Origin of the sequence: Pseudomonas sp. PA1(2017), from assembly GCF_001945375.1 — a bacterium.
Lineage (GTDB): Bacteria > Pseudomonadota > Gammaproteobacteria > Pseudomonadales > Pseudomonadaceae > Aquipseudomonas.
Genome location: NZ_MSXU01000015.1, coordinates 313,548 through 361,033, shown reverse-complemented (window position 1 = coordinate 361,033; position 47,486 = coordinate 313,548). Strand labels below are relative to the sequence as shown.

The following is a 47,486-nucleotide window of genomic DNA, read 5'->3' as shown; positions in this document are numbered from 1 at the left end:
ACCGCCGATAGGCGGTCAGGCTGCAATCGTTTCGCCCCGAGGTCGGGGCTCCCACAGGTTGGTTTGAGTTGCCGCTTCTGCCTTGTAGCTGCCTCTTCATGCGCATACAAGACTTTGAACAGGCTCCAAGAGCCTGTTCAAAGTGGTAAAAGGCCGCCACTGTACCTACGCGGCAGCTGCCCAAGCCGGTTATTCTTACCGCCCGCCCACCCCAACTTTCACCTGCCGGCCAACCCGCAGGCGCCAAGGTGGCGACGATCCGCGTCGACGAGCCCACTCCGGCAGTCGATCAGCACGAATCGCCCAGGCCACTGGCCGGCGGTGTTCACTGACGACAGACAAGAGGCAGAACATGACCCAGGTAGTTTTCATCACCGGCGCCACTTCCGGCTTTGGCCGCGCCACCGCTCGCCGCTTTGCCGAGGCCGGCTGGGCGCTGGTGCTTTCCGGCCGCCGCCAGGAGCGCCTGGAGGAACTCAAGGCCGAGCTGCAAGGCAAGGTGCCTGTGCATATCGCCACCCTCGACGTGCGCGATGCCACTGCCGTGCAGGCCCTGGTCGACAGCCTGCCGGCGCCGTTCGACAAGATCCACGCGCTGATCAACAACGCCGGCCTGGCCCTGGCGCCGGAAGCCGCGCAGAAGGTGGCGCTGCAAGACTGGCACACCATGATCGACACCAACATAACCGGCCTGGTCAACGTCACCCACGCGGTGCTGCCCAAGCTGCTGGAAACCGGCAAGGGCGCCAGCATCATCAACATCGGTTCGGTAGCCGGCGAGTGGCCGTACCCGGGCGGCCACGTGTACGGCGCCAGCAAGGCATTCGTAAAACAGTTCAGCTTCAACCTGCGCTGCGACCTGGTGTCCACCGGCGTGCGCGTCACCGACATCGCCCCGGGCATGGCGGAAACCGAGTTCACCCTGGTGCGCACCAAGGGCAACCAGGCGGCCTCCGATGCGCTGTACAGCACCACCACGCCATTGAGCGCGGAAGATATCGCCGAGCAGATATTCTACGTCGCCACCCTGCCTGCCCATATCAACATCAACCGCCTGGAAATCATGCCCAGCCGTCAGGCCTGGGGCCCGTTCGCGGTCGACCGCGACAAGTAAGCGATTGACGGGCTCGCCTGCCCGTCACTTGGACCCCTGACTCATCCGCGCGAGCCGCTGGGACAGCTCCTCGATGGCCCGGCCCAGCTCGCGCAAGGTTCCGGAATCCCGTGCGCCCTCTTCGCTGGCGCCGTGAATACGCACGGCCAGCTCGCTGATTTCCTGGGTCACGTGGCTTTGTTCCTGGGCCGCGACGGCGATCTGCTGGGCGCGCTGCACGATATCCTCGAAGCCATTGACCGTGCCTTCCAGGGTGACCGCGACGCCATTGGCCTGCTCGACCGCTTCGTGGGTACGTCGCACGCCTGCCTGCATGGTGGCGACGGTCTGGCCCGACGCATCGCGCAGTTGGCCGATCATCACCTGAATCTCGTTGGCGGACGCTTGAGTACGGCCGGCAAGGGTACGCACCTCATCCGCCACCACGGCGAAGCCGCGCCCCTGCTCCCCGGCGCGCGCCGCCTCGATCGCCGCGTTGAGTGCCAGCAGGTTGGTCTGCTGGGAAATCGAAGTAATCACCTCGAGCACGCTGCCGACCCGCTCGATGTCGCTGCCTAGACGGCCAATAGCCGCTTCGGCCTGACCGATCTCCTCCGCCAGCGCCTGAATCGACGCGCTGTTACTGCTCACGTTCACCTGGCCTGCACGCGCCGACAGCAGGGAGCGGTCTGCGGTATCCGAGCAATCTGTGGTATTGCCGGCCACTTCCTGGGCACTGGCCGACATCTCGGTGATGGCGGTAGCCAACAAGGCATTGTCTTCACGCTGGGTTTCGGCCCGCTCGGCGATGGCCTGCGACAGGCTCGCCAGCTCGGCAGCCTGGCGCTCGAGCACGCGCGATTGTTCCGATATATCGAGCAGCATGTTGCGCAGCGAACCGGCATAGCGATTCACCGCCGAGCGCAACGCACCGATTTCGTCGCTTCGACCGACGGGCAACTCGCTTCCACCACCCTCACCGAGCTGCTCGATCTGCGCGGTGGTTTCTTCGATCTGCGCCAGCAAACGACGCCCGGCGAGCCACGCCAGGCCAAGCAGTACGGCCAGCAAAGGCAGCAGGAAGAGCAGAAGTTCTCCGGTCAGGCGGTCACTCAGGCCAGCGACCTGGCCCTCGGGCGTGACGAGCCCGAGCTGCCAGCCAGTATCCCCCAAGGGCGCGAAGCTGACGTAGGAGCGGCCCTGTAGGCGCACGTCGAAATCGAGCATGCTGGTCGGTGTGCCGCCGCGCGCGGCCTGCAAGGCAGCCTGCAACGGTGCGATCGCAGAATCGCGCTCCACCAGCCCGGCCAGTGTCGGCAGCCCATCGGTGGCCTTGGCACCCGGGAAGAACAGCAGGTTACCGGCCTGATCGACCACGAAGGCATAGCCGCCGGTGACGTTGCCGCGCTCACTCAGGAAAGTGGCCAGGCCGTCGAGGCGCAGATCCACTGTCGCCACGCCGGCAAACTTTCCAGCCAACTGATAGGGAACGCTGCAGGTGGTCATCGCCACACTGGTCACCGGGTCCAGATAACCGTCGGACCATACGCAGCGACCGGGTGCAGACGAGCGCGCCGAGCTGTACCAAGACTCCTGCTGATAGGGCAGCGCGGAGGCGGCGTTGTAATCGTCACTGTACTCGAGACCGCCGCTCGCGCTGCGCGCCCAGAAGAAGCTGCGCAGCGCCACGCCGCTCTCGAAGGCACCCGGTTCGGGCCACAGGCCGCCACCGGCGATGGCGGCATTACCCTGGCTGTCGATCACCCCCGGCAGCACGCCGCGCACCAACTCGGCATCGCGCGGCAACGCCTCGGCCAAATGCGCCAGGCCAGCCGTGGTGCCCTGAATTTCGCTGAGCTGCAGTGCCAGCTGACGCGCCAGCGCGGCGGCGGCCTGCTCGGCGGATGTCACCCCGACCGCCATCAGCTGTGGCTTGCCACGCAGCGCCATGACCGAGTACACCGCCAGGGCAGTCAGGCTTAGCAACAGCAGTACACCTACGGTCATCCGCTTGGCCACAGTCACCGGAAACAATGCCATGTCGTTCTCCGCTGTTATCGGATCGGGGCGTTTCACCAACCTGCACGATTATTCATACTAGGCGATCTGCCATTACAGCAAGCGGTTTCCGCGACGAACCGCTCAAGCGCAGGCAATTCACGTTTGCCTACGGCGAGCTCGTCGCACGATACTGACCGCCACGACATACACTCCGAGCCTGCCCATGTCCCTTGCGATACGTAACGCCGTTGCAGACGACCTGCCCGCCCTGCTCGCCATCTACAACGATGCCGTGCTCAATACCACGGCCATCTGGAACGAGCGCCCCGTGGATCTGGCCAACCGCCAGGCCTGGTTCGATGCGCGTGCCGCACAGGGCTATCCGATTCTGGTGGCGGTCGACGAGGCACAGCAGGTGCTGGGCTACGCCTCGTTCGGCGACTGGCGGCCCTTCGAGGGTTTCTGCAACACGGTCGAACACTCCGTGTACGTGCGCCACGACACTCGCGGCCAGGGCCTCGGTCCGCTGCTGATGCAGGCGCTGATCGAGCGGGCTGGGGAGGTCGGCAAGCACGTGATGGTCGCCGCCATCGAAAGCGGCAACGCCGCCTCGGTGCGCCTGCATGAGCGTCTGGGTTTCAGCATCACCGGGCAGATGCCTCAGGTCGGCTGCAAGTTCGGCCGCTGGCTGGACCTGACCTTCATGCAGCTGATCCTGACTCCACAGCGCAGCACGCCATGAGTCTGCAGATTCGCCAGCTCGACGAGGCCAGTTTCGACGCCTGTCGCCAGGGTCTGATCGCCCTGTTGCTCGATGCGGTGGCCAGCGGCGCCTCCGTCGGTTTCCTGGCCGATATCGACACCCAGCAGGCGGACGCCTACTTCGACGACGTGCGCCGCGCGCTTTGCAGCGGCGCGTTGGCGATCTGGGTCGCTGAAGAGGATGAAAAAGTGCTGGGTTCGGTGCAGCTTAGCTTGTGCCTGAAACCCAACGGTTTGAATCGCGGCGAAGTGCAGAAACTGCTGGTGCTGGGCAGCGCGCGCCGCCGCGGTATCGCCCGCTTGCTGATGCAGCAGCTCGAAGCCCATGCCGGGCAGTTGCAGCGCGGCCTTCTCTACCTGGATACCGAGGCTGGCAGCGACGCGGAGAATCTCTATCGCGCCCTGGGCTACACCAGCATCGGCGGCCTGCCCGATTACGCCTGCGGGCCGGACGGCCAGTACCGGGCCAACGCCATCTACTACAAGACCCTTACTCGACCCAGCTGACTACCGCAGCTGGCTGTCCTTGCTGCCGCGACGGTTGAAACCTCCGGCCTTGGCCTGTTCCTGATCGGCCTGGGCCTGGCAGTTCACGCACAGTCGCACGCCGGGAACGGCCTGGCGTCGCGCTTCGGGAATCGGCGCCTCGCATTCTTCGCAATGGGTCAGGCTTTCGCCTTTGGGCAGTTGACTGCGCGCGCGCTGCACGGCGTCTTCGATGGTGCTGTCGATCTGTTCCTGCACGGCGCCGTCTTGCGCCCAACCGGTGGCCATGTCGCTCTCCCGAAAAAAGGTGCTGATCGGAAGATAGGAGCGCGCGGGCGGGGTTGGCAAGGGGCAGCCGACGGCGGACGAATCGGCTCGCGTTGCGCGGCCGCTGTCCGGCGTGGCAGGTGAAGCGGGTTACTCCTTGACGTTCATGAACTCGTCGGCCCAGGCCACGTAGTCCTCGGGCTGGGTGTACTTGTGCGCGAGCTCCGAGGCACTCAGGTCACTGGCGACGGCGTTGCGCTGCTCGCGCAGGCAGTCGTAAGTGGCCTTGATGGCCGCGAAGTAGGCCGCATGGCCGTTGACCACGATGCGCACGCCCAGCTTGGCGAGGCGCTCATTGTCGCGCAGCTTGGGATTGCCGTAGGTCACCAGCATCAGCGGTACGCTAAGGTGCTCGGCGATCTTCTCCAGGTGCTCGAAATCCTCGACACCGACCATGCAGATAGCGTCGGCACCAGCCTTCTGATACGCCACAGTCCGCTTGATGACTTCCTCGACGCTGAGCACACCGGCGTTGGTACGGGCGATGATCGCCAAGTCCGAATCGACCCGTGCTTCCAGGGCAGCACGTACCTTGCCGACGCCTTCGGCAACACTGATCAGGTCGGTCGACTTGCGGTTGAATTGGGCAGGCAGCAGGGTGTCTTCGATGGTCAGCGCGGAGATACCGGCGCGCTCCAGTTCGACCACGGTGCGCATCACGTTCAGGGCGTTGCCGTAGCCGTGGTCAGCGTCGGCGATCACCGGCAGGCGAGAAACCCGATGGATGCGGGTGGCCTGCTCGACGAACTCGCTCAGGGTGATCAGCGCGAAATCCGGCGCTGCCAGCACCTGCAGCGAGGCGACCGAGCCGCCGAGGATACCGACCTCGAAGCCGAGGTCGCCGGCGATGCGCGCGGACATCGGGTCGAAGACCGAGGCGGTGTGGTAGCAGGCGCCCGAAGCCAGCAGGGTGCGGAAGGCGCGCCGCAGTTCATGATGGGAAGCACGTTGCATGTTGGTCATAGGCATTGTCCAAACGTCGAATGAATCGGGTGCCCGACGGCCTTGTCCCCTGCCGTCTGAAGCGAATTCTTGTGTCGTGCTGCGACCGATGGGCCAGGTGCCGGCAACTGCGCAGGCTGCCGCGCGGGTGCGTCGGCCTTCGGCTGATGCAGGCGTCGCAGCAAATTTCCCGCCAACTCAGCGCAGGGCGGTAGGTGGCTCTACATCGGGCAGCCACTGGCGGAAAATCGCCGAAAAGCTGCCATCTCGGCGCATTTCCGCCAGCGCTTCCTGCCAAGCCGCCACGATGGCCGGGTCGGTATCGCGGGAAAACGCGATGTAATACGACGACTCCATGAACACCATCTGCGGCTGCACGTCCGCCGGTTCGAGACCGGCCGGGGCGAGCATGTCACGCAGCAGGATGTCCTCGAGCAAAATCAGGTTACCGCGGCCATGGGCGAACAGCGTGACCATGGTCTGCGGCGTCGGCACGCCGTACAGGTTCTGCAGCCCCCTGGCCTGCAGCGCCTCGTAGCTGTACCACTGTTTGGGTACCGCCAGCGGGCCGCTGGCCGCCACATCGTCGAGGCTGTCGACCTGCATCCCACTCGACTTAAGCGAGTAGAAGCGCACCTTGCCGTGCAGGATCGGCCCAACCCAATGGAAGCGCGACTCACGCTCGGGCGTGCGCACCATGGCGAACAGCGCCACGTTCGGGCCACGCTGGGCCAGGGTGTAGGCGCGGGTCCAGGGCATCATCTCGATCTGCGCAGTGGCACCGGTTCGCTTGATCAGCTCACGCACCACATCGACACCGAAGCCGCGTAGCTCGCCATCTTCCATGAACGCCGTGGGCGGGCCCGGCTCGGTGAGGATGCGCAGCTCGGCGTTTGCGCGTGCGCACAACAGCAGCAACGCGAGAAACAGAACACCATGGCAACGCAGCGGGCCCATCTGGCCATCCCCATGAACGCTTCAACAAAATCGGCTGCCGGGCAGTAAAACAGCACCGGCGGGTCGCCGCCGCTCACCTTGCAACTAAAGTGGGCAATTTTACCCCAGTGACCGGCCAATTTCAGCAAGCAGCGATGCCATCGCGGCACTGATCGGTCAGTTGCCTCGCCCGACCAGCGAAGAACTTTGTGGTGGTTGCACCGACAATCGGGCTGGCGCCAGCGCCCCAGTCAGGCGATCATCGGCGCTCGCCCATTTACGCGCATCGACATGACCAACACCACGCAAACACCTGCAGCACCGCACAAACCCCGCCCGTTCATCGACCTGCTGATCAGCATCGTGATCCCGTCGCTGATCCTCATGAAGCTCAGCGGCGAAGCCCGCCTGGGCCCGGATGGCGCGCTGGTGCTGGCCCTGGCATTCCCGCTGGGCTGGGGTGCGTTCGAGCTGGTCAAATACCGCAAATTCAACTTCGTCGCCCTGCTCGGCCTGGTCAGCGTGATCCTCACCGGTGGCATCGGCTTGCTGCACCTGGACAACCAGTGGCTCGCCATCAAGGAGGCAGCGATTCCCGGGCTGATCGGCATTGCCGTGCTGGTATCGACGCGAACCCGCTACCCGCTGATCCGCACGCTGCTGTTCAACAAGACGGTACTCAACGTCGACAAGATCCACGACCGCCTGGAGCAGGGCGGCCATACCGGGCGCTTCGAAGCACGCCTGCTGCGCGCCACCTACTGGCTCAGCGGCACGTTCTTCTTTTCCTCGGCGATGAACTATGTACTGGCCAAATGGATCGTCACCAGCCCGGCCGGCAGCGAGGCCTTCAACGACGAACTGGGCCGCATGACCCTGCTCAGCTACCCGATGATCGCCATTCCGTCGATGATCATGCTGATGGCCATCTTCTACTACCTGTGGCGCACCATCCATGACCTCACCGGCCTCAAGCTGGAGGAGATCATGGCCAACGCCGAAGCAGACAAGAAGCCCTGACAGCCCATCGCATTGCCGGATTTATACGCCTATCTCGGGCTGTTCGCCGCCGCCTTCGGTGCGGCGACACTACTGCCCCTGCAGTCCGAGGCACTTCTCGTGGCGCTGCTGCTCGGCGGCGCGCAGCCAGCCTGGATGCTGGTACTGGTCGCCAGCCTGGGCAACGTGCTGGGCTCGCTGGTCAACTGGTGGCTGGGCCGCTACCTGGAACGTTATCGCAACAGGCGCTGGTTTCCGGTCAGTGATCGGCACCTGCAACAGGCACAGCAATGGTACGGCCGCTACGGGCGCTGGTCGCTCCTGCTAAGCTGGCTGCCGGTGATCGGCGATCCACTGACCCTGGTCGCCGGTATCATGCGTGAACCACTGTGGCGCTTCACGCTTATCGTCACTCTGGCGAAAACCCTGCGTTATACCCTGTTGACCGCGGCCACGCTGGGTTTGGTGTTGTAACAAGAAACACTCGGTAACGGGCTGCAAAACGGTGCCAGTTGAGCAACCGGCCCGCCTCCGGGATACTGCGCACCCTGTACGACCACAACCTACCAGGTCTTACCTCAGGGAAAGGGTCTGAACGATGGATGCGACAGCTCATCGAATGCACAATCGACTGCTCGCAAAGACGTGAAACAGGGGATCGCCGTTGCAAGGTACAAAACCCACGATAAAACGCAGTGACCTGATCTGGACGCTGATCGGGTTGTGCGCCGTGGTCGGGTCCTGTTTCCTGCTCTACCGCGAAGTGCGCAACATTTCCCTCGACGAAATCGCCGGCAGCCTCAGGGCCATTCCGCACCTGAACTGGATTCTCGCAGCCGCCGCCACCCTGGGTGCCTACTCGGCGCTCGCCTGGTACGACCGCATCGCCATCGCCCACCTGGGCAAGAAGATCTCCTGGCGCTTCATCACCCTGTGCTCCTTCACCACCTACGCCCTGGCCCACAATATCGGCGCGTCGGTGTTCTCCGGCGCCGTGGTGCGTTATCGCGCCTACCGCACCAAGGGCCTGACGCCCCATGAAATCGGCATCCTGATCGTTTTCTGTTCCTTCACCTTCGCCCTCGGCACCCTGCTGGCCAGCGGCTGCGTGCTGGTGCTGCAGCCGGATCTGATCCACCGCGTGCTGGACGTCACCCCGCTGGTCTCGATAGCCGTCGGGGGGTTCCTGTTGCTGCTGGTAGGCCTCTACGTGCTGGGCTCGTGGCTGCAGTTCAAGCCCTGGACGTTCGGCAAGCTGCATGTCGAGTACCCGCGCCTGCGCATCGTTGGCCGCCAGTTGCTGGCAGGCCCGCTGGAGCTGGCTTGCGCCGCGGCGATCATCTATTTCGCCCTGCCCGAAGCTTACAATCCCGGCTACATGGTGGTGCTCGGCGTATTCCTGGCGTCCTTCTCCCTGGCCCTGCTGTCCCACGCACCGGGTGGCCTGGGTGTACTGGAGGTCAGTTTCCTGGCAGCCCTGCCGGAAATCCCTGCCTCGGACGTGCTGGCGGCGCTGATCGTGTTCCGCGGCTTCTACCTGCTGCTGCCCTTCGCCCTGTCGCTGATCGTCGTACTGGGCTTCGAATGGGGCCAATGGCGCGAGCGCCGCGAAGTGCAAAATCCGCCACTGCCCTGACGAAGCGGCAGCGCTGCACGATCATTTCGCCTAGAATGCGCGGCCGTTTTTTCAGGAGCCGCGCGACATGCCACTTTCCACCCCTGCCCGCGCCTGCGGTATCGACTTCGGCACCTCCAACTCCACCGTCGGCTGGCTGCGCCCGGGCGGCGAGACGCTGATCCCGCTGGAAGACGGCAAGATCACCCTGCCCTCCGTGGTGTTCTTCAACCTCGAGGAGCGCCGCCCCGTCTACGGCCGCCTGGCCCTGCACGAGTACCTGGAAGGCTACGAGGGCCGCCTGATGCGCTCGCTCAAGAGCCTGCTCGGTTCCAAGCTGCTGAAGAGCGAAACCGCGGTGATGGGCAGCGCGCTGCCGTTCAAGGACCTGCTCGGTTTCTTTATCGGCGAGCTGAAAAAGCGCGCCGAAGCGGTCGCCGAACGCCCCTTTGAAGCCGTGGTACTGGGCCGCCCGGTGTTCTTCGTGGATGACGACCCGCTGGCCGATCAGGAAGCCGAAAACACCCTGATCGCGGTGGCGCAGAAGCTCGGCTTCAAGGACGTGTCCTTCCAGTACGAGCCGATCGCCGCGGCCTTCGACTACGAATCCACCATCGAGCGCGAAGAGCTGGTGCTGATCGTCGACATCGGCGGGGGTACCTCGGACTTCTCCCTGGTGCGCCTGGCACCGGAGCGCCGTCAGCTCGTTGAGCGTCAGGGCGACATCCTGGCTACCGGCGGCGTGCATATCGGCGGCACCGACTTCGACAAACAGCTCAGCCTGCAAGGCGTAATGCCGTTGTTCGGCTATGGCAGCCGGATGAAGAGCGACGCGCTGATGCCCACCAGTTTCCACCTCAACCTGGCGACCTGGCACACCATCAACGTCGTCTACTCGGCTGCCTCGCAGCGCGCGCTGCAGAACATGCGCTATGACATCGTCGACCCGACCGGCATCGACCGCCTGTTCAAGCTGATCGAGCAACGCGCGGGCCACTGGCTGGCGATGCAGATCGAAGAAAGCAAGATCGCCCTGACCGAGCAACAGCAACACCTCATCGACCTGCAGCGTATCGAGGCGGGCCTGAGCGCCGAGCTGACCCGCGGGCTGTTCGAGGACAGCATCTCGGCACTGCTCGAACGCATCCGCGGTAGCGTGACCACGCTTCTCAGCGATGCAGGCGTGGGCCTGGAGCAGGTCGACACGGTGTTCTTCACCGGCGGCTCCAGCGGCGTGCCGGCCCTGCGCCAGAGCGTCGCTGCGCTGCTGCCCAACGCCCGGCATGTGGAAGGCAACACCTTCGGCAGCATCGGCAGCGGCCTGGCTATCGAGGCCAAGAAACGTTACGGCTGACACAGGTCGGCAACGTGCCGGTACCGACGAGGATGGAATGCTTTATATTTCCATCCCTCATTTCCAGGGAATGGTCACCATGCACACGCTAGAACGCATTTACCCGCTGAAGATGGATGAGCGCTTGGCTGCCGACCAGGCAACCCTCGACCTGCACCTGCAGCGTTACGGGTTCGCCAGCCGCTCCCTGCGGGGTCAGCGGGTGCTGGATATGGCCTGTGGTTGCGGCTACGGCAGCGCCATGCTGGCCGAGCAGCATCCGGACAAGCAGGTGGTCGGCATCGATATCGACCCCGAAGCGATCGCTTACGCCCAGGCCAACTATCAGCGCGAGAACCTGCGTTACCAGTGCGCCAATGCAGAAACCTTCGCCGACGACGCGGGCTTCGACAGCATCGTCAGCCTGGAAACCATCGAGCACCTGCCCAGCCCGCAACGCTTGATCGGCAATTACGTGCGGCTACTGGCCAAAGGTGGGGTAATCATCGCCTCGGTACCGACCACACCGACCCTGGACGGCAATCCCCATCACCTGCATGACTTCAGCCCGCGCAGCTTCTTCGCCCTGTTTCGCCGCCATGGCCTGCGGCCAGGGGCACGCTTCGAGCAGATCCAGCGCTGGGAGTTTTCCGGGCTGTTCAAAAAACCGCAGAAAGCGGCTCGCGAGCATCGCTCCGAAGGAGTCGGCAACGCGGTACTGGCCTACTACCGTCGGCACCCGCTGTACGTGTTCAAGCGCCTTTTTTCGATCCTGCGCTACGGCCTCAGCAACCGCTACCTGACTTGCCGGTTCAGTGCCGACTAGTCAGGGCCGAACAAGAAGGTAAGTGACGAAAGCTGTCCCTAACCCACTTGTGGGAGCGGGCGGGGACGCCCAGTCCATGCCCGCGAAAAAGTCACGGGCATGGCCCGTTCCCACAGGCAAAAGCAACAATGCCTGCTTTTGCCTTGAACCGCCCTTTAACGCGGTACCGCAGGCTTCTTGCTCTTGCCTTTGCCAGCCCCTGCACGCTCGCGGGCAGCCTGCTGGTTACGTGCTTCAGCGGCGGCCTTGGCCTGCTCGCGCTTGTCCCAGGGTTTGCTGCCATCACTACCACGCGGCGGCAGGCCGGTGTGCTGGGTGAGAATGCGTCCACCCGCCGGTTTGCCGCCGCCATTGCCAGCGACCTTCTTGCTACCGGCCGGCGTGGAGTTCTTGCGCCGGGCACTCTGGTACTCATCGGCCTTCGGCTGATAGGTCGGGATCAGCTGATGCTTGCCATCACCGATCAGATCCGCACGGCCCATGCGCTGCAGCGCCTCGCGCAACATCGGCCAGCCTTTTGGATCGTGGTAGCGCAGGAACGCCTTGTGCAAACGCCGCTGCTCTTCGCTCTTGACGATGGTCACCGCGCCGCTCTTGTAGGTGACCTTGCGCAGCGGGTTCTTGCCTGAGTGGTACATAGCCGTGGCCGTGGCCATCGGCGACGGGTAGAACGCCTGCACCTGGTCAGCACGGAAGCCGTGCTCCTTGAGCCACAAGGCCAGGTTCATCATGTCTTCATCGGTAGTGCCGGGGTGGGCTGCGATGAAATAAGGAATCAGGTACTGCTCCTTGCCCGCTTCCTTGGAGTACTTCTCGAACATGCGCTTGAACTTGTCATAGCTGCCAATGCCCGGCTTCATCATCTGGTTGAGCGGACCTTCCTCGGTGTGTTCCGGGGCGATCTTCAGATAACCACCGACGTGGTGGGTGACCAGTTCCTTGACGTACTCCGGCGACTCGACGGCCAGGTCGTAACGCAGGCCCGACGCGATGAGAATCTTCTTCACGCCCGGCAACGCACGGGCACTGCGGTACAGCTGGATGAGCGACGAGTGATCGGTGTTCAGGTTCGGGCAGATGCCAGGGAACACGCAAGACGGCTTGCGGCACGCGGATTCGATTTCCGGACTCTTGCAGGCGATGCGGTACATGTTCGCGGTCGGGCCGCCCAGGTCGGAAATGACGCCGGTGAATCCAGGCACCTTGTCGCGAATTTCCTCGATCTCACGAATGATCGACTCTTCGGAACGGTTCTGGATGATGCGACCTTCGTGCTCGGTGATCGAGCAGAAGGTACAGCCGCCGAAGCAGCCGCGCATGATGTTCACCGAGAAGCGGATCATGTCGTAGGCCGGGATCTTTTCCTTGCCATACGCCGGATGCGGAATGCGCGCATAGGGCATGCCGAACACGTAGTCCATTTCCTCGGTGGTCATCGGAATGGGGGGCGGGTTGAACCACACGTCGATTTCGCCATGCTTCTGCACCAGCGCACGGGCGTTGCCCGGGTTGGTTTCCAGGTGCAGCACGCGGTTGGCGTGAGCGTAGAGCACCGGATCGTTGCGCACCTTTTCCATGGACGGCAGACGAATCACCGTCTTGTCGCGGGTCATCTTCGGGCTGGCGAGAATCTGCACGACCTTGGCTTCGTTCGGGTCCTCGACCTCCCCCTTCTCCTGCTCGATGGCGCAGGCCTGGGTGTCCTGGGTATTCACGTACGGGTTGATGATCTTGTCGATCTTGCCCGGGCGGTCAATGCGCGTGGAGTCGACTTCGTACCAGTCTTTCGGCGTATCACGGCGAATGAACGCGGTGCCGCGCACATCGGTGATGTCTTCGATCTTCTGGCCGTAGGACAGGCGCTGGGCAACCTCGACGATGGCTCGCTCGGCATTGCCGTAGAGGAGAATATCGGCAGCTGCGTCGATCAGAATCGAGTTGCGCACGCGATCCTGCCAGTAGTCGTAATGGGCGATGCGGCGCAACGATGCCTCGATGCCACCGAGCACGATCGGCACGTGCTTGTACGCTTCCTTGCAGCGCTGGCTGTACACCAGGCTGGCGCGATCCGGACGCTTGCCCGCCAGGCCGCCCGGTGTATAGGCGTCGTCGGAGCGGATCTTCTTGTCCGCGGTGTAGCGATTGATCATCGAGTCCATGTTGCCGGCCGCCACGCCGAAGAACAGGTTCGGCTCGCCGAGCTTCATGAAGTCGTCTTTGGACTGCCAGTTCGGCTGGGCGATGATGCCCACGCGAAAGCCCTGGGCTTCCAGCAGACGGCCGATGATCGCCATGCCGAACGAGGGATGGTCGACGTAGGCATCACCGGTAACGATGATGATGTCGCACGAATCCCAGCCGAGCTGATCCATCTCCTCCCTGCTCATCGGCAGGAAAGGCGCAGGGCCGAAACACTCGGCCCAGTATTTGGGATAGTCGAACAGCGGCTTGGCGGCTTGCATGGCGGTAACCGTTTTTGATCAGGAATTTCACGGGGCGCGGAATATAGCACAAATTTTAACCAAACCCGACTGCCGCGCTAGGTTGTACCGGGCATCCGATAGCAGGTATCGCGCTTCGCTTTGGTCATTCAAAAGCACAGCGTTCGGTGTACGCTTAGGCTTACACAACAAGACCCGCTCGCCTCCAGGAGCCCCCGCTTGCAGCGCCTAGCCACATTCCTGTCGCAGATCCTGATCCTGGCGACCCTGAGCCTTTCGGCGCAGGCCGAGGTCATCAGCCTGACGGCCAGCAGCAGCGGCCAGAGTCTCAACGGCCAGGTGGAATTGCTCGAAGATCCCGGCGCGGCGCTGAGCATCGACGACATGGCCGACCCGGCCGTGCAGCAGCGCTTCACGCCCGCCAACGGCAAGGCCAGCGTTGGCCAGAACCCCAACCCATGGTGGGTCAAGGTGACTCTGCGCGCAGAGACCATGGCGCCCAGCCAGTGGTGGCTGGAAGTCGCCTCGGTCACCCTGCTCGACCTGCAGCTGTACTTTCCAGACGGCCAGGGAGGCTGGCAAAAGCGCCAGTCCGGGGAGAAGGTGAGTTTCGCCGAGGGTCGCGACCATCCCCACCGGCGCATGCTGTTGCGCCTACCCGAACTGGGCGAGCAGCCACTCACCTTTTACCTGCGCAGTTATGACCCGGCCGGCAACTCCTTTCCGCTCAAGGTCTGGCAACTGGACGACCTGAAAACGCAGGCCGCCGGGGAAAATCTCTGGCTCGGCGTGATCTACGGCGTGATCACTGCGCTGCTGCTCTACAACCTGTTCATCTTCCTGGCACTGCGTGACAGCGCCTACTTCTGGTACGTGGTGACCACCGCCGGCGCGCTGTTGATGATTCTCGGCATGACCGGCCATGGCTTCCAGTACCTGTGGCCCGGCTCGGCGGTGCCCTTCTGGCTCGATCGCATCAGCGTGCCGGCACTGTGGGGCTTCGGTGCCTGCCGCTTCACTCAGAAACTGCTGCAGACCCGCCGTTTCCTGCCCTGGGCTCATCATTTGCTGACCATCAGCTGTGCCCTGTACCTGACCGCCGTCGCGGCCGACGCCTTTGGTCTGCGCGCGGTTGGCGCCTGGATTTTCGTGCTGCTGGCGATCACCACCATCCCCACCGCCATCTGGGCTTCGCTGAAGCGCTGGCGCCAGGGCTACTTTCCGGCCTGCCTGTACTTCTGCGGGTACGGCATGATCCTGGCGAGCGTCAATCTGCTGTTGCTGCGCGCTACCGGCATCATTCAGCCAGCGGCCTGGAACAGTTATGTGTTTCCGGTCGCGGTGGCGCTGGAGTCGATCCTGTTCTCGTTCGCCCTCGCCTACCGCATCCAGTTGCTGAAGAACCAGCGGGCTGAAGCGCTGCAGCGCGCCGACGAGGAAAAAGGCGCGCGCCTGGCCCAGGTACAGGCCAGCGCCGATGATCTGCAACTGGCCGTGGACCGGCGTACCGCCGAACTGAAAAGCGCCAACCTGCAACTCTCCCAGCAGAAGCAAGAATTGCGGCATGCCGCCTTTCACGATGCCCTGACCGACCTACCCAACCGCCGCCATCTGGTGGAGCAGTGCGAGAGCGCCTTGCGCGGTGCGCGGCAGAGCGATGAAAACCTGGCACTGCTGCTGATCGACCTGGATCACTTCAAACCGATCAACGACCAGCACGGCCACGATGCCGGCGACATGCTGTTGCAGCACATCGGCCGAAGGCTGCGCGAGCATGTGCGCGGCAGCGATACGGTGGCGCGCCTGGGCGGGGATGAGTTCGCGGTATTGATCGGCGGCGCCGATGCCCAGCACTACGCCAGGGATGTCGCCGAACGCCTGCTCGCCGAACTGGCCCGGCCAGTGGACTATGCCGGCCACGCCCTGACCGTCAGCATCAGCATCGGCGCGGCGTTCTATCCCCAGCATGCCGAGCAGTTCGCCGGCCTCTACAAGGCAGCCGACCAGGCGCTCTATCAGGCCAAGGCAGCCGGCCGCTCGGGTTACGCGGTGTTCCAGCCGGCCGGCTGAGCCGTCACTCGTCGTCGAACTGGTAGCTGCCGGGCGCCAGGTTCTCGAAACGCGAGTACTTGCCGAGGAAGGCCAGGCGCGCGGTCCCCAGGGGGCCGTTACGCTGCTTGCCGATGATGATTTCGGCGACGCCCTTGTACTCGGTCTCCGGGTGGTAGACCTCGTCCCGGTATACGAAAAGGATGATGTCGGCGTCCTGCTCGATCGCCCCGGATTCACGCAAGTCGGAGTTGATCGGGCGCTTGTTGGGCCGCTGCTCCAGACCCCGATTGAGCTGCGAGAGGGCAATGACCGGGCAGTTGAATTCCTTGGCCAGCGCCTTGAGCGAGCGCGAAATCTCGGAAATCTCGTTGACCCGGCTATCACCGCTGGAGCCGGGAATCTGCATCAGCTGCAGGTAGTCGACCATGATCAGGCCGATCTCGCCGTGCTCGCGGGCCAGACGCCGGGTGCGCGCGCGCATCTCGCTAGGCGAGATACCGGCGGTGTCATCGATGAACAGTTTGCGGTCATTGAGCAGGTTGACCGCCGAGGTCAGCCGCGGCCAGTCGTCATCGTCCAGGCGGCCGGCACGCACTTTGGTCTGGTCGATGCGACCGAGGGACGCCAGCATACGAATCACGATGGATTCGGAAGGCATCTCCAGGGAATACACCAGGATCGACTTGTCGCTGCGCATCAGCGCGTTTTCCACCAGGTTCATGGCGAAGGTGGTCTTACCCATCGACGGACGACCGGCGACGATGATCATGTCGGCCGGCTGCAGGCCGCTGGTCAGGTTGTCCAGGTCGGTGAAGCCAGTGGACAGGCCGGTGATCGCGTCACCGTTGTTGAACAGCTCGTCGATGCGGTCGATGGCCTTGACCAGGATGTCGTTGATGCCCACCGGGCCACCGGTCTTCGGTCGCGCTTCGGCGATCTGGAAGATCAGCCGCTCGGCCTCGTCGAGAATTTCCTCGCCGGTACGGCCTTCGGGTGCGTAGGCACTGTCGGCAATCTCGTTGCTGATGCCGATCAGTTTGCGCAGGGTGGCGCGCTCGCGAATGATCCCCGCGTAGGCCTTGATGTTGGCCACCGACGGCGTGTTCTTGGCCAGCTCGCCCAGATACGCCAGGCCGCCGACCTGCGACAACTGCCCTTCCTTGTCGAGCTGCTCGGACAGGGTAACCACGTCGAACGGCTGGTTGCGCTCGGCGAGCTTGAAGATGGCGCGAAAGACCAGGCGATGGTCATGGCGATAGAAGTCGCCATCGGACACCTGATCCAGCACGCGCTCCCAGGCGTTGTTGTCGAGCATCAAACCACCGAGCACCGCCTGCTCGGCCTCGATCGAGTGCGGAGGCACCTTCAGGGCTGCGGTTTGCAGGTCGTACTGTTCGGGGATGCTGATGTCGTTCATGGGCGCCTGGAAAGAATGCTTGGGGTGAAAAACAAAGGGCACGGTACCGCTTTCGCAATACCGTGCCCGATGTTAGCGGGAAGGCACCTGAGTGCAAACCCGCTAAGCAGTTCGCTGAGAATTAAGCAGCGACTACGACAACCTTGACGGTTGCTTCGACGTCGCTGTGCAGGTGCACGGCTACGTCGTATTCGCCAACCTGGCGAATGGTGCCGTTCGGCAGACGCACTTCGGCCTTGGCCACTTCAACGCCGGAGGCGGTCAGGGCGTCAGCGATGTCGTGGGTGCCGATGGAACCGAACAGCTTGCCTTCATCACCAGCGGTAGCGGTGATGGTGACTTCCAGCTCAGCCAGCTGAGCAGCGCGAGCTTCGGCGGACGCCTTCTTCTCGGCAGCAGCTTTTTCCAGCTCGGCGCGACGTGCTTCGAAAGCAGCGACGTTGGCTTCGGTGGCAGCGGTAGCTTTGCCTTGCGGCAGCAGGAAGTTACGGCCGTAACCGGCTTTAACGTTCACTTTATCGCCCAGGTTGCCCAGGTTGGCGATTTTTTCCAGCAGGATGACTTCCATTTGGGTGTTACCTCTTAACTTTTAACCTTCACCGTTGGCGGGACCCGAACCGGGCTTGTCCGCCAGACGACCACGAAAATCAAACAGACTGTCGACGATGGCTAACACCACCAGCAAGGGAAAGGTCAGCTGCATGAACAGCAGCAGCGTGATGTACATACCGACCAGCCAGAACTTCGACAGTCGGCCCTTGGCAACCAGCCCGTGCAACAGGGCGACGCCTGCGAACGCCAGCGGAACACTGCACAACGGTGTCAGCATGGCCATCTCGACACCCAGACTGGGCCCGAGCAGCATGCCGACCAGCAGCAACATCGCCAGCATCGGCGGAAATCTCAGCTCACGAAACTCGGAGCCGAAACCTCCAGGGTTGTACAACGCCGCTTGCCAGAACCGCCCAAGCATCAGGCTCAGCAAGCTGACCACCTGCAGCAACGCTGCCAGCAATCCGGTCAGGATCGGTGCAATGAGACTCTGCAGAAGCGCCTGATCGTCCACCGACATCTGCTGGTGAACCCCATCGAACATCTGCGGCAGCAGCTTGCTCAGCTCCTGCGCCATGGCTTCGATGGGCTCGCGGAACGTCGCCCCCAAAACCAGTCCATACACCAGGCCCAGCGCGATGCTGAACAACAGCACCCGCCTCCAGGACGGATTGGCGCGCAACACGCACGCCAGCCCCAGCGCGCCCAGCAGCACCAGCAAGGTGCGCGGTTCGCCGAAGTACCACCAGCCAATGGCCGGCAGCAACGCCCAGGCGAGGATGCCGATGGCATCACTCAGGCCGCGCCGCAGAAGCACCAGGCTTCCCGCGGCGGCACTCAACCAGAACAGCAGCGGCAAAGCTGCAGAACCGACCACCACGAGGGTGGCCTGCATACGGCCGCGCATGATGAATTCTGCCAAGGCGCGCATGCGATATATCCCTTACTACTTGTCGAACGTCAGATCTTAACGGCCGTGGCTGTCGGTGTAGGGCAGCAGGGCCAGGAAGCGGGCGCGCTTGATAGCGGTAGCCAGCTGACGCTGATAACGAGCCTTGGTACCGGTAATACGGCTAGGAACGATTTTGCCGGTTTCCGAGATGTAGGCTTTCAGAGTGTTGAGATCTTTGAAATCGATCTCTTTCACGTCTTCAGCGGTGAAACGGCAGAATTTACGACGACGGAAGAAACGTGCCATGGGATTGGCTCCTCAATAGATCCGGTGATTACTCGTCAGCGTTGTCGCTGTCGTTGTTGTCGCTGTCATCGCCGTCGTTGGACTCGGCGTTTTCAGGACGTTCACGACGCTCACGGCGCTCACTGCGGTTTTCTTCGGCCTTGAGCATCTCGGATTGGCCGGTAACGGCCTCTTCGCGACGGATGACCAGGTTACGGATCACGGCATCGTTGTAGCGGAAGTTGTCTTCCAGCTCGGCCAGGGCCTTGCCGCTGCACTCAACGTTCAGCATCACGTAGTGAGCCTTGTGAACGTTGTTGATGGCGTAGGCCAGTTGACGACGGCCCCAATCTTCCAGACGGTGAATTTTGCCGCCGTCTTCTTCGATCAGCTTGGTGTAACGCTCGACCATGCCGCCGACTTGCTCGCTCTGGTCCGGGTGAACCAGAAAGATGATTTCGTAATGACGCATGAATGCTCCTTACGGGTTGTAGCCTGCCGCGAAATGCGGTCAGGCAAGGAGTGAATGACACTGTTGACTTGCTGAAACGCAGAGGCGCAAAAACGCCTGCCATGACAGCAAGGGGCGACATTCTAGAGAAGCCCCCTGGTGCACGCAAGGCGATTTGGCGATTTTTTGAACAGCTGATCGCCGACGCTGTGTCGGCGATTGTTTCAGCCTTTGCCCGAGCGACGCTGGCGCAACGCCTCGAACAGACAGATGCCAGTGGCGACCGACACGTTGAGACTGCTGACACTACCCGCCATGGGCAGTTTGACCAAGTAATCGCAGTGCTCGCGGGTAAGGCGGCGCATGCCTTTGCCTTCGGCGCCCATGATCAGCACCGTAGGACCGGTCATGTCCTGCTGGAACAGCTCCTGCTCGGCTTCACCAGCCGTACCGACGACCCACAGGCCACGCTGCTGAAGTTTTTCCAGGCTGCGCGCCAGGTTGGTCACCGCAACCAACGGGATCACCTCCGCAGCCCCGCAGGCGACCTTGCGCACCACCGGAGTGAGGGTGGCCGACTTGTCCTTGGGCACGATCACCGCCAGCGCACCGGCCGCATCGGCGGTGCGCAGGCAGGCGCCGAGATTGTGCGGATCGGTCACGCCGTCGAGCACCAGCAGCAACGGCGGGCCTTCACAACGATCGAGCAACTCCTCGAGCATCGCCTCGCCCCACACCTGGCTCGGGCTGACCTCGGCGACCACGCCCTGGTGCACGCCCTCGACCCAGGCATCCATTTCACGGCGCTCGCACTGACCAACGGCGACTCGCGCCTGGCCAGCCAGTTCGAGCAGCGGCTGCACACGCGGGTCACTGCGACCATCGGCCAGCCAGATCTGCTTCACACGCTTGGGGTGATGACGCAGCAACGCCTCGACGGCATGCACGCCGTAGATCTTTTCCAGCTGACTCATGACTTGGCCTTGCCTTTCGACGGCCCCTTGCGGTGGCGGCTCGGCTTGCCGCTCCTGTCCGTCGTCTTGCCGCCTCCTTTCTTGCCGGAGGTCTTGGACTCGTCGAGCAGCGCCTTCTTCACGTCACGGCTTTTCTGCACGTCGGTGTTGCCAGCCGGCGCATTGCGCGAGCCCCGGCCACCGCGGCTGTCACTGCCGGTTTCGCGGCGCTTGCGGGCAGCAGGCGCCTGCTCGACGCCTTGAGCCATTTCGAAATCGATCTTGCGCTCGTCCAGATCGACGCGCATCACGGTGACCGACACGCTGTCGCCCAGGCGATAGTTGCGACCGCTGCGCTCACCGGCCAGGCGGTGGTGCACCGGGTCGAAGTGGTAGTAATCCGCCGGCAGCGCGGTGACGTGCACCAGGCCTTCGACGTAGATGTCCTTGAGCTCGACGAACAGGCCGAAACCGGTCACGGCGGTGATCACGCCCGGGAAGGTTTCACCGACGCGGTCCTTCATGAACTCGCACTTGAGCCAGTTGACCACGTCACGGGTGGCTTCATCGGCACGCCGCTCGGACATCGAGCACTGCTCGCCAAGCTGCTCGAGCATCGGCTCGTCGTACGGATAGATGCGCGCCTTGGGCATGCTCACGGCACCGGCACGCTCGACGTGCGGCGTGTCCTGCTTGGAGCGGATCACGCTGCGGATCGCGCGATGGATCAGCAGATCCGGGTAGCGGCGAATCGGCGAGGTAAAGTGCGCGTAGGCGTCGTAATTGAGGCCGAAGTGCCCCTGATTGTCGGCGCTATACACCGCCTGGCTGAGCGAGCGCAGCATCACCGTCTGGATCAGGTGGTAATCCTCGCGACCGCGGATGCTTTCCAGCAGCGCCTGATAGTCCTTGGGCGACGGGCCGTCTTTGGACTTGCCACGGTGCAGGGAAAGACCCAGCTCGCCGAGAAACGCCTTGAGCTTTTCCAGGCGCTCCGGTGGCGGACCATCGTGCACGCGGTACAACGCCGGAATGCCGTGCTTCTGCATGAACGCGGCGGTGGCCACGTTGGCGGCCAGCATGCATTCCTCGATCAGCTTGTGGGCATCGTTGCGCTGGGTCGGGCGGATCTCCGCGATCTTGCGACCCGAGCCGAAGATGATGCGCGTCTCCTGGGTTTCGAAGTCGATCGCGCCGCGCTCGTGGCGCGCGGTGAGCAGCACCTGATAGAGCGAATACAGTTGCTTGAGGTGCGGCAGCACGTCCTTGTACTCGCTGCGCAGGGCCTTGCCTTCGCTGCTCTTGGGCTGCTCGAGCATGGCACTGACCTTGTTGTAGGTCAGGCGCGCATGGGAGTGGATCACTGCCTCGTAGAACTTGTAGTCGGTCATCTTGCCGGTCTTGGAGATCGAGATCTCGCAGACCATGGCCAGGCGATCGACTTTGGGGTTCAGCGAGCACAGGCCGTTGGACAGCTCTTCCGGCAGCATGGGAATGACCCGCTCGGGGAAATACACCGAGTTGCCGCGCACCTGGGCTTCGGCATCCAGCGCCGAGCCGACCTTCACGTAGTGGGAAACGTCGGCGATGGCCACGTAAAGCTTCCATCCGCCGGAGAACAGACGCCAGTTGCCGCCATTCTTCTCGCAATACACCGCGTCGTCGAAGTCCCGGGCATCCTCGCCATCGATGGTGACGAAAGGGATATGCCGCATGTCGACGCGGTTTTCCTTATCCTTCTCCTCGACATCGGGCTTGAGCTTACGGGCTTCCTTGAGCACCGCCTCGGGCCAGACGTGGGGAATGTCGTAGCTGCGCAGCGCCACGTCGATTTCCATGCCCGGTGCCATGTAGTTGCCGACCACTTCGGTCACGTCGCCCTGGGGCTGGAAGCGCGGCGTCGGCCAGTGAGTGATCGTCACTTCGACGAACTGACCCTGCTTGGCGCCGCCGTTACGGCCGGCGGTGACCAGCACTTCCTGCTGGATCTTCGGATTGTCGGGAATCACGAAGCCGATACCGCTCTCTTCGTAATAACGGCCGACGATGGTCTCGTGACCACGGGAAATCACTTCGACGATGGCGCCTTCGCGACGACCACGACGGTCGAAGCCGGAAACCCGCGCCAGCGCGCGGTCACCATCGAACACCAGGCGCATCTGCGCCGGGCTGAGAAACAGGTCGTCGCTGCCGTCATCGGGCACCAGAAAACCGAAGCCGTCGCGGTGGCCACTGACGCGACCGAGGATCAAATCCAGCTTGTCCACCGGCGCATAGGTGCCGCGGCGGGTATAAATCAGTTGGCCGTCGCGCTCCATGGCGCGCAGCCGGCGGCGCAGGGCTTCGATCTGCTCGTCGGTGGTCAGCCCGAATTCGTCGACCAGCTCTTCACGACTGGCGGGCGAGCCGCGGTCAGCCAGCTGCTGAAGAATCAGCTCGCGGCTGGGAATGGGGTTGTCATACTTTTCCGCTTCTCGAGCGGCCTCGGGATCGAGGGATTGCCAATCGGCCATTAGAAACTGTTCACCTTATCTATAGAGTCGGTTTTTGCCATGTGTGTATTGAAGCGCGAAAGCGCCCTCCGGGTCAGCTTTCACCGAGAATAATTTTTCGACGTCAGGGGTTTACAAGGTAAAAGCACGACCGTATAGTTCGCGCCCACAGCGTCGAGCAGACGTTGTAACACGGAACAGATGAGCAATCATCAGTTTCAGTGCCCAGGTGGCGGAATTGGTAGACGCGCTGGTTTCAGGTATCAGTGATCGCAAGATCGTGGAAGTTCGAGTCTTCTCCTGGGCACCAAATTTCGTGAAGCAGCTTGATAACCTGCTTTGCAAATAACGGACGTAATGATCCGTGTCGGTAACGACGAACATTACTGCAGTGCCCAGGTGGCGGAATTGGTAGACGCGCTGGTTTCAGGTATCAGTGATCGCAAGATCGTGGAAGTTCGAGTCTTCTCCTGGGCACCAAATTCAAAAAAACCGAGCCGATGGCTCGGTTTTTTATTGCCTGCGATAAAGTGACCTGCAAGGCCTGGCAATCACCAGGCCCGCGCCACCCTCCTCACACCTTGAACTGGCCCAGGCTGCCCTTGAGCTGCCCCGCCAGACCATCGAGCACCCGACCGCTGTCGGCCGTCGCCGCCACAGCCTCAGCCGCACGCTGGGCTTCGGCATGGATCACCTCGACCCGCCCACGCACCGCATCGGCACCTTCGGCCTGATGCGCCGCCGCCTGAGTGGCGGCATTGATGGCGCCGTGCACGTCCTCGACCGAGCGCTGCACCGCCTGCTGGATTCGCGCACTTTCACGAAGCGCCGCCAATCCCTGATCCGCCTGCTGGCCCGCCTGACCGATCGCCCCGACCGCCTCGCGAGCGCCCTGTTGCAGGGCGACGATATGAGACTGAATATCGCCGGTCGATTGCTGGGTTTTGCTGGCCAGCGCGCGTACCTCATCCGCTACCACCGCGAAACCGCGGCCGCTCTCGCCAGCCCGCGCCGCCTCGATGGCCGCGTTGAGAGCCAGCAGGTTAGTTTGCTCGGCGATCGAGCGAATCACCGTGAGCACCACTTCGATCTGCTCGCTCTGCTTGGCCAGGCGCTCGATGACCGCCGAACCGGCGCCGACCCGCTGTACCAGCTCTTCGATGGAGCCGCCGACACGATTGGCGATCGCAGCGTTCTCCTGGGTCGACTGGCGAATGGCCTCGACCCGCTGCAGCGCCTCCTGCATGGCCCGGCTCTCGGCCTGGGCCTCGTCGGCCATCGCCGCCAGCGCCTGCAGGCTGGCCGCCACCTCGTCGCGCTGGCGCTCGGCGGCCGACTCCGCCGCCGCACTGCGAGCGCTCAGGGCGCTGATTTCCTGCCCGGTTCGCACCGCCACTTCACCCGCTTCGCGAACGATAGGCTGCAGCTTGGCGACAAAACGGTTGACCGCCGAGGCCATCTCTCCGACCTCGTCGCGGCTGTCGATCTCGATACGGCGAGTCAAGTCGCCCTCACCGGCAGCCAGGTCATCGAGTGCTGCGATCAAAGTGCGCAGGCGCACCACCACACGGCGCCCCAGCACGATGGCCAGCGCCAGCAAAACTCCGAACCCGACTACAGCGAGGCCCAGCCCAATGCGCCAACGCAGATTCGAGGCAGCAGCGTCGACCGCTGCACCGGTATTGGTCGCCATACCCTGGGCCGCCTGCTGCGCCGAAGCCAGCCGCTGCGAGAGCGCCTTGGCGCTGTCCGTCGAGGCGCCAGCCAGGCTGTCGGCGACGAGCTGCCCACCACTGGCCAGCAAGGCTTCGAAACGCTTGTCCACAGCCGCCAGCTCGGCATCGATGGCAGCCGTGGACACCCCCATCAGCACCTTGCCGATTTCCACATCGTTGGGGCTGATGCTGGCTTCGACGAAATATACGGTCGGGTCGGTCTTGGCTGCATTGACCACCTTGTCCAGCGCACGCTCCCCCTCACCCTTGTCGAGCATGTTCTTGATCTGCTCGTTCTGGCGATTGAGATAACGGGTCAGATGGTTACCCTCGGCATCGTCGTAGATCACGAACAACACGTTGGGGTTACGCTGCGCACGGCGGGCGAATTCCGACAGCGCGGGAATATCGGAATCCCACATGGCGCGCGGCGCCACGGCGGCGAGCAACTGCGCCAGATCATTGGCAGAGTCGCGAAGGCTGCGCTCGAGGCTGGCGCGAATCTGCACGCGCTCCTCGCTGAGGCGGCTCGAAAGGCCAGCCGAAAGGCTCTCGCGGGTGCGCACGGAAAGACTACCCAGGCTCGCTGAAACGTCCTGATTGGCCTGCTCCAACTCGTCCGCCAGACGCTGGGAATCACTGCCCAGCTGACGCTCCAGGTCGGTCACCAGACCGTCCACGGTACTGCGGGTCAGGGCCAGCACCAGCAGCACCTGCACGAACAAGGCCACGCCCAGCGCGATGAACACGGGCAACAGCAGGCGACTACGCAACAGCGACAAGACAGCGATCACGGGCAAATCCTCCGACCGCCAGAGGAGCGGCAACTTCAGGGTAGGATCAAGTCAAAGCAAGGCGCGTGCCGAGTAGAGGCACATCGCCAGATTGCGCCCAAGCGTCGTGGCTCGTCAAACGAAAACGGGCCGCCCAAAGGCGACCCGTTTCCTTTACCGACCTGCGGTTACCGCTCAGGCGAATGGATGACGCAGCACGATGGTCTCGTTGCGATCCGGCCCCGTGGAGATGATGTCGATCGGCGCACCGACCAGCTCTTCCAGGCGCGAGATATAGGCACGGGCGTTGGCCGGCAGTTCTTCCAGGGTCTTGGCACCCAGGGTCGACTCGCTCCAGCCCGGCATTTCCTCGTACACCGGCTCCAGGCCGATGTAGCTGTCGGCATCGGTGGGCGCATCGATGACCGCACCGTTCTCGTTCTTGTAGCCCACGCAGATGCGGATGGTCTCCAGACCGTCGAGCACGTCCAGCTTGGTCAGGCACAGGCCCGAGATGCTGTTGACGTCGATGGCGCGACGCAGGATCACCGCGTCGAACCAGCCGCAACGGCGGGCACGGCCGGTGGTGGCGCCGAACTCGTGGCCGCGCTTGGCCAGGAAAGCACCGATATCATCGAACAGCTCGGTAGGGAACGGGCCGGAACCGACGCGCGTGGTGTAGGCCTTGGTGATGCCGAGGATGTAGTCGATGTACATCGGGCCAACGCCGGAACCAGTGGCGATACCGCCAGCGGTGGTGTTGGAGCTGGTGACGTACGGGTAGGTGCCGTGGTCGATGTCCAGCAGCGAGCCCTGGGCGCCTTCGAACATGATGTCCTTGCCAGCGCGACGCAGGTTGTGCAGTTCGGCGGTGACGTCGAGCATCATCGGCTTGAGCTGCTCGGCGTATTCCATGCACTGATCCAGGGTTTCCTGGAAGTCGATGGCCGGCTCCTTGTAGTAATTCACCAGCTGGAAGTTGTGGTAATCCAGCAGCTCGCCAAGCTTGGCGGCGAAACGCTCGCGGTGGAACAGGTCACCGATGCGCAGACCACGACGGGCGACCTTGTCTTCGTAGGCAGGGCCGATGCCACGACCGGTGGTGCCGATCTTCAGCTCACCACGGGCCTTCTCGCGCGCCTGGTCCAGCGCCACGTGGTAGGACAGGATCAGCGGGCAGGACGGGCTGATGCGCAGGCGCTCGCGCACCGGTACACCCTTCTCTTCCAGCTTGTTGATCTCGCGCAGCAGGGCGTCAGGAGCGACCACCACGCCATTGCCGATCAGGCATTGCACGCCCTCGCGCAGTACGCCCGACGGAATCAGGTGCAGTACGGTTTTCTCACCGTCGATCACCAGCGTGTGGCCGGCATTGTGACCGCCCTGGTAACGCACGACGGCGGCGGCATGTTCGGTCAGCAGATCGACGATCTTGCCCTTGCCCTCATCACCCCATTGGGTGCCCAGGACGACGACATTCTTACCCATGATACTTGTCCTCTTCGCGCAAGCTTGAGCCGGTCACGGCCGGCGAAAGTAAATCAGAATAGACGACCCCGCGGGCCGCTCAGTCCAGCGCCAGCACCTGCCAGCGACCGTCACGCAATACCAACTGGCGATCGCAGCGCACCTGCGCCGCCTCGCCTAGCTCCTGACCGGGCAGCGCCTGTACCACGCGCTCGCCGTCGGCACGCAGGCGGCGAACCGCCTGCCACAGGTAAACGTCATGGCTGTCCGGCGCCCAGATACCAGCCGGCTCTTCGCCCAGCGGCATGCGGCCGAGCGTCACCAGGGTTTTCAGGTCGGTGGAAAAGCCGGTAGCCGGCCGGGCACGACCGAAGTCGGCGCCGATGTCGTCGTAACGACCGCCCTGGGCGATGGCCTGCCCCACGGAAGGTACGAACGCAGCGAACACCACGCCAGTGTGATAGTGATAACCACGCAGCTCGCCCAGATCGAAATACAACGGCAGCTCCGGATAGCGCAGCTCCAGCGCATCGGCGATGGCCACCAGCTCATCGAGAGCGGCATGCACATCATCCGGCGCGTCGACCAGGCAGGCTTGGGCCAGATCCAGCACGTCGCGACTTCCGCACAGCTCCGCCAGGGCCCGCAGCATGCGGCGCAGCGAGTCAGGCAGCGCCTCCGTCAGCGCATCGATCTCATCCATGGCCTTGCGCTGCAGGGCATCGAACAGCTGCTGCTCGACCTCGCCGGAAAGCTCGGCGGCACGCACCAGGCCGCGGTAGATACCGACATGCCCCAGGTCCATGTGCACGTCCGGCACTTCGGCCAGCTCGAGGGTATCGACCAGCAGGCTGATTACCTCGACATCGCTGGCCGGGCTGGCGTCGCCATACAGCTCGGCGCCCAGTTGAATCGGGCTGCGCGACGTGGTGAGCGCCCGCGGCTGCGCATGCAGCACGCTGCCGGCGTAGCACAAGCGGCTCGGGCCTTCACGGCGCAGGGTGTGCGCATCGATACGCGCGACCTGCGGCGTGATGTCGGCACGAAAGCCCATCTGCCGGCCGGACAGCGGATCGGTCACCTTGAAGGTACGCAGATCCAGGTCCTGGCCCGCGCCGGTGAGCAGCGACTCCAGATACTCGATATGGGGCGTAACCACGAATTCGTAACCCCAGCGCTGGAACAGATCCAGCACCTGGCGACGCGCGATTTCGATGCGCGCCGCTTCCGGGGGCAATACTTCTTCGATCCCATCTGGCAGCAGCCAGCGGTCTACCGTTGCCATTTCGCCATTTCCCTCTTGATTCGGGCGGCACAAGCCTTCAGTGAAGCGGATGGGAAGCCGAGCCCGGCAACAGGCCGGTCGACTCCAGGAACGGGCATCGAAGCGATCAGAGATTTGATTGCACGAAGCCCCCACGCCAGCGGCGCGGAAAGGGGCAAGGTCAGGGACCTTGGAAGACAGAACGTAACGCTCAGTTCGTGCCGCATGATTCCCACAGGCGTAAAAAAGCCGGGATTTTCCCGGCTGCCGCATCATACCACGTCGAAAGCCTCAAGCCGCAAGCTTCACACGACAAGCGAGCACTCGGCATCGGCTTGCGGCGTTTGGCCTGCGGCTCAGGGCCGCGGTTATGGCTTGGACTTTTCCAGGTAGCGGAAGAAATCGCTGCTCGGATCCAGCACCAGCACGTCACGCTTTTCGGCGAAACTCTCGCGATAAGCGTTCAGACTGCGGTAGAACGAGTAGAACTCCTGATCCTGGCCATAAGCCTTGGAGTAGATGGCAGCGGCCTGGGCGTCACCCTCACCACGCAGTTCCTCGGCCTGGCGATAAGCCTCGGCGAGAATCACGCGCTGCTGACGATCAGCATCGGCACGAATACCTTCTGCGAGCTCCTTACCTTTTGCACGATGCTCACGGGCCTCGCGCTCACGCTCCGAGCTCATGCGGTCGAAAACGCTGCGATTGACTTCCTTGGGCAGGTCGATGGCCTTGACGCGAACGTCCACCACCTCGATACCCAGCTCACGCTGCGCCGCACGGTTGAGCGAAGCGGTCACGTCAGCCATCAGCGCATCACGCTCGCCGGACACCGACTCATGCAGGGTGCGCTTACCGAACTGGTCACGCAGCGATGCTTCGAGACGGCGCGACAGACGCTCGTCGGCAATCTGCTTCATGCCCGAGGTGGCGGTGTAGTAACGCTCGGCATCCAGCACGCGCCACTTGGCGTAGGCATCGACCATCAGCGCTTTCTTCTCGAGGGTCAGGAAGCGCGAATTGACGGTATCCAGGGTCAGCAGGCGAGCATCGAACTTGCGTACCTGGTTGACGTAAGGAATCTTCATGTGAAGACCCGGCTGCACGTCCGCCTCGACGATACGACCGAACTGCAGCAATACCGCCCGCTCGGTCTGCGCCACGATGTAGAAGCTGCTCCAGGCCACCAGGGCCAGCACGACGCCCGCGATCAGGGTCACCAGTGATTTATTGCTCATCAACGGCTCTCCCTTGTACGCACATCGGACTGCCCGACGTTGTTACCAACGCGTGCACCGAGATCGGCCGCGCCAGCACCGGCAGCGCTAGAAGACGCATTGCTGCTGCCGCCACGGCTGTCGATCATCTTGTCCAGCGGCAGATAAAGCAGGTTGTTCTGCCCCTTGTCGCCGGTGACCAGCACCTTGCTGGTGTTGCTCATCATCTGCTGCATGGTGTCCAGGTACAGACGCTCACGGGTGACTTCCGGGGCCTTGCGGTACTCGGCTACCAGCGCGGTGAAACGATCCGCCTCACCCTGGGCGCGGGAGATCACTTCATCGCGGTAACCGCTGGCATCCTCGATCAGGCGCTGGGCCTGACCACGGGCTTCCGGCACCACGCCGTTGGCGTAGGTTTCCGCCTGGTTCTTCTCACGCTGCTCGTCTTCGCGGGCACGAATCACGTCATCGAAGGCTTCCTGCACTTCACGCGGCGCCGCAGCGCTCTGCAGGTTCACCTGGGTCACGGTGATACCGGTCCGGTAGGTGTCGAGGAAACGCTGCAGACGCTCACGCACATCGCCAGCCATCTGCTCACGACCTTCGGTCAGCACCTGGTCCATCTCGGTGGAGCCCACCACATGGCGCACGGCGCTGTCGGTGGCGTGTTGCAGACTGGTTTCAGGCATGTCGACGTTGAGTACGAAATCCTGCAGGTTGCTGATCTTGTACTGAACGGTCAGTGGTACTTCGATGATGTTCTCGTCTTCGGTCAACATCTGCCCCTGCTTGCTGTATGCACGCTCGCGGGTGACGTTTTCCTGAAACTTGCGATCGATCGGCGGGAAGTAGATGTTCAGACCCGGGCCGACCGTCTCGTGGTACTTGCCGAAACGCAGCACGACGGCCTGCTCCTGCTCATCGACCACATAAATAGCGTTGTACAGCCAAAAAGCGCCCACGACGGCCAACGCAACGAACAGCAGGCCGAAACCGCCACCCTTGCCTCTGGAACCATTGTTGTCACTGCCGCGTTTGTTGCCGCCACCGAACACCCCATTGAGTTTGTCCTGTAGCTTGCGGAAGGCTTCGTCAAGATCCGGTGGTCCCTTGCGGTCGCCGCCGCCACCGCCGCCGTTACCACGACGGCCGCCGCCACCCCAGGGATCCTGATTGTTCGAATTGCCACCCGGCTCATTCCAAGCCATAGCGCTCTCCATACTGATAAAGCAAAGACGCGCCAACGGCGCGCCCACCAATGCTACAGAATGCCTGCTTCCAGCGGCAAAATCACCGTTGCGGGCTTTATTGCAAAGTGTGTTGCTCGATGAACTCGAGTGGCTGCAAGCCCTCGCGGCTTACCAGACGGTTGAGTTCGACCCGCGGAATGCGCACCTGTAGCAGGCTGCTGCCGTCCTCCGTGTAGGACTCCTGCAGCACGGCACCCAGTTCAAAGAATTGCGCCCGCAAGCGCGCCAGGCGCTGCGGCAACTGCAGTGTGGCAACGAACAGGTCGTCACCGAGCAGCTCGGCAACGGCCTGCTTGAGCAAGGGCAGGCCGCGACCATCACGCGCCGACAACCAGACCCGCTCGGGGCGCCCGTCGGCATTGCGCTGAATCTGCGGCTCTACGCCTTCGAGCAGGTCGAGCTTGTTGTACACCTCAAGCACGGGCAGATCCTGGGCACCGATTTCACCGAGCACCTCGAGCACCTGCTCGATCTGTGCATCGCGCTCCGGCTCGTGGGAGTCGATCACGTGCAGCAGCAGGTCGGAATTGCTCGATTCCTCGAGGGTGGCACGAAACGCCTCGACCAGCTTGTGCGGCAGGTGACGGATGAAGCCCACGGTGTCGGCCAGCACCACTGGCCCCAGGTCGTCGAGCTGCAGACGGCGCAAGGTCGGGTCGAGGGTGGCGAACAGCTGATCCGCCGCATAGACCTCGGATTCGGTCAGGGCGTTGAACAGCGTGGATTTGCCGGCGTTGGTATAGCCGACCAGGGATACGGACGGGATATCCGCACGCTTTCGACCACGGCGCGCCTGCTCACGCTGGCTGCGCACCTTCTCCAGCTTCTGCTTGATCTGGCGAATGCGCACGCGCAACAGGCGGCGGTCGGTTTCCAGCTGGGTTTCACCCGGGCCACGCAGACCGATACCGCCTTTCTGCCGCTCGAGGTGAGTCCAGCCACGCACCAGGCGCGTGCTCATGTGATCGAGCTGAGCCAGCTCGACCTGCAACTTGCCTTCGTGGGTACGGGCGCGCTGGGCGAAGATGTCGAGAATCAGCCCGGTACGATCCAGGACGCGACACTCGAACATGCGCTCGAGGTTACGCTCCTGACTGGGCGTTAGGACGTGATTGAAAATGACCAGATCGGCCTCGTGGGCCTTGACCTGGTCACGCAGCTCTTCCACCTTGCCGCTACCGATGAGGAACTTCGCCGTGGGCCGGCTATTGGGCACACTGAAGAACGCCACGGTATCGGCACCGGCGGAAAGCGCCAATTCGTGAAACTCCTGGGGATCCTCGCTCGCCTCGGTGTTCTGACTATCCAGATGAACCAGGATGGCCCGTTCACCTCCTTCATGGCGCTCGAAGAACAATGCGACCCCCTGGGTTAAACGTTGCCGGGCTCGGATTCAGCCTGATCGGACTCGGAAGCACTTGGCAGACGAACCGGACGGCTCGGCACCACGGTGGAGATCGCGTGCTTGTAGACCATCTGGCTGACGGTGTTCTTCAGCAGGATGACGAACTGGTCGAAGGATTCGATCTGGCCCTGCAGCTTGATGCCGTTGACCAGGTAGATGGAAACCGGGACGCGCTCCTTCCGCAGGGTATTGAGGTAAGGGTCTTGTAGCGAATGCCCTTTTGACATGTGCCGCACTCCTAAATGAATCGATAATTGAATAGTTTTTGAACGGTTTGCTTAGCCTGTGAACGGCTTTGGCACGCCTTCCCCCAAGGATAGACGGCCCGCGGCAAGGTCTCAGCTCAATATGGAGACCGTCGCCATGTATTTCAAGGCACGTGGCAGATTGTCGCAATCGAGACTGTCGAGCCAGTGCACATTTTCCCAACTGCGTAACCAGGTGAACTGCCGCTTGGCCAACTGGCGGGTAGCGATGATGCCGCGCTCGCGCATCTGCGCAGCGTCGAGTCGCCCTTCCAGATGATCCCATACTTGCCGGTATCCCACCGCCCTTATAGACGGCATTTCACCGTGCAAGTCACCTCGGCGATGCAGGCGTTCGACCTCGGCGACGAAGCCCTGTTCCAGCATCAGATCAAAACGTTTGGCGATTCGTTCGTGGAGAATCTGCCGCTGCGCCGGCGCTATCGCCAACTGCACGACAGTATAGGGCAAGCCGCCACCCTCAGAGGCCGCTTCGCTCTGCTGCGCACGCAATTGCGTCATGGTCACGCCACTGACCCGGAACACTTCCAGGGCCCGGACCAGACGCTGGGGATCGTTCGGGTGGATGCGCGCAGCCGATTGCGGATCCACCGCCTGCAGCTCGGCGTGCAGCGCCGCCAGGCCGTCGCGCTCGGCGCGCGCCTCGAGCTCCGCGCGTACATCGGCATCGGCGCCCGGCATATCGGCAAGCCCTTCGAGCAGCGCCTTGTAATAGAGCATGGTGCCGCCCACCAGCAGCGGGATACGCCCGCGCGCGGTGATATCCGCCATGGCTGCCTGGGCATCACGCCGAAAATCGGCCGCCGAGTAGGCCTCGGCAGGGTCGCGAATATCCACCAGATGATGGGGGAAAGCCTCGAGGGTGGCGCGGTCCGGCTTGGCCGTGCCGATGTCCATGCCGCGATAGACCAGTGCCGAATCCACGCTGATCAACTCGCAGGGCAGCACGCGCGCCAGAGCCAGGGCCAGGTCGGTCTTGCCGGACGCGGTCGGGCCCATCAGAAAGATGGCGGGAGGTAAGGAGGGCATCGGCACGACTCGAAGGAACGGCGGCCCATTTTCCGGACATGGGCCATATGCTGCAAGCGCGGCGCCGGATTAGCAGGCCACTGAAAGACGTAGGCGAGACAGGCAAGACGGTACCGAAGGCGGCCCCGCAAAAACAGCCGAAAAGCGCAGCTTACGTATTGTGAATGAGCTTTTTTAGGCTGGTTTTAACGCAGTATTGCCAACGCAGGTAGTTTTTCAGCGGTCTGTTACTGGCCACGCAGGAACAACTTATCCAGTTGGTCGAGACTCATCTGCGTCCAGGTCGGCCGTCCATGGTTGCACTGGCCACTGCGCTCGGTCTGCTCCATGTCACGCAGCAGGGCGTTCATTTCCGGCAGGGTCAGGCGGCGGTTCGCGCGCACGGCGCCATGGCAGGCCATGGTCGCCAGCAACTCGTTGAGGTGCGCCTGGATGCGGTCGCTGGTGCCGTACTCGAGCAGGTCCGAGAGCACGTCACCGACCAGGCGCGTCGCCTCGGCCTGCTTGAGCAGCGCCGGAATCTGGCGGATCGCCAGGGTTTCCGGCCCCAGACGCTGCAGCTCGAAGCCGAGCTTCTGGAACCACTGGCCATGCTCTTCGGCGCAGTCCGCTTCGCGCTGGCTCACGGCGATGGACTCGGGCACCAGCAGCGGCTGGCCACGCAGGCCTTCACTGGCCATCGCCACCTTCAGGCGCTCGTAGGTGATGCGCTCGTGGGCCGCGTGCATGTCCACGACCACCAGCCCATGAGCGCTCTCGGCAAGAATGTAGATCCCCTTGAGCTGCGCGATGGCGTAACCCAGCGGCGGGATATCGCCCTGCGCCTGGGGCAGCGCGGCAGGCGCGCCGCCCGTGGCCAGCGGCGCGTAGAACTCGCGATACACGCCCTGCGCCTCGGCGGCTGGCAGCTGGGATTCGCTACGCGGCGCCTGGTAGCCGGCGCCAGGCGACCGCCAGACGGATTCGGCAGGGCGTTCGAGCACGCTGGCGGAAAGGCCCATCTCGCCCTGGGGGCCGAACTCGCCAGCAGCCAGGCCGGTAGGCCGCAGCACCGTCTCGGCGGCAGCCGGGGTAGCCAATTGATCTTCGGGGCGCACCTCACCAAGCGCGCGGTGCAGGGTGCCATACAGGAAGTCATGTACCGTGCGACCTTCACGGAAGCGCACTTCATGCTTGGTCGGGTGCACGTTGACGTCGACGGCGGTCGGGTCGATTTCCAGGAACAGCACGAAAGTCGGGTGGCGACCGTTGAACAACACGTCGCGATACGCCTGGCGTACTGCATGGGCGACCAGTTTGTCGCGCACCATGCGGCCATTCACGTAGAAATACTGTAGGTCCGCCTGGCTGCGCGAGAAGGTCGGCAAACCCACCCAGCCCCACAGGTGCAGACCGTTGCGCTCGATATCGATGGGCAGCGCCTGCTCCAGAAACCCAGCACTGCATACGGAAGCAACCCGCCGGGCGCGACTCACGTCATCGTTGGCTTCGTGCAGGGTCAGCACGTTCTTGCCGTTGTGACGCAGATGGAAGGCCACGTCGAAACGCGCCAGTGCCAGACGTTTGATGACTTCCTGCAGGTGGTCGAACTCGGTCTTCTCGGCCTTGAGGAACTTGCGCCGCGCCGGCGTATTGAAGAACAGGTCGCGCACTTCCACCGAGGTGCCGACCGGGTGGGCAGCCGGCTGCACCCGCGGCTGCATGTCGCGGCCTTCGGTTTCGACCTGCCAGGCCTGGTCGGCCTCGGCGGTGCGCGAGGTCAGCGTCAGCCGGGCCACCGAGCTGATCGACGCCAGCGCTTCGCCCCTGAAGCCCATGCTCATCACCTGCTCGAGGTCTTCGAGCTCGCGAATCTTGCTGGTGGCATGACGTGCCAGGGCCAGAGGCAGGTCATCGGCGGCGATGCCGCGGCCGTCGTCACGCACGCGCAGGAGCTTCACGCCGCCCTGTTCGACATCCACTTCGATGCGCTTGGCGCCGGAGTCCAGGCTGTTCTCCAGCAACTCCTTGGCCACCGATGCCGGGCGCTCGACCACCTCACCGGCGGCAATCTGGTTTGCCAGCCGCGGGCTGAGCAGCTGGATACGTGTCATTTCACTCATGGCTGGGCAGCCAGCGAGGTCGCCGGAATGTGCAGCGTCTGGCCGACCTTGATCACATCGGACTTCAGCGAATTGGCAGTACGCAGGCTGGCCAGGCTGACCTGGTAGCGCTGAGCGATCAGCGCCAGGCTTTCCCCGGAGGCGACCCGATGCTCACGCGGGCCCTGGGCTATCTTGCCGTTGTCACGCAGCCAGGCGATGTAGGTACCGGGCGGCGGGTTCTGCTCGAAGAACTGTTTGACGCCGGTGACGATGGAGCGCGACAGGCTCTGCTGATGGCTGGCCGAATGCAGCTTGCGCGCTTCGCTGGGGTTGGAGATGAAGCCTGTCTCCACCAGGATCGACGGAATATCCGGCGACTTCAGCACCATGAAGCCAGCCTGTTCGACGCGGCGCTTGTGCAGCGGCGTGACCTGCCCCATCTGGCCGAGCACCTTTTGCCCGACGTTGAGGCTGGAGGACAGCGACGCGGTCATCGACAGGTCGAGTAGAACGCCGGCGAGCATACGGTCCTTGTCTTCGAGGCTGACGTTGCCGGCACCGCCGATCAGATCGGACTGGTTCTCGGCATCCGCCAGCCAACGCGCGGTTTCCGACGTGGCGCCGCGATCGGACAGCGCGTAAACCGAGGCGCCGAAGGCCGCTGCCCGTGGCGCAGCATCGGCGTGAATGGAGACGAACAGATCGGCGCCCTTCTTGCGGGCGATTTCCGTACGCTTACGCAGCGGAATGAAATAGTCGCCGGTGCGCACCAGTTCGCCGCGGAAGCCCTTCTGCGCGTTGATCTGGCGCTGCAGCTCCTTGGCGATGGACAGGGTCACGTTCTTCTCGAACTGGCCCTTGGTCGGTCCCAGTGCGCCGGGGTCTTCGCCACCATGGCCGGCGTCGATGGCAATCACGATATCGCGCTTGCCGCCGGGCACCGGCGCCAGCTTGGGCGGTGCCTGGGTCGGCGTGACGGGCACTGGCGGCGCACTGGCGGTGGTGGTGGATGGCAGGCTGGGCGCCGCATCCGAAGCCTGATCGAACAGATCGACGACCAGGCGATTGCCATACTGCTGATTGGGCGCCAGGGTGAAGCTCTTGGGTGTGACCTGGGCCGACAGGTCGATGACCACGCGCAGGTCATCCGGTGTGCGCTGCGCCGAGCGAACGGCGGTGATCGGCGTATTGCTCAGGGCGAGCTTGTCTAGCGAGGTGACCAGCTTGGCACCGCTGATATCGATGACGATGCGATCCGGAGCCGTCAGGGTGAACACGCTGTGCTGCACCGGACCGGAGAGGTCGAAGACCAGCCGCGTGTTGTCCGGTGCGCGCCACAGACGAACACTGCGCACATCCGACGCGGCCCACACGTCGGCAGCCATGACCGCCAACATCAGCCCGACCGCGATCATTCGCGCGCCTATGCGCATACCCGCCCCCACTCTATCGTTCATGCTCCGGGTGCCAAAACGGCACACCAGTGTTCACCCTTCGCGCTATGGCTGCGAAGCAGCAGCGACCGGCCACCCGCTCGCGGGCTAATGGTAATGTCAAGGTCGGCCTTTGGCAAAACGCCGGTACCGCGCTGGGGCCACTCGATCAGGCACAGGGCATCACCTTCGAAGTAATCGCGGATGCCGAGAAACTCCAGTTCCTCCGGGTCGACCAGACGATACAGGTCGAAATGAAAGGCCCTGACTTCGCCGATCTCGTAGGGCTCTACCAGGGTGAACGTGGGGCTCTTCACCGCACCGCGGTGCCCGAGGCCTTGCAGGATGCCGCGTGACAGCGTGGTCTTGCCGGCGCCCAGGTCGCCTTCCAGATAAATCACGCCGCGCCCGCCAGTGGCAGCGGCAATGCGCGCGCCGAGCGCCAGCATGGCGTCTTCATCGGCGGCGAACAGTTCTATTTCCGACAAGCGGCTCGCTCCTGTAACAAATGGCGGATAGAGTCGCACAGATCGCTGGCCGCCAGACCATTTCCTTTATTTGCCAAAGATTCGCCCGCCCGGGCGTGCACCCACACACCAAGGCTGGCCGCCTCCCACGTACTGCAACCCTGGGCGATCAAGGCGCCGATCAAGCCGGCCAGCACATCACCCAGCCCGGCGCCGGCCATCACCGGATCACCTCGGTCACACACCAGCAGGCGACCAGCCGGATCAGCGACCAGGGTACCGGCACCTTTAAGTACGCAGACCACCTCGAAACGCTGGGCCAGCGCCCTGGCCGCGGCCGGGCGATCGGCCTGCAGCGCCGATGTGGAGATGCCTAGCAGGCGCGCGGCCTCGCCGGGGTGCGGGGTGATCACACTGCCGGGCGCGATACGCGCCGCACTCGCCGCCAGCAGATTGAGCGCGTCGGCATCCCATACCTGGGCGCCTCCGGCGGTGGCTGCTGCCGACAGCAGACTGCGCCCCCACGCGCCCTGCCCGAGTCCGGGCCCGACGACCCAGACCGAGATCTTGTCGCCCAGCCCCTGCAGCTGATTTGCCGAGGCGACTGCAAGGCTCATGACCTCGGGCAGGCGCGTTTGCGCGGCGCCGACGTGTTCGCCACGGGTAGCCAGCGACACCATGCCAGCCCCACTGCGCAGCGCGCTCTGGGCCGACAGCAACGCCGCGCCGCCGGTGCCCTGATCGCCACCGACCACCAGCAGGTGGCCAAGCTGGCCTTTATGGGTGGCCGGTTGCCGGGCGGGCACCCTCGGCAGAAGAACGCCGGCCAGGCGTTGCGCCGCATACGGCTGGCTCGTCACGATGTCTTCATCAGCCTGCAAGTCATCGAACACCAGGCACCCGACATGATCGAGCGCCTGGCCCACGAATAGCCCGATCTTCAGGCCGATCAGAGTCACGGTAAGCTGCGCGACCACCGCAATGCCCAGTACCTGCCCCCTGTCGGCACAGATGCCGGAGGGAATGTCAGCGGCCAGCACGGGCTGGCCGCTGCGGTTGATCCAGTCGATGGCCGCGGCATAAGGTTCGCGCACCTCGCCTGCCAGGCCGGTGCCGAGCAACGCGTCGACCAGCACGCCCCGGGGCTCGGAATCCGCCTGCCAATTCAGGATCTCGACACCGGCTGCACGGGCCTCATCACGGGCCAGGGCGGCATCGCCCTGCAAACGCTGGGGCTCACCAACGGCCAGCACCCGCACCTGCCAGCCGGCGCGCTGGGCCAGAGCCGCCACTAGATAGCCGTCACCCGCATTGTTGCCGTGCCCGGCCAGCACGGTCACCGCGCCAGCGTTCGGCCATTCGCGACGCAGCGCCCGCCAGATGGCATGGGCCGCGCGCTGCATCAGCTCGAAACCTGGCGTGCCGGCAGCGATCAACGCTGCATCCAGCGCCCGCACCTGGGCGGCACTGTAGAGCGCGAGAGGAAGATCGTCTGATGAATGCCGCATGCCTGAGCTCCGATGTCTGGCAGAATTATACGCCGCCTACTGCAGATTCCCGCCCAGCATGACCGACGCCACCCTCGACCTCACCAGCCTCGCCCAGTCCATCAAGGACTGGGGGCGTGAACTGGGCTTCCAGCAGGTGGGCATCAGCGGCCTGGAGCTGGGCGAGCACGAGGCGCACCTGCAGCGCTGGCTGGATGCCGGTTACCAAGGCGAGATGGACTATATGGCCGCACATGGCCGCAAACGTTCACATCCCGACGAGCTGGTGCCCGGCACCCTGCGCGTGGTGTCGCTGCGCATGGACTACCTGCCCGGCGACACGCAGATGGCCCAGCGCCTGCAGGAGCCGGAAAAAGCCTACGTGTCGCGCTACGCCCTGGGCCGCGACTACCACAAGCTGATCCGCAAACGTCTGCAGCAGTTGGCCGAGCGTATCCAGCAGGCCATCGGCCCCTTTGGCTACCGTGCATTCGTCGACAGCGCGCCGGTACTGGAGAAAGCCATCGCCGAACAATCCGGTCTTGGGTGGATCGGCAAGAACACCCTGGTGCTCAATCGCAAGGCTGGCAGTTACTTCTTTCTCGGCGAGCTGTTCGTCGACATCCCGCTGCCCGAGGACACGCCCCACGGCAGCGAACACTGCGGGCGCTGCAGCGCCTGCCTGGACATCTGCCCGACTGCCGCCTTCGTCGGCCCCTACGTGCTCGATGCGCGGCGCTGTATTTCCTACCTGACCATCGAGCTCAAGGGGCCGATTCCGGAAGAGTTGCGCGCGCCCATCGGCAACCGCGTGTTCGGCTGCGATGACTGCCAGATGGTCTGCCCCTGGAACCGCTTCGCCAAACCTACCGAACAGTTTGATTTCCAGCCGCGGCACAGCCTCGACAATGCCGAACTGGCCGAGCTGTTTCGCTGGAGCGAGGAGGAATTTCTCAGCCGCACCGAAGGCTCACCGCTGCGCCGCGCCGGTTACGAGCGCTGGCTGCGTAACCTGGCCGTCGGCCTGGGTAACGCGCCGTCGAGCATCCCGGTACTGGAAGCACTGGAGGCCCGCCGTGAATATCCCTCGGAGCTGGTGCGCGAGCATGTGCAGTGGGCGCTGGAGCAGCACGCCCAACGCCAGGGGTGATCAGACCTTGAGCAGGTGCTGGCGGTAGTACTTGAGCTCGGCGATGGACTCGCGGATGTCATCCAGCGCCTGGTGAGTGCCGGTTTTCACGAAGCCTTCCTTGATGCCGGGCGCCCAGCGCTCGGCAAGAATCTTCAGGGTCGACACATCCAGGTAGCGGTAATGGAAGTAGGCTTCCAGCGCCGGCATGTACTTGTAGAGAAAGCGACGATCCTGGCCGATGCTGTTGCCGCAGATCGGCGACTTGCCTTTCGGCACCCACTTTTCCAGGAAGGCAATGGTCTGCGCCTCGGCTTCGGTCTGGCTGATCTTGCTGTCACGCACGCGCTGGGTCAGGCCGCTCTCACCGTGGGTGCGCGTGTTCCACTCGTCCATCGCCGCGAGGCGCTCGTCGCTCTGGTGCACGGCGATCACCGGGCCTTCGGCCAGCACGTTGAGTTCGGTATCGGTGACGATGGTCGCCATCTCGATGATGACGTCCGTTTCGGGATCGAGACCGGTCATTTCCAGGTCGATCCAGATCAGATTCTGTGGGTTCTGCATGCTGCGCTCCTCTTTGGGTTCGTCATTCTAGCCAATCTCCCAGAGCAGCAGGCGTGAATCGCGCCAGTCCTTGAGTTCGACCACGCGCTGCGGCGCCACGCCGGGAATCTCGAAGGTATTGCTGATTAGCCAGGCGTCTTTCGGCAGCTCGTCTCGTGCCTTGTCCCAGAGCGCCGGCATCGGCGCAGGTGACAGGAAGCAGTAGGCGATGTCGATGGCGCTCAACTCGGTGCGCCACAGGTTCTGATAACGAATCCGGCAGTTGCGCCGGCCCAGGCAACGCAGCCAGGCAATGGCGAAGGACAATGGCGCGGTTTCCACGCCGGTGAACTGCGCCTGTGGAAAACGCCGCGCCAGCCACAGCAAGGTGCCGGCCGGGCCGCAGCCCAGGTCGACGAAGCTGAAGCGCTGGCCGCGGCCTTCAAGCAGGCGCGCCAGCTCCTTGCGCGTACCGACGCCGGTCAGGTAAAGCGGCACGCGCTCGCCGAAGCTGTTCCAGTTGAGCAGCAGCAACAACAGAAACCCGAGCAGAAACAGCCAGGACGGCAGGGGCGCGCCACTGGCCAGCAACAACCCCGGTACGAATAGCAGGTTCAGCCACCACCACCAGCGAGACAGGCCTAACCAGCGAGCCAGACAGGCGCAGAGCAGGCCATGCAGCAAACCGGCGACCAACGGGCTGGCGCGCCAGCCGAACAGCCGAGCAGCAGCAATGATCGCCACGCCCATGGCCAGGGTGACCGCCAACTGAATCAGCAGCGCCAGGAGGGCCGGGTATCGCTCACCCAGGCGGTGCAGCGCGCGGTAGGAAGCAGCCATGCCGACGGGCTCATAGAAAAAGGGTTGGCCAGTCTAGCGCCGGCCTCGACAAATTGCCGCCCCATCAGCCGTGCTAGAATCGCTGCCACTTCAAGCGCAGCAAGACTCGGAAGCCCCATGGCCAAACGCCAACTCAACCGCCGGCAAAACTGGCGCATCGAAAAGATCCAGGGTGAGCGCGCCGCACGCGCCGCCAAGCGCGAATCCCGCGTGGTGGAAACTCTGGAAGGCGGCGACCTGGGCCCGGAGCAGACCGGCCTGGTGATCGCCCACTTTGGCGTTCAGGTGGAAGTCGAGGCCACCGACGGCGAACTGAGCGGCCAGGTGTTCCGCTGCCATCTGCGCGCCAACCTGCCGACGCTGGTCACTGGTGACCGCGTGGTGTGGCGGCCGGGCAACCAGGGCATCGGCGTGATCGTCGCCCAGCTGCCGCGCGACACCGAGCTGTGCCGCCCGGACACCCGCGGCCAGCTGAAGCCGGTGGCGGCCAACGTCGACTTGATCGTCATCGTTTTCGCGCCGCTACCGGAACCGCACGCCAACCTGATCGACCGTTATCTGGTCGCCGCCGAGCACGCTGGCATTCGCCCGCTGCTGCTGCTCAACAAGGCCGACCTGATCGATGCACAGAACGAAACCGCGCTGAACGCGCTGCTCGGCGTCTATCGCCAGTTGGGTTATCCGCTGCTGGAAGTCTCGGCGCTGGAAGGCGACGGCATGGAGCAGCTCAAGAAGCAGCTCGACGGCAACATCAGCGTCTTCGTGGGCCAGTCGGGCGTCGGCAAATCGTCGCTGGTCAACAGCCTGCTGCCGGGCGTCGACACCCGTGTCGGCGCGCTTTCAGAACTGACCGGCAAGGGCACCCACACCACCACTACCGCCCGGTTGTTTCACTTCCCCGGCGGCGGCCAGTTGATCGACTCACCGGGCATCCGCGAATTCGGCCTCGGCCATGTCAGCCGTGACGATGTGGAGGCGGGCTTCATCGAGTTCGCCGACCTGCTCGGCCATTGCCGCTTCCGCGACTGCAAGCATGACCGCGAACCCGGCTGCGCCTTGCTCAAGGCGCTGGAAGAAGGGCGTATCCAGCCGCAGCGGATGAACAGCTATCGGCACATTCTGGCCAGCCTGCCAGAGCCGGAGTATTGAGCGGCCTGTAAGCTGGGGTGCCGGCCGATCACTCGGTCGGCTGATCCATCTTCAGCGTGCCGTCCTCGAAGATATTCAGCTTCTCGCGCACCTGATCATTGGAGAGCGGCTCGGCACCAGGCGCTGCGCCTGAGCCCCCGCCAGCGCCAGCGCCAGCGCCACCTAAAGGCGAACCCGGCGCGGGATCCGGCGCCAGCGCGCCACCACCCTGTTCGCCCTCGATGTCGCGTTGCGCTTTCTTGGTCAGCACCACGATATCAATGCGGCGGTTCACCGGGTTGAACGGGTCCTCGCGGTCGAACAGCGCCGACGAGGCGTAGCCGACCACCCGCGCCACCTGGGCATCGTCGTAGCCCGCCGCGATCAGCACGCGCCGCGCCGCATTGGCACGGTTGGCCGACAGCTCCCAGTTGCCAAAACCACCGGCGCCGGCGAACGGCTTGGCATCGGTATGGCCGCTGATGCTGATCTTGTTGGGTACTGCTTTGATGGTGTCGGTGAGGGCGAACAGGATGTCCTCGAAGTACGGCTGCAACTGCGCGCTGCCCAGGGCGAACATCGGCCGGTTCTCGGCATCGACGATCTGGATGCGCAGGCCGTCCTGGGTGATCTCGAACAGGATCTGGTCCTTGAAGCGCTGCAACTGCGGATCCTGCTCGACCTTGTTCTGCAACTCCTGCAACAGCAGCTCCAGGCGCTCGCGCTCGACTTCTTCGGCCTTGGCCTCGGCCTGCTCGGCATCCAGCTCGGCGGGGTCCTTCGGATCGGTGTCCGCTTCGTCTCCCGGCGACTCCTGAGGCTGCTCGTTGAGGGTGCGGTCCGGCGACGGTGTCGGCGAGCCACCGAGGTCGATCACATAGGGGCTGGCGCTTTCGGAGAAGCCGATGGGGTCCTTGAAGTAGCCGGAGATCAGTTTCTTCTGCTCGGGGGTGGCCGAGGACATCAGCCACATCACCATGAAAAAGGCCATCATCGCCGTGGCGAAGTCGGCGAAGGCGATCTTCCAGGCGCCACCGTGGTGGCCGCCGGCAACCTTCTTGACCCGCTTTACGATGATCGGCTGGTTGTTTTCCATGGTGCTTAGTTTCCGCGCATGGCCTGCTCAAGCTCGCTGAAGCTCGGGCGGTGCGCCGGGTACAGGGTCTTGCGCGAGAACTCGACGGCCAGTGACGGCGGCATGCCGGATGCCGAGGCGACCAGGCCGGCCTTGATGGCTTCGTAGACGTTCAGCTCTTCCTTGGCATCGTGTTCGAGCGCAGCGGAGAGCGGGCCGAAGAAGCCATACGAGGCGAGAATACCGAGGAAGGTGCCGACCAGCGCGGTACCGACCTTCTCGCCGATCTGCGCGTTGTCCGCCTCGGCAAGAATCGACATGGTGATCACGATCCCCAATACCGCGGCGACGATACCCATCGCCGGCATGCCGTCGGCGATCTTCGCCACGGCATGGGCCGGATGATCGAGTTCTTCCTTGAGGCCGACCAGTTCCATGTCGAACAGGCCTTCGAGCTCGTGGGGCGCCATGTTGCCGGAGGACATGATGCGCAGGTAGTCGCAGATGAACGCGACCATACGCTCGTCGCCCAGCACCGCCGGGTACTTGCTGAAGATCGGGCTCGCGGCCGGGTCCTCGAGGTCGGCCTCGATGGCCATCATGCCTTCGCGGCGCGCCTTGTTGAGAATTTCATAGAGCAGGCGCAGCACTTCCAGGTAGTAGTCGTGGGTGAAGCGCGACTTGAACATCTTCAAGGATTTCTTGAAGACGGTCATGAACATGCTGCCCGGGTTGGCCTGCAGGAAGGCGCCCAGCGCCGCACCGCCGATGATCAGCACTTCGAAGGGATGCACCAGGGCCATGAGATGGCCACCCGACGCGACGAAGCCGCCGAAGACGCAAGCGAATACAACGATGATGCCGATGATTTTGGCCATAGAAAGAAACTTGAGCAGGTGAAAAGAAAGGGCGACCGCGCGAATCCCCTTCTACTTATCGGAAGAGATGCGCCAGACTATAGTCAGTTAAGTCTAAAAAAAGCCATTTTGGCACAGCCCCATGGTCGCAAGCACGCCGTTACCGCGCACTCTCGACGCCTGGCTCAAGCAGCTGGACGGTCAGGTGCTGCCCATCGCAGCCGATCATCACCAGCAGGTTCGCCGTGCATTGGGCGACAGCCGCCGCTCGTTGCGCGAAATCGCCGACCTGATGCAGGACAGCCCGGCACTGGTGCTCAGCGTGCTGCGCGAGGCCAACAGCAAGGGCAGCAGCCTGGGTGAGGCCGCGGAGAGCCTGGAGACGGCACTCACCCGCCTGGGCCTCAAGCGCGCCGAAGAGCTACTCGCCCGCCTGCCTGCGCGGGCACTGGCCGACATTCCGCCGTCGCTTCGGCAGATCCAGCTGATCAGCCAGCACGCGGCCTATCAGGCCAACGGCCTGTTCGCCGCGCGCCTGGCGCGTCTATGGCAGGAAATCCACTGGGGCAGCCTGCTGTTCCTGTCGCCCGTATGGGCCCTGTTGGCCGCCCACCCCCATCTGTTCGAGGCCTGGGAACAGCGGGTGCTGATAGACGGCGAACCGGCAGTCAAGGTCGAGCGCGACATGCTGGGCGTACCGCTGTTCGACCTGTGCCTGGCGCTGGCCGAGCGATGGCGCCTGCCGGCCTGGATCCTCCAGGGCTATCGCTTGTTGATCGATGATCGCCGCCTGCTCGGCAAGGCGCTGCACATCGCCCGCCGTCACGACGATCCACTGCACCAGCAGCAGAAGCTGGACGCCGACCCGGCGCTGCAGCGCTGGCTTACCCAGCCTGCCAACAGCATCCTGCTCGCCAACGTGATCGCTGTGTCGGCGCACAGTGCCTGGAGCGGCAGCCATACCCGGCGCTGGCAACGGCTCAACAGTCTTTACCTGCAGCTACCGCTGGCCGAACTGCAGCAGCAGATTCACCAGAATGCGGCGCACAGCGCTCGGCAATTGGACACCGCCGGCCTCTGGCACCCTGCCGAGGCCCTGCTGTGGCCATGGAATGCTCGTCACTTTCAACCGCGCAAAACAGCGCCAGCACCGCAGGTCAGCGATTGGCGACAACTGTGCACTCAGTTGCTCGCCCAGCCTTCGGCATTCAGCAACGTCCAGCAGCTCACCACCTGCGCCCGCCAGGCCGTGCAGGCCGCCGGTCTGTCACGGGTGGTGATGCTGCTCGCTGACCGCACCCACACGCGCCTGCAATTGCAGCAACATGCCGGCGTGGCAGCCAGTGCCAGTGGCCTGACCCTCGACCCGGCGCAAAGCCAGGTGCTGCGCCGTCTGCTACAAAAGCCTGCGCAACTGCGCCTTACACCGGCCAACATCGCACAGTTCTCCGCCCTGCTGCCCGGCGACCTGAAGGCCCTGCTGCCCAGCGAACACCTGCTGATCCGCTCCCTGGCCAGCAACGAACGGGTGGTGATGCTGCTGTTCGCCGACCAGGGCGGCCAACCGATCGACGACACCATCGTGCAGGCCTTCACCAAGACCACGCAATGCATCGAGCGCGCGCTGGACACCTTCAGCAAACGTAAGCGCTGAGCGCCGCCGCTTTACGGCATTCTTCTGCGCTACAATCGCCCTCTTAACTCCGCCAACGAGGCCTGTATGACAGCCTTCGACGAACTGCCGCTGGTCATCGAACCGGCGGATCTCGCCACACGACTGCACGCGTCCGACCTGATCCTGATCGACCTCAGCAGCCATCAGCGTTACCTGAACGGGCACATTCCCGGCGCCCGCTTCGTCGACGGCAAACGCACCCAGGCGAGTGCGCCAGCGGCCCCCGGCCTGCTACCGGAAAAAACGCAACTCGAGCAACTGTTCAGCGAACTTGGCCACCACCCGCAGGCCACCTACGTGGTGTATGACGACGAGGGCGGCGGCTGGGCCGGTCGTTTCATCTGGCTGCTGGATGTCATCGGTCATGGGCGCTATCACTTTCTCAATGGTGGCCTGACGGCCTGGCAAGCCGAAGGCCTGGCGCTGAGCCAGGATGCTCCTGCGCCAAAGCACGCGACGGTTTCACTGACCCTCAGCGATGCGCCTACCGCCAGCGCGGATTACCTGAAATCGCGCCTGGGCGCCGCCGACCTGGCCATCTGGGATGCCCGCTCGGCCGAGGAATACCGCGGCGAAAAGGTGCAGGCCGCACGGGGTGGCCACATCCCCGGTGCCATCCACTTCGAATGGACCGCGGGCATGGACCCCGCACGTGCCTTGCGCATTCGTCAGGACATCGCCGAGCAGCTCGAACAGCGCGGGCTGAGCGCCGACAAGGAAATCATCACCCACTGCCAGAGCCATCGCCGCTCCGGTTTTACCTATCTGGTCGCCAAGGCCCTGGGCTATCCGCGGGTCAAGGCCTACGCCGGCTCCTGGGGCGAGTGGGGCAACCTGACCGACACACCTGTCGAACGTTGAACTCGACCTGACTGTCCACTCTCATATGCCCGGCATGCACGGCCGGGCAGCCAAGGAATAAAGATGAAAGAACGCCTGTTTATCCTCAGCCAGCACCTGACTCCGCACCACCTGCTCTCGCGCCTGATCGGCTGCGCCGCGCAGTGCCGTGCTGCCTGGTTCAAGAACCGCCTGATCGGCTGGTTCGCCAAGCAGTACCAGGTCGACATGAGCGAAGCGCAGGTCGAAGACCTCACCGCCTACGAGCACTTCAACGCCTTCTTCACCCGTGCGCTCAAGGAAGGCGCCCGCCCGCTGGACAACCAGCCCGGCGCCGTTCTCTGCCCCGCCGATGGTGCGATCAGCCAGTTGGGCCGCATCGAACATGGCCGAGTATTTCAGGCCAAGGGCCACAGCTACAGCGTGACCGAGTTGCTGGGCGGTGACAGCGAGCGAGCTGCGCCCTTCATGGGCGGCGACTTCGCCACCGTGTACCTGTCGCCCAAGGACTACCACCGCGTGCACATGCCGCTGGCCGGCACCCTTCGAGAGATGATCTACGTGCCGGGCCGGCTGTTCTCGGTAAACCAGACCACCGCGGAAAACGTGCCCGAGTTGTTCGCCCGCAACGAGCGCGTGGTGTGCCTGTTCGATACCGAGCGCGGGCCCATGGCCGTGGTGCTG

General features: G+C 63.7%; 42 protein-coding genes, 2 tRNA genes and 2 pseudogenes (1 of these 46 only partly in view). 16 read left to right on the top strand and 30 right to left on the bottom strand.

Annotated features, from left to right (window positions below; genetic code table 11):
• Window positions 1-352 precede the first annotated feature (352 nt).
• Window positions 353-1,114, top strand: a complete 762-nt coding sequence (locus BVH01_RS22255; protein ID WP_075932408.1) for an SDR family NAD(P)-dependent oxidoreductase — start codon at window positions 353-355, stop codon at window positions 1,112-1,114.
• A 24-nt stretch (window positions 1,115-1,138) separates the two neighbouring features.
• Here BVH01_RS22255 and BVH01_RS25340 read toward each other — a convergent pair whose 3' ends face one another.
• Window positions 1,139-1,840: a methyl-accepting chemotaxis protein gene (locus BVH01_RS25340; protein ID WP_371915619.1), complete on the bottom strand. Its 702-nt coding sequence runs from the start codon at window positions 1,838-1,840 to the stop codon at window positions 1,139-1,141.
• Window positions 1,841-2,251: 411 nt separating this feature from the next.
• A pseudogene (locus tag BVH01_RS25335) lies at window positions 2,252-3,016 on the bottom strand (cache domain-containing protein); the annotation flags it as partial.
• 301 nt (window positions 3,017-3,317) lie between these two features.
• On the opposite strand from BVH01_RS25335, the gene BVH01_RS22245 reads away from it, so the two are divergent.
• Both BVH01_RS22245 and BVH01_RS22240 read left to right on the top strand, forming a co-directional pair.
• A complete protein-coding gene (locus BVH01_RS22245) occupies window positions 3,318-3,836 on the top strand; it encodes a GNAT family N-acetyltransferase (protein ID WP_075932406.1) in 519 nt (172 codons plus the stop codon).
• Window positions 3,833-4,363: a GNAT family N-acetyltransferase gene (locus BVH01_RS22240; protein WP_075932405.1), complete on the top strand. Its 531-nt coding sequence runs from the start codon at window positions 3,833-3,835 to the stop codon at window positions 4,361-4,363. The genes BVH01_RS22245 and BVH01_RS22240 overlap by 4 nt, the downstream gene beginning before the upstream one ends.
• Here the strand turns inward: BVH01_RS22240 and BVH01_RS22235 are convergent, their stop codons facing one another.
• The 3 genes from BVH01_RS22235 to BVH01_RS22225 all read right to left on the bottom strand — a co-directional run bounded on the left by BVH01_RS22235 (window position 4,364) and on the right by BVH01_RS22225 (window position 6,568).
• Window positions 4,364-4,630, bottom strand: coding sequence for a DksA/TraR family C4-type zinc finger protein (locus BVH01_RS22235; protein ID WP_075932404.1), 267 nt, complete (start codon window positions 4,628-4,630; stop codon window positions 4,364-4,366). It abuts the gene before it with no gap.
• A 129-nt stretch (window positions 4,631-4,759) separates the two neighbouring features.
• On the bottom strand, window positions 4,760-5,623 hold the full coding sequence (locus BVH01_RS22230) for an oxaloacetate decarboxylase (protein ID WP_075932623.1): 864 nt from the start codon (window positions 5,621-5,623) through the stop codon (window positions 4,760-4,762).
• Window positions 5,624-5,809: 186 nt separating this feature from the next.
• Window positions 5,810-6,568 (bottom strand): ABC transporter substrate-binding protein, encoded by a 759-nt coding sequence (locus tag BVH01_RS22225; RefSeq protein ID WP_075932403.1) that lies wholly within the window; start codon window positions 6,566-6,568, stop codon window positions 5,810-5,812.
• A 270-nt stretch (window positions 6,569-6,838) separates the two neighbouring features.
• Between BVH01_RS22225 and BVH01_RS22220 the strand changes: the two genes are divergently transcribed.
• The 5 genes from BVH01_RS22220 (at window position 6,839) to BVH01_RS22200 (ending at window position 11,320) form a co-directional block, all read left to right on the top strand.
• Complete coding sequence (locus BVH01_RS22220; protein WP_075932402.1) at window positions 6,839-7,567, top strand: VC0807 family protein; 729 nt, start codon at window positions 6,839-6,841, stop codon at window positions 7,565-7,567.
• A gap of 12 nt (window positions 7,568-7,579) precedes the next feature.
• On the top strand, window positions 7,580-8,020 hold the full coding sequence (locus tag BVH01_RS22215; RefSeq protein ID WP_075932401.1) for a YqaA family protein: 441 nt from the start codon (window positions 7,580-7,582) through the stop codon (window positions 8,018-8,020).
• 190 nt (window positions 8,021-8,210) lie between these two features.
• A complete protein-coding gene (locus BVH01_RS22210; protein WP_075932400.1) occupies window positions 8,211-9,182 on the top strand; it encodes a YbhN family protein in 972 nt (323 codons plus the stop codon).
• Between the two features lie 67 nt (window positions 9,183-9,249).
• Entirely contained in the window at window positions 9,250-10,515 is a 1,266-nt protein-coding gene (locus BVH01_RS22205; protein ID WP_075932399.1) for an Hsp70 family protein, read from the top strand.
• A gap of 79 nt (window positions 10,516-10,594) precedes the next feature.
• On the top strand, window positions 10,595-11,320 hold the full coding sequence (locus BVH01_RS22200; RefSeq protein ID WP_075932622.1) for a bifunctional 2-polyprenyl-6-hydroxyphenol methylase/3-demethylubiquinol 3-O-methyltransferase UbiG: 726 nt from the start codon (window positions 10,595-10,597) through the stop codon (window positions 11,318-11,320).
• Between the two features lie 155 nt (window positions 11,321-11,475).
• On the opposite strand, the gene BVH01_RS22195 is transcribed toward BVH01_RS22200, so the two are convergent.
• The gene (locus tag BVH01_RS22195; RefSeq protein WP_075932398.1) at window positions 11,476-13,782 is read right to left on the bottom strand and encodes a YgiQ family radical SAM protein; all 2,307 of its coding nucleotides are present in this window, start codon (window positions 13,780-13,782) and stop codon (window positions 11,476-11,478) included.
• Between the two features lie 198 nt (window positions 13,783-13,980).
• Between BVH01_RS22195 and BVH01_RS22190 the strand changes: the two genes are divergently transcribed.
• Window positions 13,981-15,831, top strand: a complete 1,851-nt coding sequence (locus tag BVH01_RS22190; RefSeq protein WP_075932397.1) for a diguanylate cyclase domain-containing protein — start codon at window positions 13,981-13,983, stop codon at window positions 15,829-15,831.
• Window positions 15,832-15,835: 4 nt separating this feature from the next.
• Here the strand turns inward: BVH01_RS22190 and dnaB are convergent, their stop codons facing one another.
• From dnaB to rnr, 7 genes are all read right to left on the bottom strand, one after another.
• Window positions 15,836-17,230: a replicative DNA helicase gene (dnaB, locus tag BVH01_RS22185; RefSeq protein ID WP_075932396.1), complete on the bottom strand. Its 1,395-nt coding sequence runs from the start codon at window positions 17,228-17,230 to the stop codon at window positions 15,836-15,838.
• A gap of 121 nt (window positions 17,231-17,351) precedes the next feature.
• A complete protein-coding gene (gene rplI, locus BVH01_RS22180; RefSeq protein WP_013793171.1) occupies window positions 17,352-17,798 on the bottom strand; it encodes a 50S ribosomal protein L9 in 447 nt (148 codons plus the stop codon).
• A 21-nt stretch (window positions 17,799-17,819) separates the two neighbouring features.
• Window positions 17,820-18,713, bottom strand: coding sequence for a hypothetical protein (locus BVH01_RS22175; RefSeq protein WP_075932395.1), 894 nt, complete (start codon window positions 18,711-18,713; stop codon window positions 17,820-17,822).
• Window positions 18,714-18,749: 36 nt separating this feature from the next.
• Complete coding sequence (gene rpsR, locus BVH01_RS22170) at window positions 18,750-18,980, bottom strand: 30S ribosomal protein S18 (RefSeq protein WP_003246847.1); 231 nt, start codon at window positions 18,978-18,980, stop codon at window positions 18,750-18,752.
• A gap of 28 nt (window positions 18,981-19,008) precedes the next feature.
• Window positions 19,009-19,431: a 30S ribosomal protein S6 gene (rpsF, locus tag BVH01_RS22165; protein WP_042553836.1), complete on the bottom strand. Its 423-nt coding sequence runs from the start codon at window positions 19,429-19,431 to the stop codon at window positions 19,009-19,011.
• A gap of 203 nt (window positions 19,432-19,634) precedes the next feature.
• On the bottom strand, window positions 19,635-20,384 hold the full coding sequence (gene rlmB, locus BVH01_RS22160) for a 23S rRNA (guanosine(2251)-2'-O)-methyltransferase RlmB (protein ID WP_075932394.1): 750 nt from the start codon (window positions 20,382-20,384) through the stop codon (window positions 19,635-19,637).
• The gene (rnr, locus tag BVH01_RS22155; RefSeq protein WP_075932393.1) at window positions 20,381-22,876 is read right to left on the bottom strand and encodes a ribonuclease R; all 2,496 of its coding nucleotides are present in this window, start codon (window positions 22,874-22,876) and stop codon (window positions 20,381-20,383) included. The genes rlmB and rnr overlap by 4 nt, the downstream gene beginning before the upstream one ends.
• 202 nt (window positions 22,877-23,078) lie before the next feature.
• Here rnr and BVH01_RS22150 point away from each other — a divergent pair.
• Both BVH01_RS22150 and BVH01_RS22145 read left to right on the top strand, forming a co-directional pair.
• Window positions 23,079-23,165 (top strand) — tRNA-Leu (locus BVH01_RS22150).
• Between the two features lie 83 nt (window positions 23,166-23,248).
• A tRNA-Leu gene (locus BVH01_RS22145) sits at window positions 23,249-23,335 on the top strand.
• A 94-nt stretch (window positions 23,336-23,429) separates the two neighbouring features.
• Here BVH01_RS22145 and BVH01_RS25330 read toward each other — a convergent pair.
• From BVH01_RS25330 to BVH01_RS22085, 13 genes and pseudogenes are all read right to left on the bottom strand, one after another.
• On the bottom strand, window positions 23,430-24,314 hold the full coding sequence (locus BVH01_RS25330; RefSeq protein WP_371915269.1) for a methyl-accepting chemotaxis protein: 885 nt from the start codon (window positions 24,312-24,314) through the stop codon (window positions 23,430-23,432).
• Window positions 24,288-24,548 (bottom strand): annotated as a pseudogene (locus BVH01_RS25325) (HAMP domain-containing protein); the annotation flags it as partial. The pseudogene BVH01_RS25325 and the gene BVH01_RS25330, both read right to left, overlap by 27 nt.
• Before the next feature lie 990 nt (window positions 24,549-25,538).
• Complete coding sequence (locus BVH01_RS22135; protein WP_075932391.1) at window positions 25,539-26,831, bottom strand: adenylosuccinate synthase; 1,293 nt, start codon at window positions 26,829-26,831, stop codon at window positions 25,539-25,541.
• A gap of 79 nt (window positions 26,832-26,910) precedes the next feature.
• Window positions 26,911-28,095: an ATP phosphoribosyltransferase regulatory subunit gene (locus tag BVH01_RS22130; RefSeq protein WP_075932390.1), complete on the bottom strand. Its 1,185-nt coding sequence runs from the start codon at window positions 28,093-28,095 to the stop codon at window positions 26,911-26,913.
• Window positions 28,096-28,442: 347 nt separating this feature from the next.
• Complete coding sequence (gene hflC, locus BVH01_RS22125; RefSeq protein WP_075932389.1) at window positions 28,443-29,312, bottom strand: protease modulator HflC; 870 nt, start codon at window positions 29,310-29,312, stop codon at window positions 28,443-28,445.
• Entirely contained in the window at window positions 29,312-30,502 is a 1,191-nt protein-coding gene (gene hflK, locus BVH01_RS22120; RefSeq protein ID WP_075932388.1) for an FtsH protease activity modulator HflK, read from the bottom strand. Before hflK ends, hflC begins: the two co-directional genes overlap by 1 nt.
• Before the next feature lie 97 nt (window positions 30,503-30,599).
• A complete protein-coding gene (hflX, locus tag BVH01_RS22115; RefSeq protein WP_075932387.1) occupies window positions 30,600-31,901 on the bottom strand; it encodes a ribosome rescue GTPase HflX in 1,302 nt (433 codons plus the stop codon).
• A gap of 14 nt (window positions 31,902-31,915) precedes the next feature.
• The gene (gene hfq / locus BVH01_RS22110; protein WP_013793183.1) at window positions 31,916-32,176 is read right to left on the bottom strand and encodes an RNA chaperone Hfq; all 261 of its coding nucleotides are present in this window, start codon (window positions 32,174-32,176) and stop codon (window positions 31,916-31,918) included.
• Between the two features lie 111 nt (window positions 32,177-32,287).
• Window positions 32,288-33,244, bottom strand: a complete 957-nt coding sequence (gene miaA, locus BVH01_RS22105) for a tRNA (adenosine(37)-N6)-dimethylallyltransferase MiaA (RefSeq protein WP_075932386.1) — start codon at window positions 33,242-33,244, stop codon at window positions 32,288-32,290.
• Window positions 33,245-33,471: 227 nt separating this feature from the next.
• Complete coding sequence (mutL, locus tag BVH01_RS22100; RefSeq protein ID WP_168177306.1) at window positions 33,472-35,346, bottom strand: DNA mismatch repair endonuclease MutL; 1,875 nt, start codon at window positions 35,344-35,346, stop codon at window positions 33,472-33,474.
• Complete coding sequence (locus tag BVH01_RS22095; protein WP_218189125.1) at window positions 35,343-36,773, bottom strand: N-acetylmuramoyl-L-alanine amidase; 1,431 nt, start codon at window positions 36,771-36,773, stop codon at window positions 35,343-35,345. Before BVH01_RS22095 ends, mutL begins: the two co-directional genes overlap by 4 nt.
• Window positions 36,774-36,781: 8 nt before the next feature.
• Window positions 36,782-37,249, bottom strand: coding sequence for a tRNA (adenosine(37)-N6)-threonylcarbamoyltransferase complex ATPase subunit type 1 TsaE (tsaE, locus tag BVH01_RS22090; RefSeq protein WP_075932383.1), 468 nt, complete (start codon window positions 37,247-37,249; stop codon window positions 36,782-36,784).
• Window positions 37,237-38,736, bottom strand: coding sequence for a bifunctional ADP-dependent NAD(P)H-hydrate dehydratase/NAD(P)H-hydrate epimerase (locus tag BVH01_RS22085; RefSeq protein WP_075932382.1), 1,500 nt, complete (start codon window positions 38,734-38,736; stop codon window positions 37,237-37,239). The genes tsaE and BVH01_RS22085 overlap by 13 nt, the downstream gene beginning before the upstream one ends.
• A gap of 58 nt (window positions 38,737-38,794) precedes the next feature.
• Here BVH01_RS22085 and queG point away from each other — a divergent pair, with 58 nt between their 5' ends.
• Window positions 38,795-39,865, top strand: coding sequence for a tRNA epoxyqueuosine(34) reductase QueG (gene queG / locus BVH01_RS22080; RefSeq protein WP_075932381.1), 1,071 nt, complete (start codon window positions 38,795-38,797; stop codon window positions 39,863-39,865).
• On the opposite strand, the gene orn is transcribed toward queG, so the two are convergent.
• Together orn and BVH01_RS22070 are read right to left on the bottom strand one after the other, a co-directional pair.
• Entirely contained in the window at window positions 39,866-40,408 is a 543-nt protein-coding gene (orn, locus tag BVH01_RS22075; protein ID WP_075932380.1) for an oligoribonuclease, read from the bottom strand. It abuts the gene before it with no gap.
• Between the two features lie 27 nt (window positions 40,409-40,435).
• A complete protein-coding gene (locus tag BVH01_RS22070) occupies window positions 40,436-41,227 on the bottom strand; it encodes a class I SAM-dependent methyltransferase (protein WP_075932379.1) in 792 nt (263 codons plus the stop codon).
• A gap of 117 nt (window positions 41,228-41,344) precedes the next feature.
• Between BVH01_RS22070 and rsgA the strand changes: the two genes are divergently transcribed.
• The gene (gene rsgA, locus BVH01_RS22065; RefSeq protein WP_075932378.1) at window positions 41,345-42,376 is read left to right on the top strand and encodes a small ribosomal subunit biogenesis GTPase RsgA; all 1,032 of its coding nucleotides are present in this window, start codon (window positions 41,345-41,347) and stop codon (window positions 42,374-42,376) included.
• A gap of 28 nt (window positions 42,377-42,404) precedes the next feature.
• Here the strand turns inward: rsgA and motB are convergent, their stop codons facing one another.
• Complete coding sequence (gene motB / locus BVH01_RS22060) at window positions 42,405-43,451, bottom strand: flagellar motor protein MotB (RefSeq protein WP_075932377.1); 1,047 nt, start codon at window positions 43,449-43,451, stop codon at window positions 42,405-42,407.
• A gap of 5 nt (window positions 43,452-43,456) precedes the next feature.
• Entirely contained in the window at window positions 43,457-44,308 is an 852-nt protein-coding gene (gene motA, locus BVH01_RS22055; protein ID WP_075932376.1) for a flagellar motor stator protein MotA, read from the bottom strand.
• A gap of 121 nt (window positions 44,309-44,429) precedes the next feature.
• Between motA and BVH01_RS22050 the strand changes: the two genes are divergently transcribed.
• The 3 genes from BVH01_RS22050 to asd form a co-directional block, all read left to right on the top strand.
• Window positions 44,430-45,941, top strand: a complete 1,512-nt coding sequence (locus BVH01_RS22050; RefSeq protein ID WP_075932375.1) for an HDOD domain-containing protein — start codon at window positions 44,430-44,432, stop codon at window positions 45,939-45,941.
• A gap of 66 nt (window positions 45,942-46,007) precedes the next feature.
• On the top strand, window positions 46,008-46,823 hold the full coding sequence (locus BVH01_RS22045) for a rhodanese-like domain-containing protein (RefSeq protein WP_075932374.1): 816 nt from the start codon (window positions 46,008-46,010) through the stop codon (window positions 46,821-46,823).
• Between the two features lie 57 nt (window positions 46,824-46,880).
• Window positions 46,881-47,486 carry the 5' portion of an archaetidylserine decarboxylase gene (gene asd, locus BVH01_RS22040; RefSeq protein WP_168172890.1) on the top strand. 252 nt of this gene lie beyond the right edge of the window, so the window shows 606 of its 858 coding nt (coding positions 1-606); it begins with the start codon at window positions 46,881-46,883; the stop codon falls past the right edge of the window.

What these genes read in the sequence shown, in the direction of transcription:
- BVH01_RS22255 (WP_075932408.1), top strand. Translation starts at nt 353, where the DNA reads ATGACCCAGGTAGTTTTCATCACCGGCGCCACTTCCGGCTTTGGCCGC.
- BVH01_RS25340 (WP_371915619.1), bottom strand. Translation starts at nt 1,840, where the DNA reads ATGTCGGCCAGTGCCCAGGAAGTGGCCGGCAATACCACAGATTGCTCG.
- BVH01_RS22245 (WP_075932406.1), top strand. Translation starts at nt 3,318, where the DNA reads ATGTCCCTTGCGATACGTAACGCCGTTGCAGACGACCTGCCCGCCCTG.
- BVH01_RS22240 (WP_075932405.1), top strand. Translation starts at nt 3,833, where the DNA reads ATGAGTCTGCAGATTCGCCAGCTCGACGAGGCCAGTTTCGACGCCTGT.
- BVH01_RS22235 (WP_075932404.1), bottom strand. Translation starts at nt 4,630, where the DNA reads ATGGCCACCGGTTGGGCGCAAGACGGCGCCGTGCAGGAACAGATCGAC.
- BVH01_RS22230 (WP_075932623.1), bottom strand. Translation starts at nt 5,623, where the DNA reads ATGCAACGTGCTTCCCATCATGAACTGCGGCGCGCCTTCCGCACCCTG.
- BVH01_RS22225 (WP_075932403.1), bottom strand. Translation starts at nt 6,568, where the DNA reads ATGGGCCCGCTGCGTTGCCATGGTGTTCTGTTTCTCGCGTTGCTGCTG.
- BVH01_RS22220 (WP_075932402.1), top strand. Translation starts at nt 6,839, where the DNA reads ATGACCAACACCACGCAAACACCTGCAGCACCGCACAAACCCCGCCCG.
- BVH01_RS22205 (WP_075932399.1), top strand. Translation starts at nt 9,250, where the DNA reads ATGCCACTTTCCACCCCTGCCCGCGCCTGCGGTATCGACTTCGGCACC.
- BVH01_RS22200 (WP_075932622.1), top strand. Translation starts at nt 10,595, where the DNA reads ATGCACACGCTAGAACGCATTTACCCGCTGAAGATGGATGAGCGCTTG.
- BVH01_RS22195 (WP_075932398.1), bottom strand. Translation starts at nt 13,782, where the DNA reads ATGCAAGCCGCCAAGCCGCTGTTCGACTATCCCAAATACTGGGCCGAG.
- dnaB (WP_075932396.1), bottom strand. Translation starts at nt 17,230, where the DNA reads ATGAACGACATCAGCATCCCCGAACAGTACGACCTGCAAACCGCAGCC.
- rplI (WP_013793171.1), bottom strand. Translation starts at nt 17,798, where the DNA reads ATGGAAGTCATCCTGCTGGAAAAAATCGCCAACCTGGGCAACCTGGGC.
- BVH01_RS22175 (WP_075932395.1), bottom strand. Translation starts at nt 18,713, where the DNA reads ATGCGCGCCTTGGCAGAATTCATCATGCGCGGCCGTATGCAGGCCACC.
- rpsR (WP_003246847.1), bottom strand. Translation starts at nt 18,980, where the DNA reads ATGGCACGTTTCTTCCGTCGTCGTAAATTCTGCCGTTTCACCGCTGAA.
- rpsF (WP_042553836.1), bottom strand. Translation starts at nt 19,431, where the DNA reads ATGCGTCATTACGAAATCATCTTTCTGGTTCACCCGGACCAGAGCGAG.
- rlmB (WP_075932394.1), bottom strand. Translation starts at nt 20,384, where the DNA reads ATGAGTCAGCTGGAAAAGATCTACGGCGTGCATGCCGTCGAGGCGTTG.
- rnr (WP_075932393.1), bottom strand. Translation starts at nt 22,876, where the DNA reads ATGGCCGATTGGCAATCCCTCGATCCCGAGGCCGCTCGAGAAGCGGAA.
- BVH01_RS25330 (WP_371915269.1), bottom strand. Translation starts at nt 24,314, where the DNA reads ATGGCCTCGGCGGTCAACCGTTTTGTCGCCAAGCTGCAGCCTATCGTT.
- BVH01_RS22135 (WP_075932391.1), bottom strand. Translation starts at nt 26,831, where the DNA reads ATGGGTAAGAATGTCGTCGTCCTGGGCACCCAATGGGGTGATGAGGGC.
- BVH01_RS22130 (WP_075932390.1), bottom strand. Translation starts at nt 28,095, where the DNA reads ATGGCAACGGTAGACCGCTGGCTGCTGCCAGATGGGATCGAAGAAGTA.
- hflC (WP_075932389.1), bottom strand. Translation starts at nt 29,312, where the DNA reads ATGAGCAATAAATCACTGGTGACCCTGATCGCGGGCGTCGTGCTGGCC.
- hflK (WP_075932388.1), bottom strand. Translation starts at nt 30,502, where the DNA reads ATGGCTTGGAATGAGCCGGGTGGCAATTCGAACAATCAGGATCCCTGG.
- hfq (WP_013793183.1), bottom strand. Translation starts at nt 32,176, where the DNA reads ATGTCAAAAGGGCATTCGCTACAAGACCCTTACCTCAATACCCTGCGG.
- miaA (WP_075932386.1), bottom strand. Translation starts at nt 33,244, where the DNA reads ATGCCCTCCTTACCTCCCGCCATCTTTCTGATGGGCCCGACCGCGTCC.
- mutL (WP_168177306.1), bottom strand. Translation starts at nt 35,346, where the DNA reads ATGAGTGAAATGACACGTATCCAGCTGCTCAGCCCGCGGCTGGCAAAC.
- BVH01_RS22085 (WP_075932382.1), bottom strand. Translation starts at nt 38,736, where the DNA reads ATGCGGCATTCATCAGACGATCTTCCTCTCGCGCTCTACAGTGCCGCC.
- queG (WP_075932381.1), top strand. Translation starts at nt 38,795, where the DNA reads ATGACCGACGCCACCCTCGACCTCACCAGCCTCGCCCAGTCCATCAAG.
- orn (WP_075932380.1), bottom strand. Translation starts at nt 40,408, where the DNA reads ATGCAGAACCCACAGAATCTGATCTGGATCGACCTGGAAATGACCGGT.
- BVH01_RS22070 (WP_075932379.1), bottom strand. Translation starts at nt 41,227, where the DNA reads ATGGCTGCTTCCTACCGCGCGCTGCACCGCCTGGGTGAGCGATACCCG.
- rsgA (WP_075932378.1), top strand. Translation starts at nt 41,345, where the DNA reads ATGGCCAAACGCCAACTCAACCGCCGGCAAAACTGGCGCATCGAAAAG.
- motB (WP_075932377.1), bottom strand. Translation starts at nt 43,451, where the DNA reads ATGGAAAACAACCAGCCGATCATCGTAAAGCGGGTCAAGAAGGTTGCC.
- motA (WP_075932376.1), bottom strand. Translation starts at nt 44,308, where the DNA reads ATGGCCAAAATCATCGGCATCATCGTTGTATTCGCTTGCGTCTTCGGC.
- BVH01_RS22050 (WP_075932375.1), top strand. Translation starts at nt 44,430, where the DNA reads ATGGTCGCAAGCACGCCGTTACCGCGCACTCTCGACGCCTGGCTCAAG.
- BVH01_RS22045 (WP_075932374.1), top strand. Translation starts at nt 46,008, where the DNA reads ATGACAGCCTTCGACGAACTGCCGCTGGTCATCGAACCGGCGGATCTC.